The 56,359-nt window shown below is 70.8% G+C and carries 48 protein-coding genes; 25 read left to right on the forward strand and 23 right to left on the reverse strand.

All coding sequences use genetic code 11. From position 1 onward, the window contains the following. Positions 1-235: 235 nt before the first annotated feature. Both HH310_RS33745 and sigJ read left to right on the forward strand, forming a co-directional pair. Positions 236-1,138 carry an AbfB domain-containing protein gene (locus HH310_RS33745; RefSeq protein ID WP_169179777.1) on the forward strand — a complete coding sequence of 301 codons (903 nt, stop codon included), beginning with the start codon at positions 236-238 and terminating at the stop codon, positions 1,136-1,138. Positions 1,139-2,023: 885 nt separating this feature from the next. Then, complete coding sequence (gene sigJ, locus HH310_RS33750) at positions 2,024-2,869, forward strand: RNA polymerase sigma factor SigJ (protein ID WP_169179778.1); 846 nt, start codon at positions 2,024-2,026, stop codon at positions 2,867-2,869. On the opposite strand, the gene HH310_RS33755 is transcribed toward sigJ, so the two are convergent. From HH310_RS33755 to HH310_RS33765, 3 genes are all read right to left on the reverse strand, one after another. Next, complete coding sequence (locus HH310_RS33755; RefSeq protein WP_169179779.1) at positions 2,866-3,309, reverse strand: prepilin-type N-terminal cleavage/methylation domain-containing protein; 444 nt, start codon at positions 3,307-3,309, stop codon at positions 2,866-2,868. The two genes, sigJ and HH310_RS33755, sit on opposite strands and share 4 nt — an antisense overlap. 256 nt (positions 3,310-3,565) lie before the next feature. Continuing rightward, positions 3,566-4,525 carry an alpha/beta hydrolase gene (locus HH310_RS33760; protein WP_169179780.1) on the reverse strand — a complete coding sequence of 320 codons (960 nt, stop codon included), beginning with the start codon at positions 4,523-4,525 and terminating at the stop codon, positions 3,566-3,568. 136 nt (positions 4,526-4,661) lie between these two features. After that, entirely contained in the window at positions 4,662-5,534 is an 873-nt protein-coding gene (locus HH310_RS33765) for a TIGR03560 family F420-dependent LLM class oxidoreductase (RefSeq protein ID WP_169179781.1), read from the reverse strand. Between the two features lie 34 nt (positions 5,535-5,568). Between HH310_RS33765 and HH310_RS33770 the strand changes: the two genes are divergently transcribed. From HH310_RS33770 to HH310_RS33780, 3 genes are all read left to right on the forward strand, one after another. Further along, positions 5,569-6,096 carry a hypothetical protein gene (locus tag HH310_RS33770; protein ID WP_169179782.1) on the forward strand — a complete coding sequence of 176 codons (528 nt, stop codon included), beginning with the start codon at positions 5,569-5,571 and terminating at the stop codon, positions 6,094-6,096. A gap of 172 nt (positions 6,097-6,268) precedes the next feature. Further along, on the forward strand, positions 6,269-7,543 hold the full coding sequence (locus HH310_RS33775; RefSeq protein WP_169179783.1) for an NAD(P)/FAD-dependent oxidoreductase: 1,275 nt from the start codon (positions 6,269-6,271) through the stop codon (positions 7,541-7,543). 274 nt (positions 7,544-7,817) lie between these two features. Next, the gene (locus tag HH310_RS33780; RefSeq protein WP_169179784.1) at positions 7,818-8,267 is read left to right on the forward strand and encodes a DUF6924 domain-containing protein; all 450 of its coding nucleotides are present in this window, start codon (positions 7,818-7,820) and stop codon (positions 8,265-8,267) included. Between the two features lie 385 nt (positions 8,268-8,652). Here the strand turns inward: HH310_RS33780 and HH310_RS33785 are convergent, their stop codons facing one another. Together HH310_RS33785 and HH310_RS33790 are read right to left on the reverse strand one after the other, a co-directional pair. Continuing rightward, positions 8,653-9,477, reverse strand: coding sequence for an alpha/beta fold hydrolase (locus HH310_RS33785; protein ID WP_169179785.1), 825 nt, complete (start codon positions 9,475-9,477; stop codon positions 8,653-8,655). A gap of 136 nt (positions 9,478-9,613) precedes the next feature. Beyond that, positions 9,614-10,567: an AraC family transcriptional regulator gene (locus HH310_RS33790; protein ID WP_169179786.1), complete on the reverse strand. Its 954-nt coding sequence runs from the start codon at positions 10,565-10,567 to the stop codon at positions 9,614-9,616. 329 nt (positions 10,568-10,896) lie between these two features. Here HH310_RS33790 and HH310_RS33795 point away from each other — a divergent pair, with 329 nt between their 5' ends. Next, entirely contained in the window at positions 10,897-13,029 is a 2,133-nt protein-coding gene (locus tag HH310_RS33795) for a M14 family zinc carboxypeptidase (RefSeq protein WP_169179787.1), read from the forward strand. A 145-nt stretch (positions 13,030-13,174) separates the two neighbouring features. After that, a complete protein-coding gene (locus HH310_RS33800; protein WP_169179788.1) occupies positions 13,175-13,744 on the forward strand; it encodes an NADPH-dependent FMN reductase in 570 nt (189 codons plus the stop codon). On the opposite strand, the gene HH310_RS33805 is transcribed toward HH310_RS33800, so the two are convergent. The 3 genes from HH310_RS33805 to HH310_RS44385 all read right to left on the reverse strand — a co-directional run bounded on the left by HH310_RS33805 (position 13,671) and on the right by HH310_RS44385 (position 17,378). Further along, the gene (locus HH310_RS33805) at positions 13,671-15,167 is read right to left on the reverse strand and encodes a hypothetical protein (RefSeq protein ID WP_169179789.1); all 1,497 of its coding nucleotides are present in this window, start codon (positions 15,165-15,167) and stop codon (positions 13,671-13,673) included. The genes HH310_RS33800 and HH310_RS33805 overlap by 74 nt on opposite strands. Positions 15,168-15,252: 85 nt before the next feature. Continuing rightward, positions 15,253-15,912, reverse strand: coding sequence for a response regulator transcription factor (locus HH310_RS33810; protein WP_211192950.1), 660 nt, complete (start codon positions 15,910-15,912; stop codon positions 15,253-15,255). Then, positions 15,912-17,378 (reverse strand): histidine kinase, encoded by a 1,467-nt coding sequence (locus tag HH310_RS44385; protein ID WP_248294683.1) that lies wholly within the window; start codon positions 17,376-17,378, stop codon positions 15,912-15,914. The genes HH310_RS33810 and HH310_RS44385 overlap by 1 nt, the downstream gene beginning before the upstream one ends. A gap of 81 nt (positions 17,379-17,459) precedes the next feature. Between HH310_RS44385 and HH310_RS33825 the strand changes: the two genes are divergently transcribed. Then, positions 17,460-17,756, forward strand: coding sequence for a hypothetical protein (locus HH310_RS33825; RefSeq protein ID WP_169179790.1), 297 nt, complete (start codon positions 17,460-17,462; stop codon positions 17,754-17,756). A gap of 1,476 nt (positions 17,757-19,232) precedes the next feature. Here HH310_RS33825 and HH310_RS33830 read toward each other — a convergent pair. Genes HH310_RS33830 through HH310_RS33845 form a run of 4 tightly spaced genes read right to left on the reverse strand, consistent with a single transcriptional unit; the run spans position 19,233 to position 24,282 of the window. After that, positions 19,233-20,894 carry an AMP-binding protein gene (locus tag HH310_RS33830; RefSeq protein WP_169179791.1) on the reverse strand — a complete coding sequence of 554 codons (1,662 nt, stop codon included), beginning with the start codon at positions 20,892-20,894 and terminating at the stop codon, positions 19,233-19,235. Next, the gene (locus tag HH310_RS33835) at positions 20,891-22,102 is read right to left on the reverse strand and encodes an acyl-CoA dehydrogenase family protein (protein ID WP_169179792.1); all 1,212 of its coding nucleotides are present in this window, start codon (positions 22,100-22,102) and stop codon (positions 20,891-20,893) included. The genes HH310_RS33830 and HH310_RS33835 overlap by 4 nt, the downstream gene beginning before the upstream one ends. Positions 22,103-22,138: 36 nt before the next feature. Beyond that, positions 22,139-22,957 carry a MaoC/PaaZ C-terminal domain-containing protein gene (locus tag HH310_RS33840; protein WP_169179793.1) on the reverse strand — a complete coding sequence of 273 codons (819 nt, stop codon included), beginning with the start codon at positions 22,955-22,957 and terminating at the stop codon, positions 22,139-22,141. A 2-nt stretch (positions 22,958-22,959) separates the two neighbouring features. Next, positions 22,960-24,282, reverse strand: a complete 1,323-nt coding sequence (locus HH310_RS33845) for a 3-oxoacyl-ACP reductase (protein WP_169179794.1) — start codon at positions 24,280-24,282, stop codon at positions 22,960-22,962. A 78-nt stretch (positions 24,283-24,360) separates the two neighbouring features. Here HH310_RS33845 and HH310_RS33850 point away from each other — a divergent pair, with 78 nt between their 5' ends. Next, a complete protein-coding gene (locus HH310_RS33850) occupies positions 24,361-25,635 on the forward strand; it encodes an acetyl-CoA C-acetyltransferase (protein WP_169179795.1) in 1,275 nt (424 codons plus the stop codon). Here HH310_RS33850 and HH310_RS33855 read toward each other — a convergent pair. Next, the gene (locus tag HH310_RS33855) at positions 25,605-27,911 is read right to left on the reverse strand and encodes a bifunctional diguanylate cyclase/phosphodiesterase (RefSeq protein WP_248294684.1); all 2,307 of its coding nucleotides are present in this window, start codon (positions 27,909-27,911) and stop codon (positions 25,605-25,607) included. The two genes, HH310_RS33850 and HH310_RS33855, sit on opposite strands and share 31 nt — an antisense overlap. Positions 27,912-28,037: 126 nt before the next feature. On the opposite strand from HH310_RS33855, the gene HH310_RS33860 reads away from it, so the two are divergent. Then, a complete protein-coding gene (locus tag HH310_RS33860) occupies positions 28,038-29,642 on the forward strand; it encodes an MFS transporter (RefSeq protein ID WP_248294685.1) in 1,605 nt (534 codons plus the stop codon). 21 nt (positions 29,643-29,663) lie between these two features. Next, a complete protein-coding gene (locus tag HH310_RS33865; protein ID WP_312034509.1) occupies positions 29,664-30,278 on the forward strand; it encodes a TetR/AcrR family transcriptional regulator in 615 nt (204 codons plus the stop codon). Here HH310_RS33865 and HH310_RS33870 read toward each other — a convergent pair. Next, a complete protein-coding gene (locus HH310_RS33870; protein ID WP_169179799.1) occupies positions 30,275-30,904 on the reverse strand; it encodes a TetR/AcrR family transcriptional regulator C-terminal domain-containing protein in 630 nt (209 codons plus the stop codon). The genes HH310_RS33865 and HH310_RS33870 overlap by 4 nt on opposite strands. A 110-nt stretch (positions 30,905-31,014) precedes the next feature. Between HH310_RS33870 and HH310_RS33875 the strand changes: the two genes are divergently transcribed. After that, positions 31,015-32,490, forward strand: coding sequence for an MFS transporter (locus tag HH310_RS33875; protein ID WP_169179800.1), 1,476 nt, complete (start codon positions 31,015-31,017; stop codon positions 32,488-32,490). A 41-nt stretch (positions 32,491-32,531) separates the two neighbouring features. Here the strand turns inward: HH310_RS33875 and HH310_RS33880 are convergent, their stop codons facing one another. Then, complete coding sequence (locus HH310_RS33880; protein WP_169179801.1) at positions 32,532-33,146, reverse strand: dihydrofolate reductase family protein; 615 nt, start codon at positions 33,144-33,146, stop codon at positions 32,532-32,534. 153 nt (positions 33,147-33,299) lie between these two features. Here HH310_RS33880 and HH310_RS33885 point away from each other — a divergent pair, with 153 nt between their 5' ends. Both HH310_RS33885 and HH310_RS33890 read left to right on the forward strand, forming a co-directional pair. Further along, positions 33,300-33,677 carry a hypothetical protein gene (locus HH310_RS33885; protein WP_169179802.1) on the forward strand — a complete coding sequence of 126 codons (378 nt, stop codon included), beginning with the start codon at positions 33,300-33,302 and terminating at the stop codon, positions 33,675-33,677. A gap of 680 nt (positions 33,678-34,357) precedes the next feature. After that, positions 34,358-34,795 carry an ester cyclase gene (locus tag HH310_RS33890; RefSeq protein ID WP_169179803.1) on the forward strand — a complete coding sequence of 146 codons (438 nt, stop codon included), beginning with the start codon at positions 34,358-34,360 and terminating at the stop codon, positions 34,793-34,795. On the opposite strand, the gene HH310_RS33895 is transcribed toward HH310_RS33890, so the two are convergent. Beyond that, on the reverse strand, positions 34,757-37,156 hold the full coding sequence (locus tag HH310_RS33895; RefSeq protein WP_169179804.1) for a glycogen/starch/alpha-glucan phosphorylase: 2,400 nt from the start codon (positions 37,154-37,156) through the stop codon (positions 34,757-34,759). The genes HH310_RS33890 and HH310_RS33895 overlap by 39 nt on opposite strands. A gap of 178 nt (positions 37,157-37,334) precedes the next feature. On the opposite strand from HH310_RS33895, the gene HH310_RS33900 reads away from it, so the two are divergent. Further along, entirely contained in the window at positions 37,335-37,823 is a 489-nt protein-coding gene (locus tag HH310_RS33900; protein ID WP_169179805.1) for a Pycsar system effector family protein, read from the forward strand. Between the two features lie 186 nt (positions 37,824-38,009). Then, on the forward strand, positions 38,010-38,402 hold the full coding sequence (locus tag HH310_RS33905) for a hypothetical protein (protein ID WP_169179806.1): 393 nt from the start codon (positions 38,010-38,012) through the stop codon (positions 38,400-38,402). 1,668 nt (positions 38,403-40,070) lie between these two features. On the opposite strand, the gene HH310_RS33910 is transcribed toward HH310_RS33905, so the two are convergent. The 3 genes from HH310_RS33910 to HH310_RS45605 all read right to left on the reverse strand — a co-directional run bounded on the left by HH310_RS33910 (position 40,071) and on the right by HH310_RS45605 (position 43,072). Next, positions 40,071-40,541 carry a hypothetical protein gene (locus HH310_RS33910; protein WP_169179807.1) on the reverse strand — a complete coding sequence of 157 codons (471 nt, stop codon included), beginning with the start codon at positions 40,539-40,541 and terminating at the stop codon, positions 40,071-40,073. After that, on the reverse strand, positions 40,538-41,548 hold the full coding sequence (locus tag HH310_RS33915) for a hypothetical protein (RefSeq protein WP_169179808.1): 1,011 nt from the start codon (positions 41,546-41,548) through the stop codon (positions 40,538-40,540). The genes HH310_RS33910 and HH310_RS33915 overlap by 4 nt, the downstream gene beginning before the upstream one ends. A 63-nt stretch (positions 41,549-41,611) precedes the next feature. After that, complete coding sequence (locus tag HH310_RS45605) at positions 41,612-43,072, reverse strand: GGDEF domain-containing protein (protein WP_169179809.1); 1,461 nt, start codon at positions 43,070-43,072, stop codon at positions 41,612-41,614. Between the two features lie 158 nt (positions 43,073-43,230). Between HH310_RS45605 and HH310_RS33925 the strand changes: the two genes are divergently transcribed. Next, positions 43,231-43,641, forward strand: coding sequence for an Hsp20/alpha crystallin family protein (locus tag HH310_RS33925; RefSeq protein WP_169179810.1), 411 nt, complete (start codon positions 43,231-43,233; stop codon positions 43,639-43,641). Between the two features lie 141 nt (positions 43,642-43,782). After that, positions 43,783-44,742: a discoidin domain-containing protein gene (locus HH310_RS45045; protein ID WP_169179811.1), complete on the forward strand. Its 960-nt coding sequence runs from the start codon at positions 43,783-43,785 to the stop codon at positions 44,740-44,742. A gap of 30 nt (positions 44,743-44,772) precedes the next feature. Here the strand turns inward: HH310_RS45045 and HH310_RS33935 are convergent, their stop codons facing one another. Continuing rightward, positions 44,773-45,408, reverse strand: coding sequence for an HNH endonuclease family protein (locus HH310_RS33935; RefSeq protein WP_211192951.1), 636 nt, complete (start codon positions 45,406-45,408; stop codon positions 44,773-44,775). A gap of 94 nt (positions 45,409-45,502) precedes the next feature. Then, positions 45,503-46,603: a PLP-dependent aminotransferase family protein gene (locus HH310_RS33940; protein WP_169179813.1), complete on the reverse strand. Its 1,101-nt coding sequence runs from the start codon at positions 46,601-46,603 to the stop codon at positions 45,503-45,505. 53 nt (positions 46,604-46,656) lie between these two features. Between HH310_RS33940 and HH310_RS33945 the strand changes: the two genes are divergently transcribed. Together HH310_RS33945 and HH310_RS33950 are read left to right on the forward strand one after the other, a co-directional pair. Then, positions 46,657-47,601, forward strand: coding sequence for an NAD(P)-dependent oxidoreductase (locus HH310_RS33945; protein WP_169179814.1), 945 nt, complete (start codon positions 46,657-46,659; stop codon positions 47,599-47,601). Positions 47,602-47,623: 22 nt separating this feature from the next. Next, positions 47,624-48,067 (forward strand): SRPBCC family protein, encoded by a 444-nt coding sequence (locus HH310_RS33950; RefSeq protein WP_169179815.1) that lies wholly within the window; start codon positions 47,624-47,626, stop codon positions 48,065-48,067. Here HH310_RS33950 and HH310_RS33955 read toward each other — a convergent pair. Then, the gene (locus tag HH310_RS33955) at positions 48,064-51,441 is read right to left on the reverse strand and encodes a bifunctional proline dehydrogenase/L-glutamate gamma-semialdehyde dehydrogenase (RefSeq protein WP_169179816.1); all 3,378 of its coding nucleotides are present in this window, start codon (positions 51,439-51,441) and stop codon (positions 48,064-48,066) included. The genes HH310_RS33950 and HH310_RS33955 overlap by 4 nt on opposite strands. 81 nt (positions 51,442-51,522) lie before the next feature. On the opposite strand from HH310_RS33955, the gene HH310_RS33960 reads away from it, so the two are divergent. The 5 genes from HH310_RS33960 to HH310_RS33980 all read left to right on the forward strand — a co-directional run bounded on the left by HH310_RS33960 (position 51,523) and on the right by HH310_RS33980 (position 55,128). Continuing rightward, positions 51,523-52,428, forward strand: a complete 906-nt coding sequence (locus HH310_RS33960) for a LysR family transcriptional regulator (protein ID WP_169179817.1) — start codon at positions 51,523-51,525, stop codon at positions 52,426-52,428. Between the two features lie 84 nt (positions 52,429-52,512). After that, complete coding sequence (locus tag HH310_RS33965) at positions 52,513-53,298, forward strand: SAM-dependent methyltransferase (protein ID WP_312034510.1); 786 nt, start codon at positions 52,513-52,515, stop codon at positions 53,296-53,298. A 32-nt stretch (positions 53,299-53,330) separates the two neighbouring features. Then, on the forward strand, positions 53,331-53,582 hold the full coding sequence (locus tag HH310_RS33970) for a hypothetical protein (RefSeq protein ID WP_169179819.1): 252 nt from the start codon (positions 53,331-53,333) through the stop codon (positions 53,580-53,582). 56 nt (positions 53,583-53,638) lie between these two features. Further along, positions 53,639-54,394: an LLM class flavin-dependent oxidoreductase gene (locus tag HH310_RS33975; protein ID WP_169179820.1), complete on the forward strand. Its 756-nt coding sequence runs from the start codon at positions 53,639-53,641 to the stop codon at positions 54,392-54,394. Next, on the forward strand, positions 54,316-55,128 hold the full coding sequence (locus tag HH310_RS33980; protein ID WP_211192952.1) for an aminoglycoside phosphotransferase family protein: 813 nt from the start codon (positions 54,316-54,318) through the stop codon (positions 55,126-55,128). Before HH310_RS33975 ends, HH310_RS33980 begins: the two co-directional genes overlap by 79 nt. On the opposite strand, the gene HH310_RS33985 is transcribed toward HH310_RS33980, so the two are convergent. After that, the gene (locus tag HH310_RS33985) at positions 55,122-55,418 is read right to left on the reverse strand and encodes a hypothetical protein (RefSeq protein ID WP_169179821.1); all 297 of its coding nucleotides are present in this window, start codon (positions 55,416-55,418) and stop codon (positions 55,122-55,124) included. The genes HH310_RS33980 and HH310_RS33985 overlap by 7 nt on opposite strands. Positions 55,419-56,359 lie beyond the last annotated feature (941 nt).

Below are 56,359 nucleotides of genomic sequence, written 5' to 3' on the forward strand. Positions count from 1 at the left end.
TGGACGTACCGATGATCTAGCGCGGGGCCGCGGGGCTCCCGGGTGTTTGCGCCTTCGCGGCGGATGACCGGGGATTGCTCCGGCGTGTGAGGCGCCCGGTGTTCGCCGCTTCGCGGGGCGGCCGAGTCGGCGAATGTGGGACTGGCCAGCCGGGCTTGCGAATGCGCGGGAACGCCGGAAGGATGCGGGTCCGGATCGACAACACCACAGTCGCCTCGCGGGAGCGAAACCTCTGATGCCCGAAGATGAGAACCGCGATGGTCTGCGCATCGGCGGCTGGGTTCCCCCCTATCGCGACGCCGCCCCTCATCCGATCGAGCCGGAGGCGCGCCGCGGCCGGCCCCGCCGGATGCCGGCCTTCATGCGCCGCCGCCAGCCCGCCCTGGCCGACGCACCGGGGTTGCCGCCTTTCGACGAGTCCGGGATGGATCCGACGCGGCGCAGCCGGCTCGTGCTCGCCGCCGCGGCCGGTGTCGTGGTCGCGGTGATCGTCGGGTTCGCGCTGGCCGGCATCCGGCAGGCGCCGCCACCGCAGACCCCCGGCAGCCTGGAGCAACCCCCGCCGCCGGCGCCGATCGCGGTCCCGTCGGCCGCCGTGTCGATCCTGCCGAAGCCGAGCCCGTCGCCCTCCCGCAAGCCGACCTCGAAACCGACACCGTCGAAGACGAAGCCGAAAACGACCGCACCTCCCAGAAAAACCGCACCGCCGCCCGGGGTCCTGGTCGCCGGCTCGACGATCGGCCTCGAGATCGCCGGCTACGGCGGCTACCGGGTCGAGCACGACGGCCCCGACGTCGACGTGGACCGCATCGACGCGGACGCCGACCCCGACGAGAAGGCGGCCGCCAGCTTCGTCGTACGCAAGGGCCTGGCTTCGCCGTCCTGCCTGTCGTTCGAGGCGCTCGACGCCCCCGGCCACTTCCTGCGGCACCGCGACTTCGAGCTGCGGCTGGACGAGCGTGACGGCTCGACGCTGTTCAACCAGGACGCCACCTTCTGCCCCCAGCCCAGCCGCGACGGCCCCGGCGTCCTGCTGCGCTCGGTGAACTATCCGGACAGGGCACTCTCGGTACGCCACGGCGAGATCCGCCTCGACGACGACAGCGCCACAACGTTCGAGCCAAGGCCACCCCTGTAAGACCAGCCCCCGCCGTACGCCTCCACCGGCCAGCACCCGCTCCCACCCGCAGACGCCGACAGCCCAGGGCTCCGCGCCGGTCGGGCCGGGGCCCCTATCACACGTTCGCCTACGCGGGGAGTCCCCGTGCGAGGCGGCGCCGCCGGGCCGGGCAGGTCCCAGCTCCCCACAGTGGCCGCCCCACTCGAGTGTGGGCAGTAGCGACGCCTGGGGGGCTGTGGCTCCCCACACCGCGGCCACCCGCACCCACGTGTGGGGAGTCGCGGTGGCTGGGAGGCCGTGGTTCCCCACACCGCGGCCACCCTCACCCACGTGTGGGGAGTCGCGACGGCTGGGAGGCCGTGGTTCCCCACACCGTGGCGAACCCACAGCGGGTGTGGGCACCCGTCACGGCCGGAACGTCCCAGCTCCCCACAGCCACGGCCCTCAGGTCCGCCACGCAAGGCCAACGCATCGCAGGGTGAGCGGCGAGAACCAGCTGAACAGTTCCACGATGCGACCTCCGCGTCCGGATAGTGGGACGGCCGCTGCCCGGTGCCGCCAGCACGTGCCCGCTGGCTCCGCGCCAGGGCTGTCCAAGTCCGCCTTATGCGGACAAACCAGTCACCGTTGTCCGCTTCGGTCAGCGAAACGGGCGGCGACGGCCGCCGCAGTCAGTCACGCGGCCGCCGTGACAGTGCGGCGACTTAGTGCCGCGTTGTGGAGCCCCGGCGCACTGACGGCGTCGCGGGGTCGACGTGATCGGCCGTCCTCTGGGAGCTTGGTGAGTGAACACCGCGGGCGGCGGGGCGGACACTTCGCGGCCCGGGAGGAGCCGGAGATCTTTCACCGACGAGATGGGCCTGACATCCCGTGACGCTGTCTCGTCGTAGGGGGGTGATACCGATGAGCGAACGGCAACGGCTGATCAACCTCGCGTACCGGCTCCTCGGGTCCGTCGCGGACGCCGAGGACGTCGTGCAGGAGACGTACGCCCGCTGGTACGCGATGACCCCGGACCAGCGCGACGCCATCGAGTCGCCGGCCGCCTGGGCGACGACCGTGGCCAGCCGGATCTGCCTGGACCTGCTGCGGTCGGCGCGGGTGCGGCGGGAGCGCTACGTCGGCTCGTGGCTTCCCGAGCCGGTGCCGGAGGACGCGCCGTCGGACGACCCGGCCGACCGGGTGACGCTCGACGAGTCGGTCAGCATGGCGTTTCTCGTGGTGCTGGACGAGATGACCTCCGCCGAGCGGGTCGCGTTCATCCTGCACGACGTGTTCCGGTACTCGTTCGCCGAGGTGGGGGAGATCGTTGGGCGTACGGCGGGAGCTTGCCGGCAGTTGGCGTCCTCCGGCCGGCGGCGGGTGCAGGAAGCGCGCGCACCCGAGACGCCGGGGCGGGATCGGGCCGAGATCGTGCGGGCGTTCAAGCGGGCCTGGGAAGCACGCGACATCGGCGCCCTCATCGGCGTGCTCGACCCACAGGTGAAGGCGGTGGCCGACGGCGGTGGGCTGGCCAGCGCCGTGCCCCTGGTCGAGGGCCGCGACGCGGTGGCCCGGCTGCTGGTGGAGCTGGCCGGGACCGGCGTGATGCCGACGTTGCAGGAGCGTACGGTCAGTGGCCAGCCCGGCCTGGTGATGGAACAGGACGGCGTGGTGGTGACGGTGATCGCCTTCGACGTGGCCGGCGACCGGATCAACCGCATCTGGACGGTCCGCAACCCGGACAAGCTCCGCGCGTGGACCCCCTAGGCGCAGGTGTCCAGCGACAGCGTCCCGGCCGCGGCCTTCACCGACCCGCCGCCGGTGCTGTCGTACAGATACCAGTTTCCGCTGCCGCCGCTGTTGCTCGCGCAGAGCAGGTAGCCCTGGCCGTTCTTCACGTAGCCGAGCTGGGTCTTGTCCGAGAGCGTGATCGTCTGCGTGGTCGGCCCGGTCAGCGACGCCGCCGTCAGCGTGATCGGGCTGCCGGTCGTGCTCTTGTTCGTGTCCGGCAGGGTGTTGCCGTTCGAGCCGTAGAACTGCTCCACCGCGCTCACCCCCGCGCGCACGTCTGACTGGGCCGATTTGTCCGCCGCACCCTTGCGGTAGTTGAGATACACCGGGACGGCGATCGCCACCAGCACCCCGATGATCACCACGACCACCAGCAGCTCGATCAGGGTGAAACCGTCGTCGTTCTTGGTGCGCACGTGTTCTCCTCCGCTCTCGTGGACGCGGAGATGATCGGCGCGGCGTAGCCGAACCTGAGTAAAACGGTTGCCGCGAGGTTGCGGGTGTAGGTTCGCGCTCGTCGCGACGTACCTGGGCGCCTCTGTCCCACCCGCTCGCCAAGCGGATCGGCGGCTGGCCCTCGGTCCTGGCCGTCTCCGCCCTGACCGCAGGCGTCTCGTACGCCCTGGCAGACCGCCAACCGCAGCGCTGACCCACCCGCACCGCGCGCCGGACTCAGCGCTGCAGCACCCGCACGAACCAATGCGTCCGCGCCTCATTCAACCGCGCCGTCAACTCCGCCTGCGGCGCGATCGTGTCCCACGTGTGATACCCCCCGGCCCACACGTGCAGCTCCGCATCCCCGCCGGCCGCCCACAGCCCGGAGGCGTACGCGATGTCCTCGTCCCGGAAAAGATCCGCGGACCCGCAGGCCACAAACGTAGGCGGTAGCCCCGACAGATCCGTCGCCCGCCCCGGCGCCGCGTAGATCGACACGTCCGAGGTCCCGCGCCGCTCACCCAGCAGCGCCGTCCACGAGGTCGCGTTGCTGCCGCGCGTCCACACCCCCACACCGTCGAACTGCTCAACCGAGACGCCCTGGTCACGATCGTCGAGCATCGGATAAAGCAGCATCTGCCCCTTCACCGCCGGCCCTTGGCGGTCGCGAGCCAGCAGCACCGTCCCCGCCGCGACCCCGCCACCGGCGCTCGAACCCAGCACCACCAGCCGATCCGGGTCGATGCCGAGATCGGCGGCGTTCGCGGAAGTCCAGACCAGGCCGGCATAGCTGTCCTCGACCGGGTACGGGTCCGGATACTCGGGGGCGAGGCGGTATTCCACCGTCACGCACACCGCGTCGAAGCCCTCGATCCAGTCGATGACCTGGCCGAGCCCGAGGAACCGGTCGCCGAACATCAGGCCCCCGGCGTGCAGGAAGTAGATGCCGGGTCCGCGCCCGGCGTGGTCGGTGCGCTGGATCACCGACACCTCGATCTCGTCACCGCGGTACCCGGGGATCGTCACCGTCCGGTGCGTCACCGGACGGTGGCCGATAATTCCGGCGATGGTGCCGCCGAGCGGGGGAGCCTGGCGCAGCATCGGGATCATGTCGCGGGTCACCACCGGCGGCGGCGCCATCGGAAGGGACTCGAGGACATCGCGGAGTTCCGCGTCGAACGGTGGTCTGACGGTCATGCGTCCATGCTCCCGACCGGGGACATCGTCGCTCCAGGCCCCGTTTCGGCTACATCGAGATGCGTAAAGGCATGTCCCCGGCCGCGGGTTCCAAGGACGCCGAAACTTCCGGCAAATCAGCACCGCGACCTGGCGCTCAGGCCCGGACGAGACCCAGGATCACGTCCATCGCCTTGAGCCGCTCCGCCCCGGTGCCGAGGAAGCCGTCCGGCACGATCAGCTCGTCCAGGCCGATGGCCCGGTACGCGGCGATCGTGGCGGCCAGCTTCTCCGGCGACCCGCCGATCACCGGCCGCGTGCCGGCGTCCGGGAGCGGGCCGTCCACCACGACCATCGCCTGCGCGGTCCGGGCGATCGTCTTCGGGTCGCGTCCGACGCGCGCGCAGAAATCGTCCAGCACGCCCGACTTGTGCGCGATCAGCTCCGGGTGGCCCCAGGCGTTCCAGGCGTCCGCGTACTCGGCGACGATGCCCAGCATCCGCTTCTCGCCGCTGCCGCCGATCAGCAGCGGCATCCGATCCTGCACCGGCTTGGGCTCGCACACCGCGTCCGCAACCTGGTAATACTCGCCGTCCACAGTAGTTCGCGGAGCACGCAACAATCCGCGTAAGATGCGTAACGCCTCGACGAAACGGTCCAGCCTCCGCTTGACCGAGGGCAGCTCCAGGCCGTATTGCTGATGTTCGTTGACCTGCCACCCGGCCCCGACACCCAGCGTGAACCGGCCGCCCGAGATGTGGTCGGTGGTCGCCGCCATGTTCGCCAGCACGGCCGGATGCCGATACGTGTTGCCGTACACCAGCGACCCGATGCGCACTCGCGGCACCACCGCGCTGAGCCCGGCGAGCAGCGCCCCGCATTCCAGCGTCGGCCGGGTGTCGTCGGCCGCGTTCGGCATGAAGTGATCGGCGATGTAGAGACCGTCCCAGCCGGTGTCCGCCGCGTGCCGGGCGGCCTCGAGGATGGAAGCATAGGGCTGCCCGAGTCCGGGCCAGATCGAAACGCGCATGGCCGATACCTTGCCACCGCGAGGTGAGAGGATCATGTACGTGCCGTACGGAGTGGTCCTGTTGCCGTCCCGCCAGACCCGCGCCCGCTTCGCCGCCTTCGCCGCGGCGGTCGCCGGCCCGTCCCCGGCGCACGTCCTGGGCTCGCGCGCTCCGGCGCACGTCTCGGTGGCCCACTTCGACGGCTCGCCCGCACAGGCCGCGTCCCTTTCCGCACGCGTGTCGGCCCGTACACTCCCGGTCAAAATCATCGGTCTCCTGTACGCCATCACCCCGCCGGGCGACTATTACTTCCCGGCCGGTGGCGTCTATTTCGGGCTGGAGGTGGTGCGCCGCCCGTCGCTGGACGCCCTGCACCGTGAGGTCCTCGGCTGGATCCGGGACGCCGGCGCGACCCCGCTCGGCCAGGTGGGCGACGACTTCCGTCCCCACGTGACGTTGGGCTTGGCCGAGTCCCCGGCGCTGCCTGCGTGGCCCGACATCCCCCGCGGCGAGTTCGACGCCACGCTGGCGTTCGGCGAGCTGGGCCCGTACGGCACGTTCCCCGGCCTGGCCGGCGCCTGACCATCCCGTCCCGACGCAGCGTCTGGCGCGTGGGGCGAGGCCGTGGTCACCGACCTCGGCACGCACCGAAAGATTGATCGTGCCGCGGATGAAGATCTTCGCTCGTGATCCGTTTGTCGAGGGCGAACGACGGTGACGGGCGCCGTCGATGCCGTGGCGAACGGAGTGAAGCATGGCGGGGTCAGGAACCGCGTACGTACTCGGCGGTTCCCTCGCCGGGCTACTCACGGCCGTGGTGCTGTCCGAGCGATTCGACCGCGTGGTGGTCCTGGAACGCGACCGGGTTCCCGACGGTGCCCGGGCTCGCCGCGGCGTCCCGCAGAGCCGGCATCTGCACGCCCTGCTGAGTCGTGGACTGACCACACTGGAGGAGCTTCTCCCCGGCTTCCTCGCGGAGATGGTGCGTGCCGGCGCGGCCACCGGCGACCTGATGGAAGATGTGCAGTGGTTCGTCGAGGGCAGGCCGGTCAGCCGCCGCCCCGCCGGGATCACCGGGCTGTCGGCCAGCCGGCCACTGCTCGAGTGGGTGGTGCGCCGCCGGATCACCGAGCGGCCAGGAATCGTTTTCGTGCCCGGCTGTGTCGTCGACGGCTTGATCACCACGCCGCACCGGCGACGGGTCGTGGGCGTACGGGCAAATGTCGCCGGAAAGGTCCGCGAGTGGACCGGTGCCGACCTGGTCGTCGACGCCACCGGACGGGCCACCTTATCGCCGCGATGGCTCGAGGAGATCGGGTGCTCGATCCCGGTCGAATCACAACAAATCCGTCTCGCGTACGCCTCCCGGCCGTATCGCCGGCATGGCCAGGACCTCGGCGGCCACCTCGGCACCGCCTCCTGGGCGTACCCGGGCCATCCCTACAGCGGGTTCGTGTTCGCTGAGGAGGGCGACCGCTGCATCCTGATGATGGCCGGCTACTCCGGAGCCCCGCTGGCCACCGATGACGCCGGGCTGCTGGAGGTTGCGAACCAACTGCCCACCGACGTCCTGTCGCGTCTCCTTCGCGGCGGCACACCACTTGGCCCCGCCGCTCTGATGCGGTTTCCTGCCGAACGTCGCTACCGCTTCGACCGCACCAGCCGGCTGCCCGCCGGTTTCCTCCCGATCGGAGACGCGATCTGCTCGTTCAACCCGTCGTACGGGCAGGGCATGACGGTGGCGGCGATGGAAGCGCGATTGTTGCGGGACCTGCTCGCGGGAGCCGGCGACGATCTGCCGCAACGGTTCCTGGCCGAGTCGGCCCCGATCATCGACGTGCCGTGGCAGCTGGCCACCGGCAACGACCGCAGGTTCGAGCCAGGCTACGACCCGGCCGCGGACCCGATGGCACCTCTTCGGGCCGGGGTGAGCCGGGACCGGGAGCTGGCGCTCGCCTTCCTGCGGGTTGCACAGCTCATCGATCCGCCGTCGCGGTTCGGCGATCCGGACATCCTGGCCCGCGTGTGAACGGTGTCGCTCACCGGGCCCGAGTCCTTGTGCCGCCACTCGTCCGGCGATAACCCGAACTCCCGGCGGAAGGCACGGTGAAACGTCCGTATCCCTGCTGGGATCCGTGCGCCCTGGACGGACTGGTGCGCTCCTTGATCAACCTGACCTGAGCCGCCGTTGCCGGAAGTACATCAGCTGACGCGGGATCCGACACTCCGGTGAACGCGGGCGCTGGTGCGGCGTTCCTAGCAGTATGAGGACCTTTCCCGAAGACTTCGAGGACCGCGGCCAATTGGTCACCGTCGTGGTTCGGACCGATTACTCGGACAATGTCGCCTGGCGGCGCGTCCGGGCTGCGCTCGACAATACGGGCCCCACGTTTGTGATAGAGGGACCGGAATGGGACGGCGCGACCGTCGACGAGGTGCTCGAGGCGTCCGCCCCGCACGCCGTCCTCGCGGTGGTTTTCATCGCCGACGCGCAGACCATGTCGTCGGCCGAATATCCACTTCTTGCGGTTGCCTCCATAACGCCCGACCACGACGACTATGAGGAGACGATCTGGAACGGCCGGGACTTCCGCACGCTGCCGCGCGCCTCGCATGAGATCCATCGGGGCCTCGAACTGCTCACCGACGCTTTCGCCAGCCTCGCGTCGGTCGCCCATTCTCATCCTGGCGTCGTCTTTCGCGGACGACAGTTCAGCGGTCGCGGGCCGGCCGGGGCCAAACCGTCCGCGTAGCCGGAGCGACGCAGGGAGAGCCCCGATCCTTCAGACGGATGACGATGATCACCGTGAGGTGGATGGCGAGCCGCGCACCTGGCGCGGCCGCGGCGGCCCGTCACCACGTGCTCGAGAAGCCCGGTGGGTCGCACCTCCGCCGGCCGCAGCGTGCCCCCTCGCCGGAATCCATTCCCTCGTCCTGAGGTGGGTCGTGGCGGCGAGCACTCTCGTCGGTCCCGGAGGCGGGCATGGCTTCCGAACGCCCGTCAGACTCGCTTTGATCCATGGTGGTCGACCCCTGTCGATCCGCGGCCGGACGGCGGCACCTCGGCCGAACCAAAATACGCACCGGCCCGTCGATGGTGACGGACCGGCGCGTTGGGGAGGAACAGTGCTGGAGGGGTCAGGACCGGAAGAACGCCAGGAGGTCGGCGTTGATGGTGGCGTGCTGGGTGGTCGGCATGCCGTGCGGGAAGCCCGGGTAGGTCTTCAGCGTCCCGTTCTGCAGAAGTTTGGCGGTCAGGGGCGCCGAGTCGGCGTACGGGACGATCTGGTCGTCGTCGCCGTGCATGACCAGCACCGGCACGGTGATCTTCCGGAGGTCCTCGGTGAAGTCGGTCTGGGAGAAGGCGACGATCCCCAGGTGGCCGGCGTTCGCGCCGCCCATCATGCCCTGACGCCACCAGTTGCGGATCAGCGCATCGGAGGGCTCGGCGCCCGGCCGGTTGAAGCCGTAGAAGGGGCCGGAGGCGATGTCGAGGTAGAACTGGCTGCGGTTGTTCGCGAGCTGGGTCTGAAAGTCGTCGAAGACGCTCTTCGGCTGGCCGCCCGGGTTGGCCTCGGTGCGCACCATCAGCGGCGGGATCGCCGACATGATCGCGGCCTTGGCGACGCGGGACTCGCCATGACGGCCGAGGTAGCGCACGACCTCGCCGCCGCCGGTGGAGTGTCCGACGTGGATGGCGTCGCGAAGGTCGAGGTGCTCGGTCACCGCGGCCAGGTCGTCGGCGTAGTGGTCCATGTCGTGCCCGTCGGCGACCTGCTCCGAGCGGCCATGGCCGCGGCGGTCGTGAGCGATGACACGGTAACCCTGCTCGCGGAAGAACAACATTTGGTTGTCCCAGTCGTCGGATGAGAGAGGCCATCCGTGGCTGAACACGACCGGCTGCCCCGTTCCCCAGTCCTTGTAGAAGATCTCGGTTCCGTCCTGGCTGGTGACTGTCGGCATCTTCGCTCCCTGCTCTAGCGCGTGTTCCCTTGAAGAGAAGCACCATCAAGCGGGCTGTGCGAAGACATTTCCTGCACGGCGGGTGGCAGTTCTTGCGTGATTTCGGCGGTCTCGCGGCGCCAACCCGGCGGTCGGGCTATCCGACCACGCCAGGCTGGCGCCGTGGTGGTTCCGGAGCCTTGCCGTGGTGCCGCCAGCTGTCGGGTGTCGTCCCGAATTCCTGCTGGAACGCGCGGTGGAACGTGCGCACGTTGGGGAAGCCGGTCATCGCGGCGACTCGCCTGATGGAAAGGCGGAGGGACGTGGGGTCGGCGAGAAGGTCTCGCGCTGCTCGGAGTCGCCGCGTACGGATGTAGACGCCCGGTGTCATGTCGGCGAGTTCGAACAGGTGATAGACCTGACGCACCGAGATGTGGTGCGCCCGCGCGAGGTCCTCCACGGTGAGCGGCCCGGCTAAATGATCCCGCACGTACGCCTGCAGCATCTCCAGAAGAACCGGATCCGAACCGTCCGGGCCGGCGGGCTCGGTGCCGCGGAGCGCCATGTTGAGCAGGGCGATCGCGGCATGCCCGGCGTCGGCGCGCTGCAGTGGGGTGAGGCCGGCCGCGCAGCTGTCGAGCTGATCGAGGTAGCGCGCGAACAGCGTCATCGCCGGTGCGCCCGAGTCGAGTCCGGGGCCGGTCTCACGGATGTCCCGTGTCCGCGGCGGCAGCAAGTCGCGCGAAAACTTGATGAGCTGACTTCGGCTGTTTCCCCGAGTCTCGAGTTCCCACTCGTCACGTGCCTGGTAAAGAACCGCGTCCCCGACGGTCAGCCACGCGGCCTTTCCATTCTGGCGAACGCGGAAATCGCCATTCAGACCCACCGAGAGGAGCATCATCTCGCTTCCGGTGGATTGGGCGGCGAGACGCGCCGTGCGTACCGAGCGGAACGAACCCGTGGTCGACAGCCGCATGAGCCCGACCGAGTCGCTGAGGTCTTGCTCGGTCATCTGGACGGTGCTGCCCTCCCCGACAAACGGGATGACGGGGATGAAGCAGTCACGGGAGAGCTGGTCGAGCTCACCGTCGGAGAGAAGGCCACTTGGCACGATTATCGAGGGTAGTCGGCACGTCACGTTCCGACGAGTGACCCGACCCACTCCGCGGCCGCTGTTCGCCAAGCCGCGATGAAGAGGTAGCCGGGGCGTACTGGGCTTCGTCCCGCCGAGGACGACCATTGGCCGCCGTCGCGCTCGGCAACGCGGGTCTGGACCGGGTGCCGCCGTCTTCCTACGTCCGTCGACCCCGCAGACCGGCCTTGACCTGCAAATGTCGGACGACGCCACGGACTGATCCACTGTAAACCGATCGACTGGTTGACATGTGTCGATCGGAGCGATGGGGTGATCAACGACCCTTTCCGCCTCCAGGAGGTTGAATGTCACCCCGAATCCGATGGGCGGCCACCGCCGCCGCTCTCACCCTGGCGGTCGCGTTCGTCCCACCCGCGGCGAACGCGACCCCCGCGAAGCAGGCCAAGCAGGCCACCGCGAAGGCCGTCGACATCACGCTGGGCTCCGGCGAATACGCCCTGATCCGTTTCCGGATGCCGAACGAGGCCACCCTGCAGAAGCTGGTGGCCGACGGCGCCGACCTGGCCGCCCGCCCCCGCCTCGACGGCAGCACCGTGCTCGCCGACCTGGTCGTCGACGACGTCCAGTTCGCCCAGATGAAGCAGTCCGGCGCGGTGCCGGTGCAGCTCATCGAGCGCCAGTCGCAGGCCGCGGCCCGCGTCCCGGCGTCGGCCAAGAAGAGCGCGAACGCGCTGAGCGCCAAGGCCCTCGCCGTCAACACCGACACGCTGAACTTCCTGCAGGCGTACTGGTGGACCAGCAAGGGCAAGACCTTCCTGCAGACGCAGGTCACCACCACGGCGACCGACGACCCGGACGTCGAGATCACCGTCACCTGGAAGCTGGCCGACGGCACCACCGGCTCGTACCAGCTGATGCGGTTCGAGGACTCCGGCGAGTACCAGTACCACTGGGCGCTGCCGCAGGCGCTGCCCGCCAAGCCGGTGTCGGTGACCGCGACCTCCAGCCTGGGCGGCGTGTCCCGGCCGAAGACCCCGTCCGCGTGGCCCGGTGCCACCCCGCCGGCCAACCCGGCCGGCTACCAGAAGGACTTCATCTCGGCGTACATGACGCCGACCGACATCCAGGCCCGGATCAAGCGGCTCAAGAAGCAGTACCCGAGCCTGGTCGACGTCATCGACCTGCCGAACAAGACCCAGGGCTACCGGCGCAACGCCGTGGCGTACGTGGGTGATCCGGCGGTGGCCGCCGTGGTGGTCGAGTCGGTGAAGTTCGGCGACCAGAACATGAACGGTGTGCAGGTCACGACCGTCGACCCGGGCAAGAAGAACAAGACGCTGTCGGCGACGTACAAGGACCGCGTCCTGTCGATCTCCCTGGCCACCGACGCCACCGGCGCGATCCTCAGCACCACCGACGACGTCGCCGCCTTCGTCTCGGCGAAGTTCCCGCAGACGTTCGACGCGTTCGTCGAGTCCGGCTCGGCCGGCCTGAAGATGCCGGTCGTCGCTCCGGTACGCCTCGACGACGGGCTCAAGGGCACCGAGGTGTCGCAGAAGCCGTGGACCGTGCAGGCGCTGCGCATCGGCAAGGTCCGCGACGGCTCGAAGATCGGCGTGCTCGCGTACTCCCAGGAGCACGCGCGTGAGTGGGCGACCCCGCTGGTCACCCTGGAGTTCGCGGAGCGGATGCTGGCCAACTACGCCACCGACCCGGCCACCAAGCAGATGGTCGACAACACCGACATCTTCGTGATCCCGGTGGTCAACCCGGACGGCGCGAACTACTCGTTCAACGACTTCAACTTCCAGCGCAAGAACATGGTCAACCACTGCGTCGGCACCAGCCGCGACCCCCGTAACAAGGACTCGTGGGGTGTCGACGTGAACCGCAACTACACGGTCGGCTCGTTCTTCGACGGGTACGTGGGCGGCAGCGCGAACTGCCTGTCCGGCACGTACTCCGGCACCTCGGAGCTGTCCGAGGCGGAGAGCAGCAACGTCATCGCGCTCGCGAAGGCCCACTCGAACATCGAGTTCGCGATGAACGTGCACTCCTACGGCGGCTACTTCATGTGGCCGCCCGGCTCGTACAAGGCGGACGGCCGCATCACGCTGCCGCGCCCGGACATCGACGAGTCGAAGTTCTACCTGGATAGCGCCCGCCGCATCGTCGGTGCCATCGCGTCCGAGCGGGGCACGGTGACCTGGCCGGCCTACACCGGACCGGTCGCCGACGTGCTGTACTCGGCCGCCGGTAACTCGGCCGACCAGCTGTACTACGAGCTGGGCATCGACGCGTGGGACTTCGAGGTCGGCAACGACATCTACAACGACGCCACCGGAGAGTGGGAGGGCGTCGGGTTCCAGCCGCCGTACGACGAGGCGCACTCCGAGTCCCAGGAGTACGCGAGCGGGCTCGTCGAGCTCGTCCGCGTCGCCGCCGACAAGCAGGCGCAGCAGGACAGCGAGCAGTAACGCGAGAGCTCCGGCGGGGACCGAGTCCCCGCCGGAGCCTTTCTTGTCAGCTAATTGACGACCACGCCGTTGTGACATTGGCGCCGCGGCCGGCGTCTCCTAGCGTCCGTTCTTGACGAAGCAAATCGCCAAGAACGGAGCCCCGATGACCACCATCGGAATCATCCTGGGCAGCACCCGCCCGGGCCGCGTCGGCGTCCAGGTCGGCGCGTGGGTCCACGAGATCGCCTCGCGCCGCGCCGACGCCGAGTTCGAGCTGATCGACCTGCTCGACCACGACCTGCCGCACATGGACGAACCGATCCCGCCGGCCATGGACCAGTACAGCCAGCCGCACACCCTGGCGTGGGCCGAGAAGATCGCCCCCTTCGACGGTTTCATCATCGTCACCCCCGAGTACAACCACATGCCGCCCGGCGGTCTGACCGACGCGCTCGACTACCTCAACAAGGAGTGGAACAACAAGGCGGTCGGCTTCGTCAGCTACGGCGTCTGGGGCGGCTCCAACGCGGTCGGCCACCTGCGCTCGCTGGTCGGCCAGCTGCAGCTGGCCGACGTGAAGGCGCAGCTCACGCTGTACCTGGATAAAGACTTCGAGAACTTCAGCGTCTTCCAGCCCACGCCCCGGCACGAGCGCGACCTTACGACCGTCCTGGAACAGACGGTGACCTGGAGCAACGCTCTTGCCCCCCTGCGGCAGCCGGTTCTGGCTTGACCGGTGGGCCGCCCGCCGTCCGGCGCCACCCCACGGCGCCGGACGGCCTGGCCCGCCACGCGATCGCCACCGTGACCGCGGCGAGCACCCCCAGAAAGATCCGGTCCTCGACAGTCTCCGCGTTGACGACCAGCCCGAACACCGTGTGCCCCGCCACCGCACCCAGGCAGGCGCCCAGCAGATGCGACGGCGTCCAGCTCCACCGCCGCAGCGTCATCGCGGTCGTCACGACGACCGCGGCGGCCACCGCCATCGGCAGCAGCGCCCACGCCCCGTGCGTGAAGGACGGCTGCGTGGCCCCGCCGAACGGCCAGATCAGCCCCAGGAACAGGAGGGTGGCGAGCCCGGTGATCAGCCCGATCGCGGCCGGCGGACGGCCGTTCTGGCGGGTCGGCGCTGGCACCCGCAGCCGGATCCCGACCACCGCGACGACCAGCGTCACCAGCCCGATCACCACGATCGCGGCCACCGGCATCTGATAGCCGGGATCCTCACTCGGCGGCACCAGCACCCGCAGCAGCCCCGCCCCGAGCAAGGCGACGATCCCCGTCGTGACCAGCCCACCCCTTCGCACGTACGCCCGTTCCCCGTGCCCCGCGAACATCAGCTCGACGAGCAGCACCGGCACCGCGACGCTGAACACCGCGTGATAGACCAGATTCACTTCCGTGTACGCCGTGTTCAGGCCGAACAACCGCGGTGCCCAGTCCGCCGCCCCGTACAGACGCGGGCTTGTCAGGCTTTGCAGGGCAAGACCTTCCTCCACCAGCCCGTACGCCACCCCGAGCACCAGCAGGTTGACCACGCTGCCGCCGGTCCGCCGCACGACCTCCCGGATGAGCAGGGTCCCCGCCCCGTAGATCGGCACGAAGAACACCACGATCCAGGCCTGCCGCAGCGGCACGTTCCCGAGGCTGACCTCGGCGATGACCGGGCTGAGCACGACCAGCGTCCAGGCCGCGCGCCGGTTGCGGGGCCGGGCGTCCGGCACGCTCGCGGCCAGCTCGCCGCGCACGGACCGCCGGTTGACCGCGATCGCGAGCGTGGCGAGGGCCACCATCTGAACCCCTTGCACGATGCGCAGCCAGCCCGGGTACTCGCCGCTGACCAGCAGCCAGCCGACCGCGAGCAGCCCGACCACGGAGACGATGCGGACCCGGCGGCAGGCGCGGCGGCCGCCCTCCCGGAGCCGCCGGGCGACTCCGATGTAGAGGATCGCGACCACGAACGTGGGGATGGGCCGCGTCCACAGTGTCCGCTCCAGCGCGCCCGGGTCGGCGCCGGGCCGGTGGGCGAGCTGGTAGGAGAGGATGTCGTGCCGGAAGACCAGGGTGAGCGCCGCGACGAGCAAGCTCATCCCGACGGACACGAACAGCAGCATCACCACGAGCCGCAGAGCGGGCCGCCTCGCCGTTTCAGTCATGCCTTTGACGCTAGAAACGCGGGGGCGCCGGCACCTCCGGCCGCGGAACGGTCCGCCCCCTCCTCCTTGAGGAGGAGAGCGGCCGTCAGGAGGCGCGGGGCCGGACCAGGCCGAGGTCGTAGGCGAGGACGACCGCCTGGACACGATCGCGGACGCCCAGCTTGCGCAGAACCGCCGAGACGTGCGTCTTGATCGTCGTCTCGCCCACCACGAGCTGGGCGGCTATCTCCGCGTTCGAGGCGCCGCGGGCCATCAGGGTCAGCACCTCGCGCTCACGGTCCGTCAGCGACGAGAGCATCCCGGCGGCCGCCGGCGGCGTCAGGTCGGTGGTGACGAAGCGGTCCAGCAGCCGCCTCGTCACCGACGGCGCGAGCAGGGCGTCGCCGCGCGCCACGACGCGGACGGCCTGGACCAGGTCGGCCGGGCGCACGTCCTTGAGCAGGAAGCCGCTGGCGCCCGCCCGCAACGCCGCGTACAAGGGCTCATCCAGGTCGTACGTGGTCAGCACAATCACCTTGGGCGCGCCCGGCTCGGCGGTCAGCCGCGCGGTGGCGGCCAGCCCGTCGGTGCCGGGCATGCGGACATCCATCAGCACCACGTCGGGCCGGGTCTGCGCGGCCAGCCGGAGCGCATGCTCACCGTCCGACGCCTCACCCACCACGGCCATGTCCGCACGCGCCTCGATGATCATGCGGAAGCCGGCCCGCACCAGGGCCTGGTCATCGGCGATCAGCACCTTGATCATCAGATCTCCTTCCAGGGCAGCCGCGCCGAGACCACGAACCCGCCGCCCACCGCCGGCCTCGCCGTCAGCGTTCCGCCGAGCAGCTTGGCCCGCTCCCGCATCCCGGCAATGCCCCGCCCCTCGCCCGCGCCGTTCCCGGCGCCCCCTCGTCCGCGCCCGCCAGCTCCGGCGCCGACCCGCCCGGCGCTGCCCGCGCCCGTTCCGCCTGCGGGGTTGGTCTGTGGGGTGGTGGTGGCGTTCGGTCCGCCTGCGGGGTTGGTCTGTGGGGTGGTGGTGGCGTTCGGTCCGCCTGCGGGGTTGGTCTGTGGGGTGCTGGCGGCATTCGGTCCGCCTGCGGTGCCGGTCCGTGGGGTGCTGCTCGCGCCCGATCCGTCCGCGGTGCTGCTCGCGCCCGATCCGTCCGCGGTGCTGCCCGCGCCCGATCCGTCCGCGGTGCTGCTCGCGCCCGATCCGCCTGCGGTGCTGCCCGCGCTCTGCCCGCCCGCGGCATCTGTCCGCGCGGCGCTGCCCGCATCCGGCCCGCCCCCGGGGCCGGAGCGGCCGTTGCCGGCGGTGCCGTCGTCGCGGACCTCGACGAGCAGCTCGCCCGGCGCCACCCGCACCAGCACGTCGGCGCCCGATGCCGCGGCGTGGCGCAGCGTGTTGGTCAGCGACTCCTGCACGATCCGGTACGCCGAGAGCTGCACCGACGCCGGCACCTCGCCGACGCCCTCGCGCCGCAGCCGCACCGGCAGCCCGGCGTCGGCCATCGTGGTCACCAGCGCGTCCAGGCCGGCGAGCGACGGCTGCGGCTGCAGCTCGATCTCGTCCGGGTCGCTCACGCTGCGCAGGAACAGCCGCAGCTCCGCCAGCGCCGACCGGCCCGCCTCCTCGGCCCCGCGCACCGCCTGCCGGGCCCGCGCCGGGTCGATCTCGAAGACATCGTCGGCCGCGGCCGTCTGCACCACCATCAGCGACACCGTGTGCGACAGGACGTCGTGCAGCTCGCGTGCTATGCGGGCGCGTTCCTCCAGGACCGCCCGGCGCCGCTCGGCCTCCCGGCGCGCCCCCGCCGCCCGGCCCAGCGCACCCCAGCTCCAGGCGAGCAGGCACGCGGCCAGCCACACGGCGGCCAGGTCCCACCGCTCCCGCAGCGCGGCCGGCCCGGACGCCAGCACGATCCCGGCCGCCAGCCCGGCCAGCGACTCGCGGGCCGGCCGCAACCAGGCGTAACTGCACAGCACCACGAACAGCATCCCCGGCCCGATCGCCGGCGCGACGAACTGCAGCGCGGTGCTGGTGAGCATGACGAGCAGGGTGGCGGCCCGCGGGCGTACCGGAAGGAACCAAGCGGCGACCGCCTGGGCGACCACCAGCGCAACGGCCGCGGCAAGCGGCGAGCCCAGCCACAACGCCGGCGCACCCGTCGCGACGGCCACGACCACCAGGGCGAGCCGCCACGGCCGGGGCAGCGGGCTCTCGTCCATGACGCGGACTCTACCGGCGGCTCAATCCGGCCGCCGATCGACCGAACTGTGGGTGAGGCCGCTGATTCGAGGAGTGTTCACATGCGCCGCACCAGCATCATCGTCCCCCTCGCCGCACTCGCCCTGGCCGCCGGCTGCAACGGCGGCTCGGCACAGTCGGAAACCTTTCACAACGGCACCTTCGTCGTCGGCACCGACATCCGCGAGGGCGACTACGTGACCGAGGGCGCGACCGACAGCAAGTGCACGATCGAGGTCACCCCGAAGGAGGGCAGCGGCTTCCAGAAGACCGCCGACAAGGGTGAGCAGAAGAAGGTCACCCTCGAGGCCGGCGAGGAGGTCGTGACGGCCGGCTGCGAGGAGTTCAAGCGGCAGTAGGTAGCGACGTTCCAGCTCCGCCCGGTGCGCGCGTTCGAAGGCTACCGGAGTGGACGGCCGGCCGCGGGCCGGGCAAAACGGCTGTTCGCGGCGGGTCGTCACCGCCGAACAACGCGCGGCGTAACGAGTGGGTGGGTCCGGCGGCGACCAGCCGCAGGACATTCACTCGGCCGCCCAGGACGCCAGGCAAAACGGCGGGCTGCGGCGCTGGGCAAAACGGCGGGCTGCGGCGCTGGGCAAAACGGCCGGCGGCGGCGCCCGGCAAACGGCCGTCACCGCCCACGAACGGGTCCGCCACTGTGCTGCTGGCCACCCGCCGAAGCCTGGTGAGGCGGGTCGCACGGGAGCGGCGGTGGCCCTGGCGAGGCCGCCCCGGGGGCTCCTCGGACGGCCGCCGCGGAAGGCACCGGGATCGGCCCGCCGTGGCGGAAGGCGCCGGGATCGGGCCGCCGTGGCGGAAGGCGCCGGGATCGGCCCGCCGCCGTGCCGCGATCTTGGTGCCCGGCCGCGGAACGACCTGGGCGCCGGATCGCTTTCTGTCACCGCCGCGTCAAAGAGCGGGCTGCGTACACGGAGACGTGGACGGCGCCCGGGCTTCGCCGGCACGATGTCGAGCGGGTGCTTCGCCTGCGCGGACGCTGGCTCACAATGTGAGACCCGGCGTCCGTTGTGTGGGACCGGTGACCACATCCTGGCTGCGTGTCCGCGATGTGGGATCTATGTCCACAGTAGAGGTCCATTCCTCCTCCCATGCGGCTTTTGTTCCCGCGTATTCCGCGGCGTTTCGTAGACCTTGGAGATTTATGGCTCGCATATGGGCGTAGGTCTCCAAGGTCGCCGGAAAGTCCACGATGTGGTCGTGATCGCCACGTAGTGGGATCGATGGCGGGGCGGTCGGCCACCGCGGGACCTGTTCGGGTGCTTTTTGGCGGCCTCGGCGGCAGATGTCGGTTGCGGGTTGCCGAGACCCGGCGCGGCGGCATCGGGATCTCCCGCGGCCCGGCTGGGGAGTGCTGGGTCGGCATTGGCCTGGGTCGGCATTGGCCTGGGTCGGGAGTGGCCTGGGTCGGGAGTGGCCTTGGCCCGGCTTGGGAGGGCCTGGCTTGGGAACGGCCTAGGTCGGGAGTGGCCTGGCATGGGAGCGCCCTGGCTTGGAAGTGGCCTTGTCCCGGCTGGGGAGCGGCCTTGGCCCGGCTGGGGAGTGGCCTTGGCCCGGCTGGGGAGTGGCCTTGGCCCGGCTGGGGAGCGGCCCTGGCCTGGCTCGGGAGTGGCCCGGTTTGGGAGGGGCCTGGCTCCGGAGCGGCTCGGCTCGGGAACGGCCAGGACGCCGTGGCCACGATGCCCCAGGCCCAACCGTGCGCGGCCCATCAACCGGCCGTGCGTTTGAACGTGAAGGTGACCGACTCTGCCGAGACAGCGGGTTCGGCGGGCGAATCTCCACGCTCATGTCCATGGCCCGCGGGTGGGGGAGGAACGTCACCCGGGCAGGTCGCGTTTGAGGATTTTGCCGGTGGCGTTGCGGGGGAGTGACGGCACGAAGATGATGTCGCGCGGGACGCAGTAGCGGGCCCGGTGCTGCCGCACGTGCTCGCGCACCTCGTCGCGGTCTAGCGCGAAACCGGGGTTCAGCGCGATGTACGCGGCGAGCCGCTGCCCGTATTGCGGATCGGCGACACCGACCACCGCCACCTCCCGCACCGCGGGCAGAGCCGCGAGGAGGTCTTCCACCTCGGACGGGAAGATGTTCTCGCCGCCGGAGACGATCATGTCGTCGGAGCGGCCGGCGACGAAGACCAGGCCGTCGTCGTCGATGTAGCCGAGGTCGCCGGTGCCGAGCAGGCCGCCTTCGAGCGCGGCCGCCGCGCCGTTCGTGTATCCCTCGAACAGCATCTCGTTGCCGACGAACAGGTGCCCGGTCGTGCCCGGCGGCACCGCGCGGCCGGAGTCGTCCAGCACGGCCATCGCCGTTCCGCGCGGTGGGCGCCCGGCGGTCTGCGGTGCGAGCCGCAGCTCGGCGGGCGTGGCGATCGCGGCCCAGGACGCCTCGGTTGACCCGTACAGGTTGTAGAGCACGTCACCGAACCGGTCCATGAACCGGGTCGCCAGTCCGCCGGGCAGCGCCGACCCGCTGACCGCGACCACCGACAGCCGCGGTAGTGTTCCAGGCACCTCGAGGATCTGCTGCAGCATCACCGGAACCGCGATCAGCGCCGTGCAGTCCGCGGCCGCCGCGAGGCACGTGGCCGGCTCGAACCGTCGTCGCAGCACGATCGTCGCCCGCAGCGCGAGCGCGATCTGCAGACCGGCGAACCCCCACGTGTGGAACAGCGGCGCCGCGATCATCACCCGCGCCCCGGCGTGCAGCGGGATCCGGTCGATGATCGAGCACAGTGGACCGAATCCGGTCGGCGTCGGCCGCCGCGCCCCTTTCGGCAGGCCGGTCGTACCTGAGGTCAGCACGATCGTGCGCCCGGGCCGGGCTGGCGGTTCCAGGTCGCCGCCGCCACGGCGGTGTGCCGTCGGTTCCACGCCCCCGCCGTGGTGCCGGGCCGACGGTTCGAGGTCGCCCGCGCCGCCGCGCCGGGCGGGCGGTTCCAGGTCGGCGCCGCGGCGCCGGGCGGGCGGTTCGCGATCGCCGCCGCGCCGGGCCGTCGGTTCCATGTCGTCGGCGGAGGACGCCACCAGCATCGCCTCCAACCGCGCCGCCGGCAGATCGCCGGGGAACTCGTCGTCGCAGATGATCATGCGGAGGTGCTGGTCGGCGGCGATCCCAATGATCTGCTCGGCGGACAGCCCGGTGTTGATCAGCACGGGGTCCGCGCCGGTCTGCGCCACCCCGGCGATCGTCTCGATCATCGCGGCCGAGTTGCGCCGCAGGATCCCCACCCGATCACCCGGGCCCACCGGCAGGGCGCGGGCGATGCGCACCGAGCGTTCCAGCAGTTCCCGGTACGTCACCGACCGCTCGTCGTCGACCACGGCGATCCGGTCCGGGTCTCGGGCCGCGGCCTGGCGTAGCTCGCCGGCCAGCCCGAAGCCCCACCGCCGCAACGCCCCGAACTGCCGCAGCACCCGCACCGGCGGGCCGGGCCGCAGCAGCCCGCGCCGGGCCATCGTCGCCGCGACGAACGCCATCATCGGATCTGCATGCCGGAGACGGCCCGGGAGATCACCAGCCGCTGGATCTCCGACGTGCCCTCGAAGATGGTGTAGATCTTCGCGTCCCGGTACATGCGTTCCACCGGATGGTCGCGCAGGTAGCCGGCGCCGCCGAGGATCTGCACCGCCTTCTCGGTGACGGCCACGGCCACCTCACCGGCCTTCAGCTTGGACATCGAGCCCTCGCCGGCCAGGAACGGCTTGTCGTTGCGGCCCATCCACGCGGCCCGCCACACCAGCAGCCGGGCCGCGTCGATCTCGGTGCGCATGTCAGCCAGCGCGAACGCGATCGCCTGGTTCTCGATGATCGGCCGGCCGAACTGGACCCGGGTCTTGGCGTAGTCCAGCGAATACTCGTAGGCGGCGCGCGCGATGCCCAAAGCCTGCGCCCCGACCGCGGGCCGGGACAGTTCGAACGTACGCATCGCGGCCTGCTTGGACGCCCGCTGCCCCGAGCGGGCGCGCGCTAATCGTTCGTCCAGCGCGTCCTTGCCGCCGAGCAGGCAACGGCCGGGGACGCGTACGGAATCGAGAAAGACGTCGGCCGTGTGCGAGGCACGCAGGCCGAGTTTGCGGAGTTTTTTCATGCCGGTCAGGCCGGCGGTGCCGGGCGGCACGATGAACGCGGCCTGCCCGCGCGTGCCCAGGGCGGGATCCACCGAGGCGGTCACGACGTGCACGTTCGCGATGCCGCCGTTGGTCGCGAACGCCTTCTGCCCGCTGATCTCCCACTCGTCGGACGCTTCGTGATAAATCGCCCGGGTCCGCATCGCGCCCACATCGGATCCGGCCTCCGGCTCGGTCGAGCAGAACGCCCCCACCTTCGGGTCGCCGGCGTCGCCGAAGCACTGCGGCACCCACTCGACGAGCTGGTCCGGCGTGCCCGAGCCGTAGATCGCGGCGACCGCCAGGGCCGTGCCGCTCAACGCCATCCCGATGCCGCCGTCGCCCCAGAACAGCTCCTCGTTGGCGATCGGCATCGACAGCCCGGTCGGATCGGACCAGGTGGTGACCAGGAACTCGAAGCCGTACAGCCCGATCTTCGCCGCCTCCTGCAACACCGGCCAGGGCGTCTGCTCGCGTTCGTCCCACTCGGCGGCGGCGGGCCGCACCACGGACGAGGCGAAGCCGTGCACCCAGTCGCGCAGCTCGGTCTGTTCCTCGTTGAGGTCGAGCCAGAACTCCATGCGGGCCTCCGTACCGATCGATACTGGCCGGTAACGTTACGGTGGCGTAACTTGGCCCGCAAGATGGGGACGGTCGCTGTGCAGACCGAATTCCCAGCCGGTCGACTCGGGCCAGGCCGCGAACGACACCCGCGAGGGCAGCGGGATCGGCTGCCGGAACGCCACGTCCACCGTGTACGCGTCGGGGAGCCGGCCCTCCAGCGCGGCCAGGCAGCGCGCCTTGCTCCACATGCCGTGCGCGATCGGCCGCGGGAAGCCGAACAGCCGCGCGCCCAGCCGCGAGGTGTGGATCGGGTTGCGGTCGCCGGAGACCGCGGCGTAGTCGGCGCCGGTGCGGGCCGGCACGTCCCACACGGCCGACGAGGCAGGCGTCGGCGTGCTCCGGTCGCCTCGCTTGCGCTTGCCGCGTTTTCGTTGCAGGTACGCCGAGACCCCGTGCCAGACGCGCTCGCCGTCCACGGTGGCCGTCGCCGTGAGATCGAACCGGGTGCCCCGCTCGTCCGTGCGCAACGCCCCGGCACGCATCGACAGGTCGAGCACCATGTCCGCGGTCAGCGGCCGCCACTGCGTGAGCCGGCTGGTCACGTGCACCAGCCCGGCCGCGCGCAGCGGGAACCCGGGCCCGGTCAGCAGCGCCATGGCCAGCGGGAACGTGAGCACGTGCGGATAGGTGACGGGCAGCCGGTCGCTGAGGCGGAAACCGCAGACCCGGTCGTACGCCCGCAGGTGTTCCCAGTCGACCCGCACACCCCGCCGGACGAGCTCCACATCGGGCAGCGTCGCCGGCCGCCGCGCGGGAAGCACCGCCCGCAGATAGTTGATCCGGGGGTTCCCGGTCAGCTCGACGACCGTCATCCTCACGCTCCCAGCAGACTCTGCCCGCACACCCGCACGATGTTCCCCGTGATGGTGCCCGAACCGGGCGACGCGAGCCAGGCGATCGTCTCGGCCACGTCGACCGGCAGCCCGCCCTGGGCCATGCTGTTCATCCGGCGGCCGGCCTCGCGCAGCATCATCGGCATCCGCGCGGTCATCGCCGTCTCGATGAAGCCGGGCGCCACCGCGTTGATGGTGACCCCGCGTTCGAGCAGCCCGGGCGCCGACGACCGCACCAGCCCGATCACCCCGGCCTTGCTGGTCGCGTAGTTGGTCTGCCCGCGGTTCCCGGCGATCCCGGCGATCGAGGCGACCCCGACGACCCGGCCGCCCGGGCGCAGCAGGCCACGCTCCAGCAACACGCCGTTGACCCGCTCGGGCGCGCCGAGGTTGACGCCGATCACCGCCGCCCAGCGGGCCGCGTCCATCTTGGCGAGGGTCTTGTCGCGGGTGATGCCGGCGTTGTGCACGACGATGTCGACGCCGCCGGCGAGGTGATCGGCCAGCCGGGCCGCGGCGCCCTCAGCGGTCAGGTCGAGCTGCAGTGCCCGGCCGCGCACGTCGTTGGCGACCGCGGCCAGCGCGTCGCCGGAGGCGGGCACGTCCAGGGCGATCACCTCGGCGCCGTCGCGCGCCAGGACCCGGGCGATGGCCGCCCCGATGCCGCGCGCCGCGCCGGTGACGACCGCCGTGCTGCCGTCGAGCGGACGGTCCCAGTCGTCCGGCACCGGCGTCTGGCCGGCGCCGATCCGGATCACCTGGCCGGAGACGTACGCGGACCGGCCGCTGAGCAGGAAGCGCAAGGTGGACTCGACGGCGTGCTCGCCGCCGGGCGCCACGTACACGAGTTGGGCGGTGATGCCCCGCCCGAACTCCTTGCCGACGCTGCGGGTGAACCCCTCGAGGGCGCGCTGCCCGGTGGCCTCGGCCGGCGACGCGCACGCCTCGGGCGGCGTCGCCAGCACGACGACCCGGCCGGACGGCTGCAGCGTGCGCGCGTTCGGCTGGAAGAACGCGAACAGCTCGGATAATCGCGCCGACCCGTCGATCCCGGTGGCGTCGAAGACCAGCGCGGCGTGCGGCGGCGCGGCCACCTCGGCCACCTCGACGCCGGCACCACCGAGGACCTTGCGCACCTCGTCGCCGAGCCACCCGCCGGTCGCGGCACCGAGCAGCACCGGCCGGGTCGCGAGGGGATCGCCGTCGTGATGCCGTCGCAGGCGCGGCGGATCGGGCAGCCCGAGCCGCTTGACGAGCGCCCGCCCCGCACCGGAGTTCGCGAAGGTCGCGTACCTGTCCGCCATGGCCGTAGCCTACTCGCGGGTAGCTGTCCGCGTTGGATTCCCGACGGTAGGCTACCCACGAGTAGCACTGGAGGTGCCATGCAGACGCCCCGCCGCGTCGCCGTGCTCGGTGGCAACCGGATCCCGTTCGCGCGCTCCGGCTCCCGGTACGCCGCCGCGTCCAACCAGGACATGCTCACGTCGGCGCTGGACGGGCTGGTCGCCCGGTTCGCGCTGGCCGGCGAGCAGCTCGGTGAGGTGGTCGCGGGGGCGGTGCTCAAGCACTCGAGGGACTACAACCTGACCCGCGAGACGGTGCTCGGGTCGCGGCTCGATCCGCGCACCCCGGCGTACGACCTCCAGCAGGCCTGCGGCACCGGCCTGGAAGCGGCGATCCTGGTGGCCAACAAGATCGCGCTGGGTCAGATCGACGCCGGGGTGGCCGGCGGGGTGGACACCACCTCGGACGCGCCGTTGCAGGTCAACGAGGACATGCGGCGCACGCTGCTGGAGATCAATCGGGCCCGGTCGTTCGGCGGGCGATTACGCGCGGCGGCGAGGTTACGGCCGCAGCAGGCGTTCCGGCCGGAGATCCCGCGCAACGCCGAGCCGCGCACCGGACTGTCCATGGGGGAGCATGCCGCGATCACCGCGCTGCGCTGGAACGTGGGCCGCCAGGCGCAGGACGAGCTCGCGCTGGCGTCGCACCGGCGGCTGGCACAGGCGTACGCAAGCGGGTTTTTCGACGATCTGATGACGCCCTATCTGGGGCTGACCGGCGACGAGAACCTGCGGGCCGACACCAGCCTGGAGAAACTCGCGAAGCTCAGGCCCGTCTACGACGAGAAGGCGGAGATGACCGCGGGCAACTCGTCGCCGCTCAGCGACGGCGCCTCGGCCGTGCTGCTGGCCAGCGAGGAGTGGGCGGCGCGGCACGACCTGCCGGTGCTGGCCTGGTTCGCCGACTGCGAGACCGCCGCGGTCGACTACGTGCACGGCGAGGAGGGGCTGCTGATGGCCCCGGCGTACGCGGTGCCGCGGATGCTCGCGCGGGGCGGCCTGACGCTGCAGGACTTCGACTTCTACGAGATCCACGAGGCGTTCGCGTCGCAGGTCCTGGCCACCCTCGCGGCCTGGGAGTCGCCGGAGTTCAGCAAGGAGCGCCTCGGGCTGGACGCGCCGCTGGGCTCGATCGACCGCGACAAGCTCAACGTGCACGGCTCGTCGCTGGCCGCCGGGCACCCGTTCGCGGCGACCGGCGGCCGGATCGTGGCGACCCTGGCCAAACTGCTCGCCACCAAGGGCCGGGGGCGCGGCCTGATCTCCATCTGCGCGGCCGGCGGTCAGGGCGTGGTGGCCATCCTGGAACGCTGAAGCACCTTCTGCTCGAACTCGGCCGGCGGCAGCGGCCTGCTGAAGTAGTAGCCCTGCGCGGACGGGCAGCCCAGCGCGCGCAACGCCTCCCAGTCGGCCTCGTCCTCGACACCCTCGGCGACCACCGCCATGTTCAGCGAGCGGGCCAGCCACAGCACCGCCTCGATGATCGACGACTTGCGCGGGTCCGCGGACAGGCCGGCCACGAACGAGCGGTCCAGCTTGACGATGTCCGCCGGGATCGACTGCAGCCAGGTCAGCGAGCTGTAGCCGGTGCCGAAGTCGTCCAGCGCGATCCGCACGCCGATCGCCTTCAGCATCTCCAGACGCTGCTGCACGTCCAGCGACGAGCCGAGCAGGGCGGTCTCGGTGATCTCCAGGATCAGCCGGGACGGGTCCAGGCCCGGGTGTGAGGCCAGCAGCGCGGCCACGTCCGGCACGAAGTCCGGCTCGGCGAGCTGGCGCGGGCTGACGTTGACCGACACGTAGCCGAGCTGGTCGCCCCACTCGATCAGGTGCCGCACGGCGCGGTTGAGCACGTGCTCGCCGAGCGGCACGATCAGGCCGGTCTCCTCGGCGGCCGGCACGAACAGGTTCGGCCCGACGATGTCGCCCTCCGGCGTGCGCATCCGGACCAGCGTCTCGGCGCCGGCCAGCTCGCCGTCGGCGCCGACGATCGGCTGGAACCACACCGGCAGCGCGGTGTCCCGGTCGCCGGCCAGGGCGCGCCGCAGCCGGGCCTCGGCCGCGATCCGGTCCTGGACCGCCACCCGCATCGTGTCGTTGAACTCGGCCACCCGGTTGCCGCCGGCCCGCTTCGCCGCGTACATCGCGGTGTCCGCGGCCAGCACGACGGCCTCGGCCGGGCCGCCGCTCGCGCTGGCCACCCCGACGCTGATCGAGATCTGCAGGTATCCGCCGTCCACCAGCAGCGGCTCGGCGCAGGCGTCCAGCAGGCCGTGCCCGGTGCGCAGCGCGGTCTCGATGCCGCCGGGCAGCGCCACCACGAACTCGTCGCCGCCGAGCCGGGCCACCAGCGAGCCGTCCGGGACGGTGGCGGCCAGCCGGGCGGACAGCGCGCGCAGCACATCGTCGCCGGCGGTGTGCCCGGCCCCGTCGTTGATCGACTTGAACCGGTCCACGTCCACGTAGATCACGCTGACCTGGTCCGGCTCGGTGGCGAGCAGCTCGCTCAGGTCGTTCTCGAACGCCGAGCGCGACAGCAGGCCGGTCAGCGAGTCCTGGCGTACCTGCCGGCGCAGCTCCTCCTGGTGCCGGCGGTTGTCGGTCACGTCGACGCAGTGCACGAAGATCAGCCGCAGCCGGCCGCGCTGGTCGCGCAGCCCGGTGGCGTGCACGTCCACCCAGATGTGGCGGCCGTTGTCCAGGCGGCGGTACTCGCGGGTGGTGGCGACCGGCTCGTCGGCGCTCAGTATGTGGTCGAACATCCCCGGCGAGGTCGCGTCGGCCGGGGTGATCGGCAGGTCGTCGACGGTGAAGCCGGCGGGCAGCTCCTCGGGCAGGTCCAGCCAGCCCCGGTACGCCTCGTTGGTGCGCAGCAGCCGGCCCTCGGGCGAGATCATGGCCATCGGCACCGGCGTCTGGTCGAAGGCGATGCTCAGCTGCGCCTGGCTCTCGTCCAGGTTCTGCTGGCTGCGCCGCTCCTCGGACTCAGTCATCTTCCACTGCACGAGCTGGAAGCCGGCGGCCAGCAGCACCGCGACGGCGTGCAGCAGCGCCCACGTCCACGGGTGGGCGAACGCGGCGTCGTGGTCGTAGGTGCGGTTGCTGACCAGCACGCCGAACACGCCGTGGTGCAGCGTGGTGCCGAGCAGGAACATGCCGAACGGCGTCCAGTCCCGGTACAGGGCCAGCGCCGCGATCACGATGAAGAAGGAGAAGTGGGCCTCGGTGAGCCCGTGCGCGATCGCGACGAAGCCGCCGCAGGCCATCACGAAGCCGAGCGCCACGAAGGTCGACGGCAGCCGGCGGCCGGGCAGCCGGGACGCGGCGATCACGCACGGCAGGATCAGGAAGACGGTCGTCAGCCAGGTGCCGTTGAGCCCGTCGGCGAACACGCCGAACGCGGTCAGCAGCACGATCGTCGCGGCGAGGATCGTGGTGAGCAGCCGATGCCGGCGTGCCCAGTCCTCGTCGCGCAGTCCTCCGCCGCTCGGCAGCAGGGCCATCAGCCTGATCATCCGGGTCCACACGTGCCGAAGATCGGTGCCGCGACGCCCGGGTTGCGAGGTCCGCCAGGTGCGAAACGGTTGCATCGGCCGAAGGTTCACGTGACGCGCCCCACATTCCGATACGAGGCCGTTCCGTTTTCCCAATGGGAAGCGTTACTGTCGTCCGGCGGAAACGGAACCGTTCCGTTTCGAAATTGGGGGGAAGCCGAATTGACTGAGGCAACTCAGGCGCCGCCAGTGAGCGCCCCGGCCGGGCATCCGCGCCGTTGGGTGGTCCTCGGCGTCCTCATCATCAGTCTTCTGGTGGTCGTCCTCGACAACACCGTGCTCAACGTCGCGCTGAAGACCATCGCCGACCCGAAGCACGGCCTCGGCTCCTCGCAGAGCCAGCTCGAGTGGGCGATCAACTCGTACACGCTGGTCTTCGCCGGCCTGCTGTTCACCGCCGGCATCCTGGCCGACCGGCTCGGCCGCAAGATCACCCTGATCGTCGGTCTGGCGATCTTCGGCGTCGCGTCGCTGGCTTCCGCGTACGCCCAGTCGCCCAACCAGCTGATCGGCGCCCGCGCGCTGATGGGTCTCGGCGCGGCGGCGGTCATGCCCGCCACGTTGTCGATCATCGCGAACGTCTTCGACCCGAAGGAGCGCCCCCGGGCCATCGGGATCTGGGCCGGCGCGGTCGGCCTCGGCGTGGCCATCGGCCCGATCGTCGGCGGCCTGCTGCTGGAGCACTTCTGGTACGGCTCGGTCTTCCTGATCAACGTGCCCGTCGTGATCATCGGCATCGTGCTGCTGCTGACCCTGGTGCCCGAGTCGCGTGACCCGAGGCCGGGCCGCATCGACTTCCTCGGCGTGGTGCTGTCGGTCATCGGTCTGAGCGCGCTCACCTACGGCGTCATCCGCGGTGGCGACGAGGGCTTCGGCGACCCGCTGGCGTGGGGCAGCCTGGTCCTGGCGATCCTGGTGCTCGTCGGCTTCGCGCTGTGGGAACGCCGCATCGAGTTCCCGTCGCTGGACGTCCGGCTGTTCACCAACCGGCAGTTCTCGGTGTCGACCGGCGTCATCGGCCTGATGTTCTTCGCGGTCCTGGGCTCGATGTTCTTCGGATCCTTCTGGCTGCAGCTGGTCCGCGGCTACGGTCCGCTCGAATCCGGCGCGGTGCTCGTGCCGTTCGCCCTCGGCCAGATCGTCTTCGCGCCGCGCAGCGCCGCGATGGTCAAGAAGTTCGGCCCGAAGGCGGTCAGCACGGTCGGCCTGCTGCTGGTTGCGCTCAGCCAGGCGGTCTGGATCATCGTCGGCGAGAGCACGCCGATCTGGCTCGTCGGCGTGGCGTTCTTCATCGCCGGTGTCGGCATGGCGAACGTGATGCCGCCGGCCACCGAGGCGATCATGGCGGCGCTGCCGCGGGAGAAGGCCGGTGTCGGCTCCGCGGTGAGCAACACGATCCGTCAGTTCGGCGGCGCCCTCGGCGTTGCCGCGCTGGGTGCGGTGCTCGCCTCGGTCTACCGCGGCCACCTCGGGGACGCGACCGCCGGTCTGCCCGCGCAGGCGGCCGACGCGTTCTCCAAGGACATCTCCGGGGCACACGCCGTCGGCGACGCCATCGGCCCGTCCGCGGCGCCGCTGATCGCCCAGGCGAACGACGCGTTCATCACCGGTCTGCACTACGCGGCCGCCGGCGGCACGTTCGTCGGACTGCTCGGCGTGGTCGCGGCCCTGATCTGGATGCCCGGCAAGCGCCCGGCCGGCACTCCGGCGCCGACCACCGACGAGTCGCTCGCCGAGGAGCAGGGCGTGACCCTGGTCGAGGCGTAACCAGCCGGTAACATGACTGACATGACAACGGTCAATGCCGACGCCGGGGCCGCCCAGGAGCGCAAGGCTCCTGGGCGGCCCCGCAACGCCCAGGCGGACGGGGCCATCCTCGAGGCGGTGCTCGAGTTGCTCAGCGCCGGCCAGAGTGCCGCGGCCATCTCGATCGAGGCGGTCGCGGCCAAGGCCGGCGTCGGCAAGGCGACCATCTACCGGCGCTGGCCCAACAAGGAAGCCCTGCTCATCGACGCGGTCCAGGCGATGAAGGGCCCGTTGCCCGCGCTGCCCGGCACGTCGGTGCGCGAAGACCTGATCCTGCTGATCACGGCGAACCGCTCCGGCCGGTTCCACCGGCACAGCAAGGCCACGGTGTGCCTGATGCCCGAGATCAACTCGGACGACTCGCTGCGCCGGCAGTATCAGGCGGTGATCGAGCCGCGCCGCGAGTTCATGCGCGACGTGCTGCGCCGCGGCATCGCCCGCGGCGAGCTGCGGGCCGACCTCGACATCGAGATCGCCTTGCTCATGCTCTCTGGCCCGTCGATGGTGCAGACCATGCTCGGCTGGGCGCCGGACATGCCCGACGAGACGTTCGTCGAGTCACTGGTCGACGCCTTCCTGCGCGGCGCGCAAGCCTAGCCGCACAGCGTTTTCTCGATGCCGGCGAGGACGGCGGTCAGCCCGGCCTCGAACTCTTCCTCGCCCGCGTGCGCGGCCAGGAACGGCGTCACCACGGCGATGGCCGGGAACTCGCCCCGGTTGAGCGCCGCGATGCGCTCGGCGGCCGCCGCCGGGTCCCGCTCGCGGGTCAGCGGCCCGGCCAGCTCGTTCTGGGCGATGCCCATGACGAACCCGATGATCGTGCGGAACGCGACGAGCTGCGCGGCCGGGTCGAGGCCGCCGCGGGCGAGGGCCGCCATCTGTGCCTCGACCAGGCGGAGCTGGGCGCGCGAGGTGGTCCGGCGGGTGACCACCAGCGGAATGATCGCCGGATGCGCCCGGAACGTCCGCCAGGCCGCGGTCGCCACCGCGCGGGTGTCGGCCAGCCAGTCGTCGGTCGGCTCGGGCAGGTCGATGCGCCCGACGACGGCATCGACCACCAGTTCCTCGAGGGCCTCCCGGCTGTCCACATAGTTGTAGAGGGTCATCGGACCGGTCTGCAGGGAGGTCGCCAGCGAGCGCATGGTGAGCGCGCTCAGCCCGTCCCGCTCGACGATCGCGAGCGCGTGTTTCTGGATGTCCGCGACGGTGAAGCGGGCCTTCATGCCACGTCAGGGTACACGTGGCTGAGGTCACGGCGATCTCGCGAGACGGACGCGCCACCACAAACGTACGTTGTACGTGTTTCTGGTGTGCGGTCTGGAGGAGACAGGCAATGGCGAGGTCCAAGGCGATCCTGTGGATCGTTCTGATCGCCCAGTTCATGGTCGTGCTCGACGCGACCATCGTGACGGTGGCACTACCGTCCATCGACACCGGGCTGCACTTTCACGACCAGCTCCAGCTGCAATGGGTGATCAACGCGTACATCCTGCTGTTCGGCGGTTTCCTGCTGCTCGGCGGCCGGGCCGGTGACCTGTTCGGCCGGCAACGGCTGTTCGTCATCGGGCTGGCGTTGTTCGGCCTGTCGTCGCTGGTCAACGGGCTCGCGCAGAACTCGTCGACGTTGATCGTGGGCCGCGCGGTGCAGGGCCTGGGCGGGGCGCTCACGTCCCCGGCCGTGTTGTCGATCATCATCGTGACGTTCTCGTCCGTCGCCGAGCGGGCCAAGGCGCTCGCCCTGTTCGGCTCGGTGACCGCGGCGGGCAGCGCGGCCGGCATCCTGGCCGGCGGCATCCTCACCGAGTGGCTCAACTGGCGGGCCATCTTCCTGGTGAACGTGCCCATCGCGGCCGTGGCGATCGTCGGGGCGCTGCGCGTGGTGCCGAACAGCCGGCACCGCGTCGAAGGCCAGAAGAACCGGCTGGACCTGCCCGGCGCCCTGCTCATCACCGCCGGGCTGCTGCTTCTCGTGTACGGCATCGTGAACGCCGAGGAGTGGGGCTGGACCGCCGGCAAGCTGTGGGCGATCCTGGGCGCGGCGGCCGTGCTCATCGCGTTGTTCTTCGTGGTCGAGGTGCGCTCGCGGCAGCCGCTGGTGCGTCTGGGCATCTTCGCCGGACGCGCTCTGTCGGTGGCGAACGTGTCGGTGTTCTTCATGCGGGCCGCACAGTTCGTGATGCTGTTCTTCCCGACGCTGTACCTGGCCCAGGTCAAGGGCTACAGCCCGATCGAGAACGGCCTCGCGTACCTGCCGTGGCCGGTCGCGATGTTCCTGTCCGCCAAGCTGGCCCAGAAGCTCATCGCGAAGCGCGGCCCCAAGCTGGTCGTGTCGGTCGGCCTGGTCATCGACGCCGCCGGGCTGTTCCTGCTGAGCTTCCTCAACGGCCACAGCTCGTACGCGACGGACGTGCTGCCCGGCATGGTGCTCACCGCCGTCGGCATGGGCTTCGCCTGGTCGTCGCTGTTCCTGGTGTCCTCGGTCGGGGTCGCGCCGCACGAGAGCGGGCTCGCCTCCGGCATCATCAACACCTCGCAGCAGCTGGGCAGCGCGATCGGCCTGGCCGTGATGAGCTCGGTCGCGGCGGCGTACACGAGTGATCTGCTGGCCGGCGGCACCGCCCCGGCCGACGCCCTCGCCAAGGGCTTCGACCGCGGCTTCCTGATCGCCACCGCGATCATGGTGGTGGCGGCCGTGGTCGCGGCGGTGGGGCTGCGCTCGTCCGACGGCCGGCACACGCCGGCGCCGGCGGCCCCGCGCAAGGACGACGAGGTTCCGGTGGTCAGCCTGGAACCGGCGCTGGGCGACTAGGCCGTGCGCCGGGGCCCGCGCGAGGGGCCCCGGCGCGCCGGTCAGGCGTAGTGCGGGCGGCCGGCCGGGCGGAAGACCTGGATCGTGACGCCCTTCGAGTCGACGCGCGACTCGACCAGATCGAGCACGAGATCCGGACCGGCCTGCGGGAACAGCCGTGCGCCCTGGCCGAGGATCACCGGGACCACGAGCAGGGTCATCTCGTCGACCAGGTCGTTCGCCAGCAGCCAGCGGATCAGCGTGCCGCTGCCGTGCACCTGCAGCTCACCGCCCGACTTGGCCTTCAGCTCCCGGACGGCGTGGGCGAGGTCGCCGGACAGCACGGTGGTGCCCGACCAGGCCGGATCGGCGAGCGTGGCCGACGCGACGTACTTGGGCCGGGCGTTCAGGGCCCGCATGACGGGCACCCAGCCGGGCACATCCTGTTCGGTCAGCGACCCCCACGAGCTCTGGAACAGCTCGTACGTGCGGCGGCCGAACAGGAAAGCGTCGGCCCGTTCATAGGTCGCGTTCATGTAGGCGTGCGTGTCGTCGTCGCCGCGCCCGAGCGCCCAGCCGCCGCGCTCGAATCCGTTCCTGCGGTCCTCCGCCGAGGCGCCGCCGTTTCCCTGCATCACTCCGTCGATGGTGACCTGGGTCATGGTCGTCAGCTTCACGGTCGTGGTTCCTCACGCTTGGCGCCGCCCCCGGTGGGCGGCCGTCACCCCTGCTACGAACGGCACCGCCCCGATCCGACAATGGTGCGATGAACGTCGCGTGTCCGCCAGGCGGCCGCGCCGTGGAATCCGCGGGTGCCTAGCCTCGAAGCGATGACGTCGCCGGACCCGAGGTTGCACTCGCCGTTCTGCCCGCGCGGATGGCCGCCCGGCAGGCGGCGCCTCGACGTGTGGACCGAGGGGGGTTCGTTCCCGGTGTGGGGGTGGTTCACGCTGCCGGCCCGCCCGCCCCGCGAGATTCACGGCAACCTCGGGCCGGCGACGCTCGGCCTGTCCGCCGGGCTGGCGGCCGGTCTGCGGGACTGGGCGCACAACTACGACTCGGGTCTCGCCCCCGCCGAGCGGCCGGCCTGGCGCGACGCGGGCCGCGACCTGGCCGGCCGGCTGGCGGCGGAGACCGGCGCCTTGGTCGTCTATCTGTGGCCGGTGGACGGCCACGACCCGGCGTGCCCCGACTGCCCCGGCCGCTAGGACGACTGGATGAACGCGGCGAGCGGGCTGCTCGTACTGCGCGAGGTGCGGGCCGGTCTACGGCAACGTAACGAGCTCGCACGCCCACTACGAGCGTCGCGGCAGCCGTGTGTCCCTGTTCTACCAAGGCCGCGCGTGTCCCATTATGTGGAAGACGTTGACCGCATCGTGAGGCGTTCGGAGACCTTGGAGAGTTGCGCCCGTATTTCGACCATAACTCTCCAAGGTCCACACTTGGCCGCGAAAAGGCTGGGCACAAAAGCCGCTTCAAGGGACTAATCGGACCCCATAGTGGACAGAGGTCTCACATGGTGGACGCTGGTTCACGATGTGGTCGCCGGTCCCGGATGCCGGGCAGCCATCCCAAATGATGGACGAGGAGACGTTCACGGCACCCAAGGCATCCACCGCAGCCGCGATGCGGGACCGAGGTCGCCTGGCCGATTCGCCTTACTTTATTCCGAAATATCGGTATTTGGTCGGGCGGCTCTGGTCGGCGGACTCGCGGACGCTGTTCTTCCTGTCCGGCTGCGGTTCACCGCCGTGCGGGTGTGCGCTGCCGACTTATGCAGCGTGGACCGCACGCCCAGCGCCCGCTGTCACGATGCGAATGCGCCGGCGCCGCAAGCTTCGTCGGCGGAAACAGGGTGTCGCCCCGCCTGACGGGTGACACTGACGCGATGGAGCTTGAGCAGAGCCTCTTTGACCTGTGGCAGCGCCCGCCCGCCACCCTCGACGACCCGGCCGCCGCGTTCGCCCGCGTCTACACCGACCCGGTGCTCATCAACGACCTGCCTTTCACGGTCGCCGACATCGTCAGCCGGGCGCAGGCGCTGCACGCCGCCTTCACCGAGCACACCATCGAGGTCGTCGACCGGATGGCGGCGCCCGGCAAGCTGACCGTCGCGTTCCGGCACCGCGCCCGGCACACCGGCGTGTGGCGGACCCCGCTCGGTGACCTGCCGCCGACCGGGCGGATCGTCACCGGCCTCGGCATCGACGTGCTCACCGTCGACGCCGAGGGCCGGGTGTCGCGGATCTGGGTGCTGGCCGACGAGTTGCAGCGCATCCTGCAGGTCTCAGACGCGGACCGCCTCGGCGTGCCAGATCCGCGCTAGGTAGTCGTTCACCGTACGGTCGGCGGAGAAGAAGCCCGAGCGTGCCGTGTTCAGGATCGACATGCCGGTCCAGCGGTCCTGGTCGCGCCACACCTCGTCGACCGTCTCCTGGCAGTCCACGTACGCGCGGTAGTCGGCCAGCGTCAGGTATTCGTCGCGGTCCAGCAGCGACGCGGCCACCTCGGCACCGACACCGCCGAACGCGCCGGACGAGATCGCGTCGAGGGCCTGGCGCAGCTCGGCGTCGGTGTCGTAGTGGTCGCGCGGACGGTACGGACCCGCCCGCAGCGCCAGGGCGGCCGGCGCGTCCATGCCGAACAGGAAGAAGTTCTCGGCGCCGACCCGGTCGCGGATCTCGACGTTCGCGCCGTCCAGCGTGCCGATCGTGACCGCGCCGTTGAGGGCCAGCTTCATGTTCCCGGTGCCGGACGCCTCCTTGCCGGCCATCGAGATCTGCTCACTCAGGTCGGCGGCCGGGATGATCCGCTCGGCGAGGGTGATGTTGTAGTTCGGCGGGAACACCACCTTCAGGAAGCGGCTCACGTCCGGGTCGGCGTCCACCGTGGCGGCGACCGCGTTGACCAGCCGGATGATGGACTTCGCCGCGTGGTACGCCGGTGCCGCCTTGCCACCGAACAGGATCGTGCGCGGGCCCGGAGCGTACCGGGAATCGCTCTTGATCCGGTGGTAGAGGGTGACCACGTGCAACAGCTTGAGCTGCTGGCGCTTGTACTCATGGAACCGCTTGATCATGACGTCGGTGAGCGAGCCGGGGTCGCCCAGGCCGAGCGCGACCTTGCCGGCCCGCTTCACCGAGCGCCACCGCTCCCGGAACGACGCGTCGGACGCCAGCGGCTCCAGCCCCGACAACAGCGATAGATCCGAGATCCACCGGTCGGTGCCGAGGCCGTCGCTGATCAATGAGGACAGCCGCGGGTTCGCCAGCCGCACGAATCGCCGGGGCGACACGCCGTTGGTCACGTTGCGGAACTTCTGCGGCCACATCGTCGCGAAGTCGCCGAGCACCGTCGAGGTGAGCAACTCGGTGTGCAGCTCGGCGACCCCGTTCACGGCTTGCGACCCGACACAGGCGAGATGCGCCATCCGAACGCGACGCTCCGGTTCCTCCTGGATGAGCGACATCCGGCGTACGCGGTCGGCATCGCCCGGGAAACGCGCCGAGACCTCCTGCAGGAAGCGCAGGTTGATCTCGTAGATGATCTCCAGATGGCGGGGCAGCAGCCGCTCCATCAGGCTCACCGGCCACGTCTCCAGGGCCTCCGGCAGCAGGGTGTGACATGTGTACGCGAAGGTGCGCCGGGTGATGTCCCAGGCCCGGTCCCAGCCCAGCTCGTACTCGTCGACCAGCAGCCGCATCAACTCGGGCACGGCCAGCACCGGATGCGTGTCGTTGAGCTGGATCACGGTCTTCTCGGCGAACGCGTCCCAGTCGGTGTTGCGGAACCGGAACCGCCGGATGATGTCCCGCAGCGAGCACGACACCAGGAAATACTGCTGCTTGAGCCGCAGCTCCCGGCCGTCCGCGGTGCTGTCGTCCGGGTAGAGCACCTTGCTGATGTTCTCGGCGCGCACCGCCTCGGTCACCGCCTCGGCGTACCGGCCCGCCGAGAACTTGCTCAGGTCGAACGACGCCTCGTGCGCCCGCGCCTTCCACAGCCGCACGATGTTCACGGTGTCGGTCCCGTACCCCGGCACCAGCATGTGGCTCGGCTCGCCCAGCACGATCTCGCCGGGGATCCATTTCCCATTCTCGGTACGCCCGTAGAACCCCACCACCTGGCGATCATCCGGGGCCGGGAACTCCCACGGGTCACCCTGGAAGGCCCAGTCGTCCGGCTTCTCCACCTGGGCGCCGTCCTCGAACGCCTGCTTGAAGATCCCCAGGTCGTACCGGATGCCGTACCCCACGGCCGGGATGTCCAGCGTGGCCATGGCGTCCAGCAGGCACGCCGCGAGCCGCCCGAGGCCGCCGTTACCCAGCCCCGGCTCGACGTCCAGCCTCTCGACCTCGTCCGCGTCGAACCCGAGCGACTTCAACGCCGCCGCGGCCAGCTCACCGGTGCCCGAGTACAGCAGGTTCTGCTCGAGCTGCGGCCCCAGCAGGTATTCCGCGGACAGGTAGTAGACCCAGCGCGGGTTGGCGGCATACTGCGCCGCGGCGGTGCGGGCACGCCGCTCGGCCAGCCGGTCGCGCACGGTGACCGCGAGCGTCTCGTACGCGTCCTGCGCGCTGGCCGACTCGACGGTCGTCCCGCGCCGGTAGTAGAGGTTGCTCAGCAGATCCTGCTCGAACTCGGCAGGGGTGCGCCCGAGCGCCCGCAGCCCGTTGCGAAGGTCCATGCCGCCAGAGTGCCTCGGAAAGGTGACGCGCGCCTGTCGCTTTTCCGAAGAGTCGGCATCCGCTCGGCCTTGCGGCGGTCGCGTAACCCGCCTCTCGCTGAACCCGCATCATGTGATGTGGGTCGGCGACGCGTATCCGTACACAGACCGCCCGGCCGCGCCGGTGCCTGCTGGAGACATGAGCGCCGACCAGGACCTGCAGCACGACACGTCCCTTGCCCTGCACACCATCACCGAGACCAACCAATCGATCAGGTTCGCCGACACCAAGGCCGGCGCTCTCGCCGGAATCCAGGCCCTGATGATCACCATCCTGGCCAGACGTCACGAGTCGGGTGACGGCACGCTTCTGCGGCTGCTTTACCTTGCCTGCCTCCTCGGGATTCTTGTCTCGGCCTTGCTGCTGGCCGTCGGCCAGGTACCCCGTCTGCTCGAAGACCAGGGTCGGATGAACCGGGTGTCCTTTACCGCCCTGAGCCGGATGCATCCTGACCAGCTGCTGCAGGTGCCGCCCATGGACCACCGCCACGAAGATGCCTGGCGTCAGGCGGCTTCCCTGGCCCGCATCGCTCTCGCCAAGTTCCGCTGGCTGACCCGCGCGGCGGCGAGCACGGTTCTCACGTTGGCGGCCGTGCTCGCCTGGCAGCAGGCCGCGACGTTGGCGTGACATTCGCCAAGTGGCCTGCGAGTCCGTCACGGTTCGTGAAGCGCGGCTGTGGTCATCGGGCTTTGCGGGACTACGTTCCCGGTGGGTTTCGGGGCAGCACGGTGCTCCGTTACGATCCGTCGACTCGTATCCAGGGATGGAGAAGGCACAGTGACCCAGCGGTTTCAGGCGAGGGCGTTCGCGGTCGTGGCCCGCTACCTGGGTTCTGGCGAGCAGCCACGGGTCGCCACCCGCGCGACGGTCGGCGCGTTCGATGCGAGCCGGCTCGCCACCGTGTTGAGTCGTGGCATCGTGCCTGGCATCGCCAACGCGGTCACGGACGCGATCCATAACTCGACCGGCGCGCAGGTCGTCGTGGCCACCGACCAGCGGGTGCTATTTCTGTCTTGCACCTTTTGGGGCGGGCCGGGCGATGAGTTGGTCACGATCGTTCCGCGCGACCTGTTGTCGCTGGCCGAGTCGAAGTTGGGCACGGTGAGTGTCCTGCGGCTGTCGTTCGCCGGGGGCGGTGTCTCGCTGACCTTCCCGCGCATTGACAAGGCCGGCGCCGTAGCACTCGCTGCCGAGCTGCGATCCTGACTTTCTCCCACGCATAGGCCTTCACCCGCTGAATCTGGGCCGGGCCGAGATCGAACGCTACGTCCGTTGGATGCAAGAAGTCCGCTGCTACCAGCCCTCGGCCGTGCTTCGCCGGCTGTCGGCGAGACAACCCGGCGGTGTCCGGAATGGTGGCATGAAGAAACCGCGCGCACACAATTTCTGTGCGGACGCCACCCGGTCACGGATGGGAAGCCCGCCAGGATCGAATCAGTTCGTCTTTCCAGCCGGGCGGTGGTGGCCACGGAACGCCCCAGGCCGCGAGGGTGGCCTTCGTCCAACCGCCTTTCGGGGTCTTGGCCGCCTCAATCTCATCGGGCGATACGTTCGAGCGCAGTGGAGGACCTTGGTAGCTCACCAGTAGATGATTACCGACGAGGTCTGCGAGCCTCAAACCCTTTGCCGCGCAAGATCACACGCTGCCGAAACCCAGCGACATCTGGTGCCCAGTCCGCGGTCCTTTGGTCCGATATTCCGCGGCTTTAGCTGCTGATCCGGGCAGGCGGGTTGGTGGCGGGTTTTTCCGGGCCGTTTTCGTGTGCCGGTGGCGTGACGGCGGGATACGGGCACGGGTGTGAGTCGTCGCCAAGCCGGTGGTCTGATTGCCGTGCCCGGCGGCGGCGTCGCTGTGGGTCGCCTCGCGTGTTGGTGGCCGCGACGTGCTGGTGCATGTATGCGGGCGGCGCTCTCGTGTGGCGGTCGCATGCCTGCCGTGGCTGGCGGCGGCCCGCTGTGCGGGTCGCCACGCTGCGCGGACGCGACCCGACTCTCGCGCGGCGCGGCTGGGTCGTGGAGCACGGCCGGGTTGGGTGGTGCGGCCGGATTACGGGGTGCGGCGCGGTCCACCAGCCCGGTGAGCTCGCTGTGCCGGCCGGTGTCGCCCTGGGCTAGGTTATCGGCGCGACCCGCCGGCGCCGGCGTGGCTGTCGGGGCCGGGGGGCCTGCCGGTACGGCACGGCTTGTGGGCACGTCGGCTATATCCGGCTGGTTGGCTGCCGCTGGTGCCGGGCGTTGGGTCAGGGTTGCCTCGGCGGGCCAGATCAACGGCGGGACCGCCTCGGCCAGGTCATGCAGGCCGATGATCGCGCATTCGTCGGAACAGCCATGCGCCCGGCACAGCTTACGCGCGTGCCGGCGCGCCAATCCCCAAGACCGGCGCCGTGCCTGTTCACGACGAAACGCGTCCTTTCCCGGCGAATATCGTCGTGCCTTAGTGCGGTCACGCAGAGCAGCCGTCACTGGCCGGGTGAACAAGGAAAGCTGCTGGTACCGTATGAATACATTTTCTCGCCCCGCAGACGGCCTCGCATCAAAACGATCGTGCCAACCTCAGAAAACCATAACCGTCCACACAAGACACACTGCCGGCGCGCCAATTCCGGCTATTCGTTATTTTGTCTTTACCAGCTTACGGAAGGCGACTCTCATACCGCAGACAAGGTCTCGCTCAAGGTGGGGACCAGACTCGCGAACATCGATATAGGTGAGATCTTGGTGGTGCCCCCACGCCATCGGCGAGCAGATCGTCCGGATCTTCAGCGAGGTGCTCGGCGAGCAGGCCGGCTATCGGCCGCTCAACCCCCATCAGGTACGACCGGGCAATGGGCGGCGGAGCGCCGCAGCGAGCTGCAGACGTCGACGAGGCGGCGATCACTTGGTGGGCGGGCACGCCGGTAGGTAGGGGGCCGGCGGCTCCGCCCAGCAACTCTGGAAGACCTGGTCGCCGACCGAGATCCTGGTGAAGTACATGGTGCCGTTCTCGGCCGGTGCCGGCTGCGACAGCACCACCGGCACCGAGGTGCTGACATCGTGGCCCTCCACGCAGGACGGGTCGCAGTCGACCTGGTTGAGGACGCCCTCGCCGGTCGCGGTCGTCTCGCCCCAGTCGGACCACGTCAGGTCATTGAGTACGGCCGAGCCGTCGCCGCAGGTCAGCTGGATAGTGGTGGGTTTGATCTGGCCGGGGTTGTCGCAGTCGTCGGTGATCCGCACGGCGGACAGCGGCGCGTCGACGGCTCCGGGTGGTGCATCCGACGCCCGGTGCGTGATCGCGAAGACCAGCGAGAGAATGACGACCAGTCCGGCCGCCGACCAGGCGGCGAGGGCCGTCCACCTGTTCATTCTTGCTCCCTCCTGGACCACCGCAACGGCAGCACCGCCGCCTGGATGAGTGAGACGAGGGCACCACCGGCAATGCCGAGCAGTACGCCGGAGACGAAGCCGATGTACACCCCGCGCTGCTGGATGGGCAGACTGATCCCGGTGAGCTGAACGGCGTCGCCGTCGTCGGCGGCCCAGTGCCAGCCGAACGGGTCGGTCGTGGTCGGCAGGGTGCCGGCCTGCAGCGAATACTGGGCGGTCACCGGATTGTCCTGGCGCGCCGGGTCGACGAAGTAGAGGCTGCGCGTCACCTCGAAGCGCGGGGCGCCTTCGATGCGGGAGTCCACCCGCACCGCGGGGAGAGTGGCCGAGACGTACTGGCCGTTGAAGGCGAGCGGCGCCCCGGAATCCCAGCAGAGCGACACCTTCGCGATCGGCCACCACTTTCCGGTGGCGGCCCGGCCGGGGGAGGCGCCGGCCATGCCTAATACGTTCGCGGCGGTGCGGTCCTCGGGCGTACCGGTGAATGCGGTCAACGCCGTCTCGGATATCGGCTGTTCGCCGAGGGTGAGCCCGCCGTCGCTGATGACAAAGGGGGTCGGGTGGGCTCGCCCGACGTAGCGGTAGCGGTCGGGACACGGGTGCGGCTGGCCGGCGGTCCGGTCGGTCAGGACACTCCACTGCGCCTTGCCGGTCGGGCCCAGGATGCCGAAGACGTCGAGCTCGAGCGCGACGGTCTTGGAATCCAGCTGGTAGAGGGTCTCGTCGACGCTGACGCTGATCGCCCCGTCGACGTAGATCTGCATCGACGAGTTCGGAACCACCGGCGGCGAGTCGGTGCCCGGCCGCAGCCCGTAGCCGATCGCGCCGATGGACACCGTCAGCAACGCCAGCACGATCATCGTCGGACGGTGAATGCGGTCGAGGTAGCGGTGTGTCGCGGGGTGGCGGGCGCGGGGCCGTAGGTGGCGACGGGGTCGCGCGGACCGGTGCCGGAGCCGGCGCTTGCGCACCGCTTCGTCCGGCATGTCCTCCATTCAATACCAGCGGCGCACCGGCCGGAAGGGATCGATAGGGGTAATCCCGCCGCCTCAGACGGGGACCGGGGCCTCGGCCGACGCCACCCGGTCGCGCCCCGCGCCCTTCGCCGCGTACAGCGCCCGGTCCGCCGCCAGCACCAGCTCATCCGTGTCGGCGGAGATCGACGGCATGCCCGACAGACCCACCGAGATGGTGATCTGGTGCAGGCGGTCCTCGCCGATCGCGATCGGGGCCATCGCCACGCCGCGGCGGACCCGCTCGGCGACCTCGCGCGCGGTACCCGGGGAGGCGCCGGGGAGCAGGATCGCGAACTCCTCGCCGCCGTAGCGGGCGACGAGGTCGCCGGGGCGGACCAGGCCGCCCAGCCGGTGGGCGACCTCGACCAGGACGCGGTCGCCGGCGTTGTGGCCGTACGTGTCGTTGACCGCCTTGAAGTGGTCGATGTCGAGCAGCAGCATGCTCAGCTCGGTTCCGGTCCGCACGGCGCGTACCGACTCGGCGTGCAGGGCTTGCTCGAAGAAGCGGCGGCTGCGCAGGCCGGTCAGGCCGTCGGTGATGGCGGCGTGCCGCTGCGCCCGGACCAGCCCGGCCATCCGGCCCAGCACCAGCAGGAAGAGCAGGTTGCAGACCAGGCCGGCGACCAGCACGTGCGGGTCGACGCCGCGCAGGTACTGCACGACCATGACGGTGGGGGCGATGACGGCGGCGATGGCCAGCACGGTCAGCCGGCCGGCCGAGGCGTCGGGCGTGGCCGTCGACGAGGGCGCGACCAACTGGCGGATCGAAGGGTGCAGCACCGCGGCGGCGAGCGTGAAGGTGGCCGACATCCAGATCGCGTCGAGGAAGTTGCCGGCCGCGTACGAGCCGCTGAGCACGGTGACGCTGTAGACGGTGTCGGCGACCAGCTTGACCGCGAGGTAGATGCCGATCATGCGCAGGGCGGTGCTGCGGGGTCCGGCGCCGAGCATCAGGCGGGCGCCCACCATGATCAGCATGAGGTCGCCGATCGGGTAGCACACCGAGACGAGGCGGGCCAGGTGGGTGGCGTCGACCTGCATGGTCGGGGCGATCACGAACGCGAAGATGATGTAGCTGGCGCTGACCGCGACGATGGCCGCGTCGATGGCGCTGGCCGCGTCCCAGCCCGGCGTGCGACGGCGTACGACAAGAAGTAAGGAAAGTGCCGTAAGTGGATATGTCGAGACATATCCGATGTCGGCAATGCTCGGGTACACGACCGGCCCGCCGATGTGCGAAAGCACGTAGAACGACACGTCGGCGTAGATGCCGGCACACCCGGACGCGGCGAGGATGAACAGCATCGGGCGCATCGTCGGGTGCCGCCGGGCCGTGACGAGGCAGCCGGCCACCAGGACGCCGTTGGGTGCCCAGTACAACGCCGCGGCGGAGGACGGGCCGACCTGGAGCGCCCCGAAGTAGGACGCGATCATCACGGCGCCGGCCACGAGGGTGACATGCCACACCCGTACGGCGGCCAAGGCTCTGCTCACCCTCCCCAGAGTCACCGTTGCGGGTTGTCGGATAACGGGATCGATGGGTGCAAAATGGGTGCAAAAAGTTGAGTCGCAATGACTCAACTTTGGGGAATGCCGGCCCGGGTGCGCGCGTTCCTACCAGCACGGAAACAGTTACGAAGGTGGGGGACATCATGAGCAGGTCTTTGCGTCCGGTCGGCCCGTGGCGGGAGTTCGACGAGCTGCACGCTCGTCTCGACCAGGTCCTCGGCCCGTGGGGTCAGAACGTCCGGACCGGCGCGTGGCGCCCGCTCGCGGACGTGACCGAGGCGGACGACGCGTACGTCGTCGAGCTCGAGGTCCCCGGCGTCAAGGCGGACGACATCACCGTCGAGACCACCGGCCGGGTGCTGGTCGTCGCGGGGCAGACCGAGGAGACCGAGCGGCGTAACCGCCGGACCGGCCGCTTCGAGTACCGCGCCAGCCTGCCGGCGAACACCGACCCGGACGGCATCACCGCCGAGCTGGCCGACGGCATCCTGCAGGTCCGGGTGCCGAAGGGCGACCGGGACAAGGCCCGCCGGGTCGAGATCACCAGCAAGTAAGCGGCACCTGAACGCATAGATACGGCCCCATCGCCATTCCGGCGGTGGGGCCGTGATGTTGCTCCCCTTGTGCATCACTTTGCGTGACGATGCGCCAAAATACCTCGGGCGCAGCGGCAAACACGAAGGGCGTGAACGCGGGTGACGGACAACGGCGACGGCACGGAGGACAAGGATGAGGGCAGGCCGCCTTCGCGAGCGGACAGCATCCGCTTGCCCGCCGTCCCGCCACGGCCGCGCAAATGGCCGGTCGGACCCGCCGACGAGTTCCCCAGCTTCGGTGCGGAGACCAGACAGATCAACGCCGATCCGCTCTTAGATTCGACCACCCAGGCGCAAACCGTCGGGCCACCTCGCAACAAGGGCAGGCGCAAGCTGCTCACCGGACTCGCCGCGCTGCTCGTGGCCCTGGTCGCCGCCGGCGTCGTGATCTGGCAATGGCCCTCCGGCGGCACCGGCCCGATCCAGGAGGCAGCCGCCACGACCGGAGACGCCGCCCCGGCTTCACCCGGCCCCGGCACGGTCGGCGAGACCACCGGCACGGCCGGCTCCCCGGTCAAAGCCCCGGGCGATCGGAGCACCACGGGCGGCTCCCCGAGCGCGTCCGCGACCACGAGCGCGCCGGCCACCGCCACCAGCTCGCCCGCCGGCTCCACCCCGTCGGCGACCGCGCCCACCAAGGCTGCCGTGACCGGCAAATCCAACCCGTCCGGCGCCGACCTGGCCCTCAACGGCACCGCCACCGCGTCCTCGATCGAGCCCGGCACCGACTGGACCGCCGGGATGGCCGCCGACGGCGACAGCGTCAACTCCCGGTGGTCCAGCGCCTACTCCGACCCGCAGTGGTGGCAGGTCGACCTCAAGCAGGCCTACCAGCTCACCACGGTGACGCTGGTCTGGGAACGCGCGCACGCCACCTCGTACCGGGTGGAGGCCTCCACCGACGGCTCGGCCTGGAAGACGATCTACTCGACCACCGCGGGCCTGGAAGGCACGACGTCGGTTTCGGCGAAGGGGACCGTGGCCCGCTACGTGCGGGTGACCGGCACGAAGCGCTTCAACCAGTACGGCTATTCGCTGTACGAGGTAATCGTCAAATGAAGCGACGTCGCACCGGCCACCCGAACCCGATCAGCAGTACGAGTTCAGCATGCCGGTCAGTGCCGTCTTCTCCGCCGACTGGAGCTTGAGACCCCAGTACGCCTTCACGTGGATCCACGCCTTCGCGTAGGTGCACCGGTACGCCGTGCGCGACGGCTGCCAGGTCGACGGGTCCTGGTCGCCCTTCGACTGGTTCACGTTGTCGGTGACCGCGATCAGCTGCGGCCGGGTCAGGTCGTTCGCGAACTGCTGCCGCTTCGCCGTGGTCCACGCGCTCGCGCCGGACTTCCACGCCTCGGCCAGCGGGACCATGTGGTCGATGTCCACGTCGGAGGCCGCGGTCCAGGTCGCGCCGTCGTACGGCGAGTACCACGAACCCGAGGTCGCGGCGCAGGACGAGTTGGTGACCACGCCGCTGCCGTCGCGCTTGAGGACGGTCTCGCGGGTGTCGCAGGCACCGCTCTGGGTGATCCAGTGCGGGAACAGGTCGCGGGAGTAACCGCTGGTGGACCCCTCGGCGGCGACGGTGAGCCCGGCCAGCTCACTCTTCGCGGTGGCCAGGGACGGGACGTTGGGCAGGGCGGCGTCGGCCGGGGCGGCGACGATCAGGCCGGCGGCGAGGACACCGGCGAGGACGAGCGAAAGACGTCGCAGGGTGCGGCGCATGGACAGGCTCCCTCGAGGATCGCGATGGGGGACGGACTCCCTCATATTGATCCGGGTAAGTGTCCATTAGCGCCGGTTCTGCCTTAACTTCCCCTTAAGGACGTACGGCCGCTGTCAGCCTTTCGGCGGCCCGTCGCAGGTCGGCGGGCGAGAGATGCGAGAAGCTCAGCCGTACGCGGGTGGTTCCGCTCGTGCCGTCGGCGTAGAAGCGGGTGCCCGGCACGAACGACACGCCCCGCGCCTCGGCAGCCGGGAGGAGGCCGGCGGGCATCGGCAGCCAGAGGAACCAGCCGCCGGCCGGCGCGCTCACGCCCAGTGCCCCCGCGAGGGCGTCGCGTTGCGCACGGTACTGGCCGCGGACGAACGCCAGGTGATCGTCGTACCAGCCGGCGTCACCGAACGCGGCCATCTGCATCGCCACCGAGTGATTGACCCCGCCGCCGCTGTCCACATAGCCCAGCGCGGCCAGCGCGCCGATCACGGCCGGATCCGCGTTGATCCACCCCAGCCGCAGGCCCGGCGCCACGGTCTTGGCGAACGACCCCAGCCGTACGACCGGAGCACCGCCGGCCAACCGCCACAGCGACGCCGGCGCCGTCCCGTCGTAGCACAGCTCCCGGTAGGTGTCGTCCTCGACGATCGTCAGCGACTCCGCCCGGGCGACCGAGATCAGCTCGGCGCGCCGCGCGTCCGGCAGCGAAAGGCCGGTCGGGTTGCCGAACGTGGGCACCAGATACAGCATGGGCACCCGGTGACCGGATGCTCGCAGCGTACGCAAGCGGGTGGTCAATGATGCCGGGTCGAGGCCCTCGGGAGCCGCCGCCACCGACACGCCCCGATCGGCGAGGATGCGAAACGCCAGGTGATACGTGGGGGAGTCGACCAGCACGGTGTCGCCGGGCGCGGCCAGCACCTGGGTGACCAGCGCCAGCCCGTGCGACGCGCCCCCGGTCACGAACGTCTGCTCCGGCGCGGTGCCACCGCCCTCGAGCCGGTTCAGGTGCGCGCTCAGCCACTCCAGCAGCGGGGCTGGTCCGGTGGCGTACCCGTAGGTCAGTGCCTGCCCGCCGAAGTGGCGGGCCGCCCGCGTCGCCGCCCGCGCCCACGTCTCGACCGGCAGCAACTCGGGACGCGGATGACCCCAGCCCAGATCGAGGATCCCGGGCCGCGGCTGGAACTGGATGACCGGACGCATCCCCTCATGCTGCCCGCCGCGCGCCACCGGGCCCGGATGGCAGAGTGACCGCCATGAAGATTCTGCTGCCGGACAGCGTCGACCTCGCCGCCCTCAAGTTACCGCCCGAGGCGACCGGCGTGTTCTACGACATCCACCAGAGCGTTCCGGACTCCGACATCGACGCGGACGCGCTGGTCGTCTGGGGCAACCCGGGCCGGCAGTTACGCGACGCGGCGGCCCGGCTGGCCAAGCTGCGCTGGGTGCAGACCCTCGCGGCCGGTCCGGACATGGTGCTCGCCGCCGGATTCGGTCCGGACGTCGTGATCACCTCCGGCGCCGGCCTGCACGACCTGACCGTCGCCGAGCACACCCTGGCGCTGGTGCTGGCCGCGGCCCGCCAGCTCCCCGAGCTGACCCGCGCCCAGATCGGGCATCGGTGGGTGGCCGAGGCGGGCGGTCTGCGCCCGGTCGACGACCCGGACCATTTCCGTACGCTTCGAGCAGCGCACGTGGTGATCTGGGGCTTCGGCGGCATCGCGGCGACCCTCGCGCCGTACCTGACGACGCTCGGCGCCCGGGTGACCGGCGTTGCACGCTCCGCGGGCACCCGGCACGGCTACCCGGTGGTGACCGCCGGCGACCTCCCGGAGCTGCTGCCCACCGCCGACGTGCTGATCAACATCCTGCCCGCGACCGCCGCGACCCGGCACGCCGTGGACGCGAAGGTGCTGGCCCTGTTGCCGCCGAAGGCCTGGTTCGTGAACGTGGGCCGCGGCGCCACCGTCGACGAGACCGCCCTGCTCGCCGCCCTGCGCTCCGGGGCCCTCGCCGGCGCGGCGCTGGACGTCTTCGACCGCGAGCCGCTGCCCGCGACCTCCGGGCTCTGGGACGAGCCGAACGTCATCATCACGCCGCACTCGGCCGGCGGCCGCCCGATCGGGGCCGCCGGCCTGATCCGCGCGAACCTGGACGCCCTGGTGGCGGGCCGGCCGTTACGCAACGTCGTCACCTCGTGAGCCGGCGTGCCACGCTTGGCACATGCCGACTTTCCGCATGCACGGCCACACCGCCGCCACGCCCGCACAGGTCGTCGCCGCGATCACCGACTTCGGCCCGGGCCGCCAGCAGATCTTCCCGAACAGCGCCGACGGCTACCTCAAGGTCCACTCGCAGGGTCCGGGCTTCGCCGACGTCACCGAGGGGTCGGCCGGCATCTGGGAGCGGCTGCGCTACGACTGGAGCGATCCGCACCGCGTCGTCATGACGACCACCGACTCGAACATCTGGGGCGGCGCGTCCAGCCACACCTACACGCTGACCCCGCAGCCGGACGGCGGCACCGACATCGACGTCGTCGTGGTGCGCGAGGGCAAGAACCTGCGCGGCCGTCTCACCGGCGTGCTGGCCGGCTCGATCGGCAAGGGCGTCATCACCAAGGGGTTCGCGAACACGGTTAAGGCGCTCGACGCGCGGGCCTCCTAGAGCACGGACGAGGCCAGCGGATCCGGGTTGCCGAAGCGGTGTGCCGTGATGCTGACCGCCTGCTCGTGCAGGAACGGCAGCAGCTCGACGCGGCCCGCCTCGGTGACCGGCCCGGCCCACACCGCGAGGTCCGGGCGGCCGCCGGTCGCCGCGGTCACGTCCGCGGCCGTGCCGCCGATCAGCCGGATCCGGCCCGCCTCGAGCCCGGCCAGCCAGGTCGCGTCGTCCTCGACCGTCACCGCGCCGATCGCCTCGCTCAGGGCAGCCGGGAGCGGCTCGGCCACCGACACGCGCATCGGTGACTCGGCCAGCAGCCCGGCCGCCACCACCCGGGCCAGCGACGCCGGGGACGCCCCGGCGGCGAGCCGCACGGTCACCGGCACCGGCAGGTAGCGCAGCACGTTGCGTTCGGCCCACAGCCCGGACACGTCGGACGGCGCGAAACGGGACTGCCAGGCGAGGGCGTCGCTGCCCGCGGCCCGGGTCACGAACTCGTCGCCGGCCGCCGCGACCAGCCGCCGCACGGCCGGGTGGGTGACCTCCGCGGTGTGGGCCGCCACGCCGGGTTCCCAGGCGCTGAGCCCGACCAGGTAGTTCGGGCCGCCCGCCTTGGTGCCGGGGCCGACCGCCGAGCGCTTCCAGCCGCCGAACGGCTGCCGCCGCACGATCGCGCCGGTGATGCCGCGGTTCACGTAGAGGTTGCCGGCCTGGATGCGGTCCAGCCACGTGCGCAGCTCGGCCGGGTCCAGCGAGTGCAGGCCCGAGGTGAGCCCGTAGTCGACCTCGTTGACGATGTCGATGGCCTCGTCCAGGGTGGACGCCGTCATCACACCCAGCACCGGCCCGAAGTACTCGATCTTGTGATACTCGGAGCCGCGCCGCACCCCGTCGCGGATGCCCGGGCTCCACAGGCGCCCGTCGTCGTCGAGCCGGCGCGGCGCGAGCAGCCAGCTCTCGCCCGGCCCGAGCTTGGTGAGCCCGTCCAGCAGTTTGCCGGTGGCCGGTTCGATGACCGGGCCCACCTGCGTACGGGCGTCCGCCGGATAGCCCACCGTGAGCGACGACGCGGCGTCCAGGAGCTGGGTGCGGAAGCGCTGCGAGCGGGCGACCGAGCCGACCAGCACCACCAGCGACGCGGCCGAGCACTTCTGCCCGGCGTGCCCGAACGCGGACGCCACCACGTCCTTCACGGCCAGGTCCAGGTCGGCGCTGGGGGTGACGATGATGGCGTTCTTGCCGCTGGTCTCGGCGAGCAGCGGCAGGTCGGCGCGGAACGAGCGGAACAGCTCGGCCGTCTCGTACGCGCCGGTCAGCACCACGCGGTCGACCAGCGGGTGCGCGACCAGTTGCCGGCCGAGCTGCTGCTCGTCGACCTGGATCAGGGTGAGCAGCCGCGGGTCCGGCAGCACCGGCCGGATGATCTCGGCGAGCAGCGCGCCGCAGCGTTCCGCGGGACCGGCCGGTTTGATCGCGACGGCGGAGCCGGCGGCCAGGGCGGCGAGCAGCGAGCCGGCCGGGATAGCCACCGGGAAGTTCCACGGCGGGGTGACCAGGGTGAGCCGGGCGGGCACCGGGGTGGCGCCGTCCACGGTGTCAAGCTCGCGGGCCGTCTCGGCGTAGAAGTGGGCGAAGTCGGCGGCCTCGGAGACCTCCGGGTCGGCCTGGTCGGCGGTCTTGCCGGTCTCGGCGGCCATCACCTCGATGAGGTCGGCGCGGCGTTCCTCGATGGCCACGCCGATCGCGTGCAGGATCGTGCTGCGTTCCGCGCCGGACAGTTTGCCCCACGCTTCGGCCGCGCTAGCCGCGCCTTCAAGCGCCGCGTCCAAGATGGACAGATCCGAAATATGGGCACGTTTTATCGTGTCGATGCCCAGTGTGGACGACGGTACCCTGGACAAAACGGACCTGACGAGGTCGCGGTTGGTCTCGACGGCCGGGTCGGTGTCTGGGGTGTTCTCGAAGTGGCCCGCGGTGGCGACCGGCACCGCCGCGAACCGGTCCGGCACCCGGTGCGGCGCGGGCACGGTGTCCGTGTGGAGCGCCTCCAGCGAGGCCAGGAACCTCTGCTGCTCGCGGGCGAACAGCTGCGGGTCGGAGTCCAGTTCGAACACCGCCGACATGAAGTTCTCGGTGCTCGCCCCCTCCTCCAGGCGCCGGATCAGGTAGGCGATCGCCACGTCGAACTGCTCGGGGCGTACCACCGGGGTGTAGAGCAGCAGACCGCCCACCTCGCGCCGGACCACCTCGGCCTGGCCCTCGGCCATGCCGAGCAGCATCTCGAACTCGATGCCGTCACGCACCCCGCGCCGGCCGGCGAGCAGCCACGCGTACGCCACGTCGAACAGGTTGTGGCCGGCCACCCCGAGCCGGACGTTGCGCACGTGCTCGGGGCGTAACGCGTACTCCAGCACGCGCTTGTAGTTGGTGTCGGTGTCCTGCTTGCTGCCCCAGGTCGCGAGCGGCCAGCCGTGCACCGTCGCCTCGACCCGTTCCATCGGCAGGTTCGCGCCCTTGACCAGGCGCACCTTGATGCCGGCGCCGCCGCGGGCCCGCCGCGCCGCCGACCACTGCTGCAGACGCGTCATCGCGGCGAGGGCGTCCGGCAGGTACGCCTGTAGCACGATGCCCGCCTCGAGCCGCTCGAACTCGGGCCGGTCCAGCAGCCGGGTGAAGACCGCGATGGTGAGGTCGAGGTCCTTGTACTCCTCCATGTCGAGGTTCACGAACTTGTGCGGGCCCTTCGCGGCCAGCGTGAACAGCGGCGTGAGCTCCTCGGCGATGTCGTCGACCGCCTCCTCGAACGCCCACGGGCTGTGCGGCGCGACCGTCGACGACACCTTGATCGACACGTAGTCGACGTCCGGGCGGGCGAGCAGCCGTTCGGTCTCGCGCAGCCGCCGGGTCGCCTCGCCGCGCCCGAGCACCGCCTCGCCGAGCAGGTTCACGTTCAGGCGTACCTGCCGCCCCTTGATCTTTTTGATGGCCCGGCCCAGCTTGGCGTCGCCGGCGTCGACGATGAGATGGCCGACCATGCGGCGCAGCACCCGGCGGGCGATCGGCACTACGACACCGGGCATGGTGGGGGCGAGCTTGCCGCCGACGCGCACCGCGGCCCGCAGCGGCGCCGGCAGGAACCGGGGCACGCCCGGCGCGAGGGCGGCCAGGGCCCGGGCGCTGACCTTCACGTCCTCCGGGCGGACGACCCCATCGACGAAGCCGACCGCGAAGCGCAGGCCGTCCGGGTCCTTCAGCACGCCGGCGAGCTGCGCGGCCGAGCCGCTGACCGGGACCTTCGCGGCCTCCTGCAGCCAGCGCCGGACCAGAGCGATCGCCTCGTGAGCGAGCTCCGTGTCGGCTTTCGTGGGGGTCGTCATGCGCACAGTGTCCGTCCGCCGTTCGTTCAGGAAAAGCGATGGTTGTTGACGAGTACTCTTCAGTTGTCCTTAACTGTTCGCATGCTCGAGATCCGCCGGCTCGTGCTTCTGCGCGAGCTCGCCATCCGAGGCACCCTCGCCGCCGTCGCCGAGGCCCTCAACTTCTCCCCGTCCGCCGTGTCCCAGCAGCTCAGCCTGCTGGAGAAAGAGACCGGCATGACGCTGCTGCGCAAGGCCGGCCGCCGCGTGCAGCTCACCCCGCAGGCGCTCGCGCTGGTCGAGTCGGTCGGCGAGGTGCTGGACACGCTGGAACGCGCCGAGACCCGCCTGCAGGCCTCCGCCACGGGTGTCAGCGGCCTGGTCCGGGTCGCGGTGTTCCAGTCGGCGGCGCTCGCCCTCATGCCGGCCACCCTGCGCGAGATGGCGAAAACCTTTCCCGATGTACGCGTCGAGATGGTCCAGCGGGAGCCCGAGGAAGCCCTGCGCGAGACCTGGGCCCGCGACTTCGACATGGTCATCGCAGAGCAGTACCCGGCACACGCCGCACCACACCATCCCGGCCTGGACCGCCGCGCCCTGATCACCGACGCGATCCGCCTGGCCCTCCCGTTCGAGTCGGCGTCGCTGCATCCGGTGGACTCGCTGGAGTCGGCGCGCGGGATGCCGTGGGTGATGGAGCCACGGGGCACCGCGTCCCGGCATTTCGCCGAGCAGTTGTGCCGTCGTACGGGGTTCGAGCCGGATGTGCGCTACGAGACGGCCGACCTGCAGGCCCACATCCGCCTGGTGGAGTCGGGGAATGCGGTGGCGCTGATCCCGGACCTGGTGTGGGCGGGCCGGGAGGCGGGCTGCCGGTTGCTGGACCTGCCCGACCTGCCGCGCCGGACGGTCTTCACGGCGCAGCGCGTCGCGGGGGCGGCGTCACCGGCGGCCCGGGCGCTGCGGGAGACGCTGGAACGCATCGCGGCCGCGCCGCAACGCCTGTAGGGGATCGTCGTATATTCACATTACTGGATGGGTTGGGTAGACTCGCGGCACATAGGATGGTCGGTGCGAAGCGGGGGCCTCTGCGTGACTAATGCCGGTATCGACACCACGCGGCCTCATGTGGCGCGGATGTATGACTTCTACCTCGGCGGCAAGGACAACTTCGCGGTCGACCGGGAGGCGGTCGCCGCGGTCGAGGCGGCGATGCCGGAAGTGCGCCGGCTCGCCGTGGAGAACCGTGCCTTCCTGCGGCGGGCCGTCCGGTTCATGGCCGGCAACGGGATCCGTCAGTTCATTGACATCGGTGCCGGCCTGCCCACCGCGGGCAACACCCACGAGGTTGCTCAGGCGGTCACGCCCGGGGCGCGCGTCGTGTACGTGGACAACGACCCGATCGTGCTCGCTCACGGGCGTGCCCTGCTCGCCGCCAACGCCGGCACCACCGTCGTCACCGCCGATCTGCGCGAGCCCGGCGAAGTCGTCGGTCACCCCGAGGTCCGCGAGTTCATCGACTTCACGCAGCCGGTCGGGGTGCTGCTGATCGCCATGACCCACTTCCTGCGCGACGACGAACGCGAGCCGGTGATGAACGTCCTGCGCGGGTCGCTGGCGCCCGGCAGCTACCTGGCCGCCACCCACGTCACCGTCGACAACCACTCCGGCGCGGCCGTCGAGGGGGTCGAGGCGGTCTATCGCAAGACGCCGACGCCCATCTTCTTCCGGCGCCACGACGAGATAGCGCGCTTCTTCGACGGCTTCGAGCTGGCGCCGCCCGGCCTCGTCACGGTGGACCGGTGGCGCCCGGATCACCAGGATCCGGCGTCCGAGCCGACCCGCTGGTTGTACGGCGGCGTCGGCAGGCTGAGCTGACTCGGCGGGAACCCCGGTCTTAACATCGACCGATGGACGTCGAGGACGTGCTCGTGGTGATCGCGCATCCGTTCGGTGACGTGGACGTCCCGCTGGCGGACTGGATCGCCAACGGCCCTGGTCCCCGCCCGCTGCTCCGACCGGTGCGCGCCTACTCCCGATCGACGGGGCGAAGTCTGCCGTTGTCGGTGATTCCGCTGCGGTACCGCAACGACGGCGAGTCGCGGCGTGCGATCGCCGACGGCCGGGTCGCCGAGCCGTGGCCGGACGGCACCGGCGCGTAAGGCCCACCTGAAATGTGTGGTGCGCGCGGCCGCCTTAGCCTGCCATACTTCCGGCCGTGCCGCAGTACGCGATAGGCCTGCCCACCGTCGGCGAGTTCGGCGACGTCAACGCCCTGTGCGCGCTTGCCGTGCGCGCCGAGGAGAGCGGCTGGGACGGCGTACACCTGTGGGATCACCTGCTGTTCCACGATCCCGCGTGGCCCGTCACCAGCTCGACCGTGGCCGCCGCGGCCATCGCGGCCGTCACCAGCCGCATCCGCATCATCCTCACCGTCGCCCTGCCGCGCCGGCAGGTCCAGGACGTCGCCCAGGACACCGCCGCGCTGGCCGCACTCTCCGGCGACCGGCTCACCCTGGTCGCCACCCTCGGTTCGATCGACCGCGAGTACGCCGATTTCGGGCTCGACGCCGACCTGCGTGCCCGGGGCCGCGGGCTGGACGCCGGCCTCACCCGCTTGACGACATTGTGGACGGAGTGGGGTCATCCGCAGATCCCGATCTGGTGCGGAGCCCTGTGGCCGCACCGCGTCGGCCTGCGCCGCGCGGCCCGCTTCGACGGCGCCATGCCCACGTTCCCCGATCAGCGCATCCGGAATGTCCCACCCGCCGACTTCGCCGCAGCCGCCGGTTTCGTGCACGGCCTGAACCCGCGGCTGCCGGACCTGGCCCTGGAAGGCGCGACCGACGCGGCGTCGGCGGCCGAGCAGATCGCCCCGTACACCGGGCTCACCTGGTGGATCGAGGCCTTGGGCTGGTGGCGCGGCGGCTTGGCGACCGCGGCCCCGCGCATCGACGCGGGCCCGCCACGGTGATCCTCGACGGCGGCGGGATGGGCGGCGCGTCGCTGGTGGGAGGGTCGGTGAGGCGTACGGCGGGGGAGTGGAGCCCGACGATCCAGCGGTTGCTGAGGCACCTGCGTGACCGGGGGATCGCGTGGGTGCCGGTGCCGTCCGGCGTCGACGCGCAGGGCCGCGACCGGGTCTCGTACCTGCCCGGCGTGGTCCCGCGGTACCCACTTCCGGACTGGGTGTGGTCGGACACCGTGCTGACCGGGGCGGCGTCGAAGCTGGCGGCCCTGCACGAGGCGAGCGCCGGTTTCGACCGCGATGCGGCCGTCTGGCGGACAGCCGCGCACGCGCCGGCCGAGGTGATCTGCCACAACGACTTCGCCCCGTACAACATGGTCTTCCAGGACGGCCGGCTCACCGGCGTGATCGACTGGGACACGGCGTCGCCGGGCCCGCGCGTGTGGGACGTGGCGTACCTGGCGTATCGGCTGGTCCCGTTGACGGACCCGGCGAACCCGGACGGTGTGCGCAACGGGGACGACAACCGAGCCCGGCGCCTGCGCCAGCTGTGCGATACGTACGGCCACGGCCTAGATCCGCCGCAGGTCCTCGCCGCGGCGGTCGCGCGCCTGCACGACCTGGCCGGCTTCACCGAGGCACGCGCCGCCGGCCGGCCGGACCTGCTCGCCCACGCGGTCCTGTATCGCCGCGACGCCGCCTGGATCGAAGCAAGGTCTGGGACACCACCTGCTCAGTAGGGCAGGGTCACGACGTTCGACGCCACCTGGCCGGTCGCGTCGGCGAAGTAGTCGTCCACCTTCGTGGTGCTCTGCCGCTGCAGCCTCGTCTCAGCCTGAGCGTTCTGACCATTGGTCAGCGCGCAGATCCGGCCCTGCCGGACATATCGGGGGTCCGCATCCTGCGGGGTCGGGACCCCGGTCGCGCTATTGCTGGGCAGCGGCCGCCGAAACGGAGCGCCCGGATTAACCGCTGAGCGCCAACTTTCGTCCGGCGTGGTCAACCGGCGCTCGCCGGCTGCAAGGCCCATGATGTGGGACCGGCGTCCGCGGTGTGGATTGGTGACCACATCGTGGCGAGGGGGTCCGCGATGGACCACATCGTGGCGGGGGGGTCCGCGATGTGGGATCTGAGTCCACTGTAGAGGCTATTTCCTCCACTCTTGAGGCTTTTGTTCGCGCGGTTTCCGTGCTGATTCGTGGACCTTGGATACTTATGGCTCGCATATGGGCGTAGGTCTCCAAGGTCTCGACGAAGTCCACCATGTGGAACTGTTCAGCTGGTTCTCGCGCTGCTCACCCTCCGATTCGTTGGCCTTGCGTGGCTGACCTGAGGGCCGTGGCTGTGGGCAGCTGGGACGTCGGCCGTGGCGGGTGCCCACACCTGCGGTGGGTCGCCACGTGTGGGGAGCCGCAGCCTTCCCGCCGTCGCGACTCCCCACACGTGGGTGGGGGTGGTCGCGGTGTGGGGAGCCGCGGCCTTCCGGCCGTCGCTATTGCCCACGCCGGGGTGGGGTGGTCGCGGTGTGGGGAGCCGCGGCCTTCCGGCCGTCGCTATTGCCCACGCCGGGGTGGGGTGGTCGCGGTGTGGGGAGCCGCGGCCTTCAAGCCGTCGCGACTGCCCACGCCGGGGTGGGGTGGTCGCGGTGTGGGGAGCCGCGGCCTTCAAGCCGTCGCGACTGCCCACGCCCGGGTGGGGTGGTCGCGGTGTGGGGAGCCACAGCGTCCCCGGCGTCGCTACTGCCCACACCCGGGTGGGGCGCCCATTGCGGGGAGCTGGGACCTGCCCGGGCCGGGCGGCGCCGCCTCGCACGGGGACTCCCGTGCCGACGGAACCAGCTGAACAGTTACACCATGTGGTACGGATCGCCGCATAGTGGGATCGGGGACGAGGCTTGCAGCCACCGGAGACTAGTTGGTGCCGTGCCGTGCCGTGCCGTGCCGTGCCGTGCCGTGCCGTGCCGTGCCGTGC

Source organism: Actinoplanes sp. TBRC 11911 (assembly GCF_012933445.1).
Taxonomy (GTDB): Bacteria; Actinomycetota; Actinomycetes; order Mycobacteriales; family Micromonosporaceae; genus Actinoplanes.

Bases quoted from the DNA above. Each gene is read 5' to 3' on its own strand.
- HH310_RS33745 (WP_169179777.1), top strand. From the start codon at position 236: ATGCCCGAAGATGAGAACCGCGATGGTCTGCGCATCGGCGGCTGGGTT.
- sigJ (WP_169179778.1), top strand. From the start codon at position 2,024: ATGAGCGAACGGCAACGGCTGATCAACCTCGCGTACCGGCTCCTCGGG.
- HH310_RS33760 (WP_169179780.1), bottom strand. From the start codon at position 4,525: ATGACCGTCAGACCACCGTTCGACGCGGAACTCCGCGATGTCCTCGAG.
- HH310_RS33765 (WP_169179781.1), bottom strand. From the start codon at position 5,534: ATGCGCGTTTCGATCTGGCCCGGACTCGGGCAGCCCTATGCTTCCATC.
- HH310_RS33770 (WP_169179782.1), top strand. From the start codon at position 5,569: ATGTACGTGCCGTACGGAGTGGTCCTGTTGCCGTCCCGCCAGACCCGC.
- HH310_RS33775 (WP_169179783.1), top strand. From the start codon at position 6,269: ATGGCGGGGTCAGGAACCGCGTACGTACTCGGCGGTTCCCTCGCCGGG.
- HH310_RS33785 (WP_169179785.1), bottom strand. From the start codon at position 9,477: ATGCCGACAGTCACCAGCCAGGACGGAACCGAGATCTTCTACAAGGAC.
- HH310_RS33795 (WP_169179787.1), top strand. From the start codon at position 10,897: ATGTCACCCCGAATCCGATGGGCGGCCACCGCCGCCGCTCTCACCCTG.
- HH310_RS33800 (WP_169179788.1), top strand. From the start codon at position 13,175: ATGACCACCATCGGAATCATCCTGGGCAGCACCCGCCCGGGCCGCGTC.
- HH310_RS33805 (WP_169179789.1), bottom strand. From the start codon at position 15,167: ATGACTGAAACGGCGAGGCGGCCCGCTCTGCGGCTCGTGGTGATGCTG.
- HH310_RS33810 (WP_211192950.1), bottom strand. From the start codon at position 15,912: ATGATCAAGGTGCTGATCGCCGATGACCAGGCCCTGGTGCGGGCCGGC.
- HH310_RS44385 (WP_248294683.1), bottom strand. From the start codon at position 17,378: ATGGACGAGAGCCCGCTGCCCCGGCCGTGGCGGCTCGCCCTGGTGGTC.
- HH310_RS33825 (WP_169179790.1), top strand. From the start codon at position 17,460: ATGCGCCGCACCAGCATCATCGTCCCCCTCGCCGCACTCGCCCTGGCC.
- HH310_RS33830 (WP_169179791.1), bottom strand. From the start codon at position 20,894: ATGATGGCGTTCGTCGCGGCGACGATGGCCCGGCGCGGGCTGCTGCGG.
- HH310_RS33835 (WP_169179792.1), bottom strand. From the start codon at position 22,102: ATGGAGTTCTGGCTCGACCTCAACGAGGAACAGACCGAGCTGCGCGAC.
- HH310_RS33840 (WP_169179793.1), bottom strand. From the start codon at position 22,957: ATGACGGTCGTCGAGCTGACCGGGAACCCCCGGATCAACTATCTGCGG.
- HH310_RS33845 (WP_169179794.1), bottom strand. From the start codon at position 24,282: ATGGCGGACAGGTACGCGACCTTCGCGAACTCCGGTGCGGGGCGGGCG.
- HH310_RS33850 (WP_169179795.1), top strand. From the start codon at position 24,361: ATGCAGACGCCCCGCCGCGTCGCCGTGCTCGGTGGCAACCGGATCCCG.
- HH310_RS33855 (WP_248294684.1), bottom strand. From the start codon at position 27,911: ATGCAACCGTTTCGCACCTGGCGGACCTCGCAACCCGGGCGTCGCGGC.
- HH310_RS33865 (WP_312034509.1), top strand. From the start codon at position 29,664: ATGACAACGGTCAATGCCGACGCCGGGGCCGCCCAGGAGCGCAAGGCT.
- HH310_RS33870 (WP_169179799.1), bottom strand. From the start codon at position 30,904: ATGAAGGCCCGCTTCACCGTCGCGGACATCCAGAAACACGCGCTCGCG.
- HH310_RS33875 (WP_169179800.1), top strand. From the start codon at position 31,015: ATGGCGAGGTCCAAGGCGATCCTGTGGATCGTTCTGATCGCCCAGTTC.
- HH310_RS33885 (WP_169179802.1), top strand. From the start codon at position 33,300: ATGACGTCGCCGGACCCGAGGTTGCACTCGCCGTTCTGCCCGCGCGGA.
- HH310_RS33890 (WP_169179803.1), top strand. From the start codon at position 34,358: ATGGAGCTTGAGCAGAGCCTCTTTGACCTGTGGCAGCGCCCGCCCGCC.
- HH310_RS33895 (WP_169179804.1), bottom strand. From the start codon at position 37,156: ATGGACCTTCGCAACGGGCTGCGGGCGCTCGGGCGCACCCCTGCCGAG.
- HH310_RS33900 (WP_169179805.1), top strand. From the start codon at position 37,335: ATGAGCGCCGACCAGGACCTGCAGCACGACACGTCCCTTGCCCTGCAC.
- HH310_RS33910 (WP_169179807.1), bottom strand. From the start codon at position 40,541: ATGAACAGGTGGACGGCCCTCGCCGCCTGGTCGGCGGCCGGACTGGTC.
- HH310_RS33915 (WP_169179808.1), bottom strand. From the start codon at position 41,548: ATGCCGGACGAAGCGGTGCGCAAGCGCCGGCTCCGGCACCGGTCCGCG.
- HH310_RS33925 (WP_169179810.1), top strand. From the start codon at position 43,231: ATGAGCAGGTCTTTGCGTCCGGTCGGCCCGTGGCGGGAGTTCGACGAG.
- HH310_RS33935 (WP_211192951.1), bottom strand. From the start codon at position 45,408: ATGCGCCGCACCCTGCGACGTCTTTCGCTCGTCCTCGCCGGTGTCCTC.
- HH310_RS33940 (WP_169179813.1), bottom strand. From the start codon at position 46,603: ATGCGTCCGGTCATCCAGTTCCAGCCGCGGCCCGGGATCCTCGATCTG.
- HH310_RS33945 (WP_169179814.1), top strand. From the start codon at position 46,657: ATGAAGATTCTGCTGCCGGACAGCGTCGACCTCGCCGCCCTCAAGTTA.
- HH310_RS33950 (WP_169179815.1), top strand. From the start codon at position 47,624: ATGCCGACTTTCCGCATGCACGGCCACACCGCCGCCACGCCCGCACAG.
- HH310_RS33955 (WP_169179816.1), bottom strand. From the start codon at position 51,441: ATGACGACCCCCACGAAAGCCGACACGGAGCTCGCTCACGAGGCGATC.
- HH310_RS33960 (WP_169179817.1), top strand. From the start codon at position 51,523: ATGCTCGAGATCCGCCGGCTCGTGCTTCTGCGCGAGCTCGCCATCCGA.
- HH310_RS33970 (WP_169179819.1), top strand. From the start codon at position 53,331: ATGGACGTCGAGGACGTGCTCGTGGTGATCGCGCATCCGTTCGGTGAC.
- HH310_RS33985 (WP_169179821.1), bottom strand. From the start codon at position 55,418: ATGGGCCTTGCAGCCGGCGAGCGCCGGTTGACCACGCCGGACGAAAGT.